The sequence below is a fragment of the Enterococcus sp. AZ167 genome (assembly GCF_051714025.1).
Taxonomy (GTDB): Bacteria; Bacillota; Bacilli; order Lactobacillales; family Enterococcaceae; genus Enterococcus_D; species Enterococcus_D casseliflavus.
Genome location: NZ_JBIORB010000001.1, coordinates 57672 through 114571, shown reverse-complemented (window position 1 = coordinate 114571; position 56900 = coordinate 57672). Strand labels below are relative to the sequence as shown.

Annotated in this window: 60 protein-coding genes and 1 other annotated feature (2 of these 61 cut by a window edge); of the genes, 16 read left to right on the top strand and 44 right to left on the bottom strand. The window is 43.5% G+C overall.

The genetic code is table 11. The annotated features are described in order from the left end of the window. Window positions 1-716, top strand: partial view of a serine hydrolase gene (locus tag IGJ05_RS00615; RefSeq protein WP_010749328.1) — the 3' portion only. 619 nt of this gene lie to the left of the window's left edge; 716 of the gene's 1335 nt are visible here — the last part of the coding sequence; the start codon falls outside the window, past its left edge; the stop codon is at window positions 714-716. A 53-nt stretch (window positions 717-769) separates the two neighbouring features. On the opposite strand, the gene IGJ05_RS00610 is transcribed toward IGJ05_RS00615, so the two are convergent. After that, complete coding sequence (locus tag IGJ05_RS00610) at window positions 770-1282, bottom strand: GyrI-like domain-containing protein (RefSeq protein WP_010749327.1); 513 nt, start codon at window positions 1280-1282, stop codon at window positions 770-772. Between the two features lie 124 nt (window positions 1283-1406). On the opposite strand from IGJ05_RS00610, the gene IGJ05_RS00605 reads away from it, so the two are divergent. After that, on the top strand, window positions 1407-2606 hold the full coding sequence (locus IGJ05_RS00605) for a YdcF family protein (RefSeq protein WP_016610745.1): 1200 nt from the start codon (window positions 1407-1409) through the stop codon (window positions 2604-2606). Between the two features lie 48 nt (window positions 2607-2654). On the opposite strand, the gene IGJ05_RS00600 is transcribed toward IGJ05_RS00605, so the two are convergent. Together IGJ05_RS00600 and IGJ05_RS00595 are read right to left on the bottom strand one after the other, a co-directional pair. Continuing rightward, window positions 2655-3164, bottom strand: coding sequence for an HD domain-containing protein (locus tag IGJ05_RS00600; RefSeq protein WP_005229452.1), 510 nt, complete (start codon window positions 3162-3164; stop codon window positions 2655-2657). Between the two features lie 123 nt (window positions 3165-3287). After that, window positions 3288-4049: a TrmH family RNA methyltransferase gene (locus IGJ05_RS00595; protein ID WP_074933054.1), complete on the bottom strand. Its 762-nt coding sequence runs from the start codon at window positions 4047-4049 to the stop codon at window positions 3288-3290. Between the two features lie 95 nt (window positions 4050-4144). Between IGJ05_RS00595 and IGJ05_RS00590 the strand changes: the two genes are divergently transcribed. From IGJ05_RS00590 to IGJ05_RS00580, 3 genes are all read left to right on the top strand, one after another. Further along, on the top strand, window positions 4145-4423 hold the full coding sequence (locus IGJ05_RS00590; protein ID WP_266167331.1) for an acylphosphatase: 279 nt from the start codon (window positions 4145-4147) through the stop codon (window positions 4421-4423). A 124-nt stretch (window positions 4424-4547) separates the two neighbouring features. Then, window positions 4548-5477 (top strand): membrane protein insertase YidC, encoded by a 930-nt coding sequence (gene yidC / locus IGJ05_RS00585; RefSeq protein WP_010749323.1) that lies wholly within the window; start codon window positions 4548-4550, stop codon window positions 5475-5477. A gap of 106 nt (window positions 5478-5583) precedes the next feature. Further along, on the top strand, window positions 5584-6525 hold the full coding sequence (locus IGJ05_RS00580) for an AEC family transporter (RefSeq protein ID WP_010749322.1): 942 nt from the start codon (window positions 5584-5586) through the stop codon (window positions 6523-6525). Window positions 6526-6836: 311 nt separating this feature from the next. Here IGJ05_RS00580 and IGJ05_RS00575 read toward each other — a convergent pair. From IGJ05_RS00575 to rpsB, 10 genes are all read right to left on the bottom strand, one after another. Beyond that, window positions 6837-8248 (bottom strand): IS3 family transposase gene (locus IGJ05_RS00575; RefSeq protein ID WP_438724977.1). Its coding sequence is split into 2 segments (ribosomal slippage): window positions 6837-7780 and window positions 7780-8248, totalling 1413 coding nucleotides; the frame shifts between segments, so codons are not numbered across the junction. 109 nt (window positions 8249-8357) lie between these two features. After that, on the bottom strand, window positions 8358-12707 hold the full coding sequence (locus tag IGJ05_RS00570) for a PolC-type DNA polymerase III (protein WP_081116268.1): 4350 nt from the start codon (window positions 12705-12707) through the stop codon (window positions 8358-8360). Between the two features lie 118 nt (window positions 12708-12825). Beyond that, window positions 12826-14535: a proline--tRNA ligase gene (locus IGJ05_RS00565; protein WP_005229438.1), complete on the bottom strand. Its 1710-nt coding sequence runs from the start codon at window positions 14533-14535 to the stop codon at window positions 12826-12828. A 69-nt stretch (window positions 14536-14604) separates the two neighbouring features. Then, window positions 14605-15873, bottom strand: a complete 1269-nt coding sequence (gene rseP, locus IGJ05_RS00560) for an RIP metalloprotease RseP (protein ID WP_438724976.1) — start codon at window positions 15871-15873, stop codon at window positions 14605-14607. A gap of 149 nt (window positions 15874-16022) precedes the next feature. Further along, entirely contained in the window at window positions 16023-16829 is an 807-nt protein-coding gene (locus IGJ05_RS00555) for a phosphatidate cytidylyltransferase (protein WP_010749318.1), read from the bottom strand. Further along, window positions 16826-17626, bottom strand: coding sequence for an isoprenyl transferase (locus IGJ05_RS00550; RefSeq protein WP_081116269.1), 801 nt, complete (start codon window positions 17624-17626; stop codon window positions 16826-16828). The genes IGJ05_RS00555 and IGJ05_RS00550 overlap by 4 nt, the downstream gene beginning before the upstream one ends. A gap of 191 nt (window positions 17627-17817) precedes the next feature. Continuing rightward, window positions 17818-18375 (bottom strand): ribosome recycling factor, encoded by a 558-nt coding sequence (frr, locus tag IGJ05_RS00545; protein WP_005229434.1) that lies wholly within the window; start codon window positions 18373-18375, stop codon window positions 17818-17820. 1 nt (window position 18376) lies between these two features. Beyond that, entirely contained in the window at window positions 18377-19099 is a 723-nt protein-coding gene (gene pyrH / locus IGJ05_RS00540) for a UMP kinase (protein ID WP_005229433.1), read from the bottom strand. A 147-nt stretch (window positions 19100-19246) separates the two neighbouring features. Then, window positions 19247-20128 carry a translation elongation factor Ts gene (gene tsf, locus IGJ05_RS00535; protein WP_005229432.1) on the bottom strand — a complete coding sequence of 294 codons (882 nt, stop codon included), beginning with the start codon at window positions 20126-20128 and terminating at the stop codon, window positions 19247-19249. Between the two features lie 108 nt (window positions 20129-20236). Continuing rightward, window positions 20237-21025 carry a 30S ribosomal protein S2 gene (gene rpsB, locus IGJ05_RS00530; protein ID WP_005229426.1) on the bottom strand — a complete coding sequence of 263 codons (789 nt, stop codon included), beginning with the start codon at window positions 21023-21025 and terminating at the stop codon, window positions 20237-20239. Window positions 21026-21327: 302 nt separating this feature from the next. Between rpsB and IGJ05_RS00525 the strand changes: the two genes are divergently transcribed. Then, window positions 21328-21798 carry an arginine repressor gene (locus IGJ05_RS00525; protein ID WP_005229424.1) on the top strand — a complete coding sequence of 157 codons (471 nt, stop codon included), beginning with the start codon at window positions 21328-21330 and terminating at the stop codon, window positions 21796-21798. 82 nt (window positions 21799-21880) lie between these two features. Here IGJ05_RS00525 and argS read toward each other — a convergent pair whose 3' ends face one another. The 10 genes from argS to IGJ05_RS00475 all read right to left on the bottom strand — a co-directional run bounded on the left by argS (window position 21881) and on the right by IGJ05_RS00475 (window position 32815). Then, the gene (argS, locus tag IGJ05_RS00520) at window positions 21881-23572 is read right to left on the bottom strand and encodes an arginine--tRNA ligase (RefSeq protein WP_081116270.1); all 1692 of its coding nucleotides are present in this window, start codon (window positions 23570-23572) and stop codon (window positions 21881-21883) included. Between the two features lie 128 nt (window positions 23573-23700). Next, window positions 23701-23894, bottom strand: a binding site (T-box leader). A gap of 79 nt (window positions 23895-23973) precedes the next feature. After that, the gene (gene argF, locus IGJ05_RS00515) at window positions 23974-24987 is read right to left on the bottom strand and encodes an ornithine carbamoyltransferase (protein WP_016610733.1); all 1014 of its coding nucleotides are present in this window, start codon (window positions 24985-24987) and stop codon (window positions 23974-23976) included. 137 nt (window positions 24988-25124) lie between these two features. Next, complete coding sequence (gene tsaD / locus IGJ05_RS00510; protein WP_015510054.1) at window positions 25125-26144, bottom strand: tRNA (adenosine(37)-N6)-threonylcarbamoyltransferase complex transferase subunit TsaD; 1020 nt, start codon at window positions 26142-26144, stop codon at window positions 25125-25127. After that, window positions 26137-26610: a ribosomal protein S18-alanine N-acetyltransferase gene (gene rimI / locus IGJ05_RS00505; protein ID WP_005229417.1), complete on the bottom strand. Its 474-nt coding sequence runs from the start codon at window positions 26608-26610 to the stop codon at window positions 26137-26139. The genes tsaD and rimI (IGJ05_RS00505) overlap by 8 nt, the downstream gene beginning before the upstream one ends. After that, window positions 26603-27145 carry a ribosomal protein S18-alanine N-acetyltransferase gene (gene rimI, locus IGJ05_RS00500; protein WP_005237007.1) on the bottom strand — a complete coding sequence of 181 codons (543 nt, stop codon included), beginning with the start codon at window positions 27143-27145 and terminating at the stop codon, window positions 26603-26605. The genes rimI (IGJ05_RS00505) and rimI (IGJ05_RS00500) overlap by 8 nt, the downstream gene beginning before the upstream one ends. After that, a complete protein-coding gene (tsaB, locus tag IGJ05_RS00495; RefSeq protein ID WP_081116272.1) occupies window positions 27129-27854 on the bottom strand; it encodes a tRNA (adenosine(37)-N6)-threonylcarbamoyltransferase complex dimerization subunit type 1 TsaB in 726 nt (241 codons plus the stop codon). Before tsaB ends, rimI (IGJ05_RS00500) begins: the two co-directional genes overlap by 17 nt. Window positions 27855-28116: 262 nt before the next feature. Further along, the gene (locus tag IGJ05_RS00490) at window positions 28117-29097 is read right to left on the bottom strand and encodes a LacI family DNA-binding transcriptional regulator (protein ID WP_005229404.1); all 981 of its coding nucleotides are present in this window, start codon (window positions 29095-29097) and stop codon (window positions 28117-28119) included. Between the two features lie 32 nt (window positions 29098-29129). Then, complete coding sequence (gene galT, locus IGJ05_RS00485; RefSeq protein WP_081116273.1) at window positions 29130-30614, bottom strand: UDP-glucose--hexose-1-phosphate uridylyltransferase; 1485 nt, start codon at window positions 30612-30614, stop codon at window positions 29130-29132. 3 nt (window positions 30615-30617) lie between these two features. Further along, window positions 30618-31616 (bottom strand): UDP-glucose 4-epimerase GalE, encoded by a 999-nt coding sequence (gene galE, locus IGJ05_RS00480; RefSeq protein ID WP_438724975.1) that lies wholly within the window; start codon window positions 31614-31616, stop codon window positions 30618-30620. A 41-nt stretch (window positions 31617-31657) separates the two neighbouring features. Next, window positions 31658-32815, bottom strand: coding sequence for a galactokinase (locus tag IGJ05_RS00475; protein WP_010749309.1), 1158 nt, complete (start codon window positions 32813-32815; stop codon window positions 31658-31660). A 150-nt stretch (window positions 32816-32965) separates the two neighbouring features. On the opposite strand from IGJ05_RS00475, the gene IGJ05_RS00470 reads away from it, so the two are divergent. Continuing rightward, a complete protein-coding gene (locus IGJ05_RS00470) occupies window positions 32966-33133 on the top strand; it encodes a DUF3042 family protein (RefSeq protein ID WP_017144401.1) in 168 nt (55 codons plus the stop codon). A 56-nt stretch (window positions 33134-33189) separates the two neighbouring features. Here IGJ05_RS00470 and IGJ05_RS00465 read toward each other — a convergent pair whose 3' ends face one another. The 9 genes from IGJ05_RS00465 to IGJ05_RS00425 all read right to left on the bottom strand — a co-directional run bounded on the left by IGJ05_RS00465 (window position 33190) and on the right by IGJ05_RS00425 (window position 39447). Next, on the bottom strand, window positions 33190-33546 hold the full coding sequence (locus tag IGJ05_RS00465) for a DUF488 domain-containing protein (protein WP_010749308.1): 357 nt from the start codon (window positions 33544-33546) through the stop codon (window positions 33190-33192). Window positions 33547-33694: 148 nt separating this feature from the next. Then, window positions 33695-34096, bottom strand: coding sequence for a rhodanese-like domain-containing protein (locus tag IGJ05_RS00460; protein WP_005229396.1), 402 nt, complete (start codon window positions 34094-34096; stop codon window positions 33695-33697). 83 nt (window positions 34097-34179) lie between these two features. After that, a complete protein-coding gene (locus IGJ05_RS00455) occupies window positions 34180-35151 on the bottom strand; it encodes an ROK family glucokinase (protein WP_005229395.1) in 972 nt (323 codons plus the stop codon). Further along, on the bottom strand, window positions 35151-35360 hold the full coding sequence (locus tag IGJ05_RS00450) for a YqgQ family protein (RefSeq protein WP_005229394.1): 210 nt from the start codon (window positions 35358-35360) through the stop codon (window positions 35151-35153). Before IGJ05_RS00450 ends, IGJ05_RS00455 begins: the two co-directional genes overlap by 1 nt. Before the next feature lie 30 nt (window positions 35361-35390). After that, complete coding sequence (locus tag IGJ05_RS00445; RefSeq protein ID WP_005229393.1) at window positions 35391-36059, bottom strand: rhomboid family intramembrane serine protease; 669 nt, start codon at window positions 36057-36059, stop codon at window positions 35391-35393. A gap of 12 nt (window positions 36060-36071) precedes the next feature. Continuing rightward, entirely contained in the window at window positions 36072-36611 is a 540-nt protein-coding gene (locus IGJ05_RS00440) for a 5-formyltetrahydrofolate cyclo-ligase (protein WP_010749307.1), read from the bottom strand. A gap of 90 nt (window positions 36612-36701) precedes the next feature. After that, the gene (locus IGJ05_RS00435) at window positions 36702-37679 is read right to left on the bottom strand and encodes a FecCD family ABC transporter permease (protein ID WP_081116274.1); all 978 of its coding nucleotides are present in this window, start codon (window positions 37677-37679) and stop codon (window positions 36702-36704) included. Next, window positions 37679-38659, bottom strand: coding sequence for a FecCD family ABC transporter permease (locus IGJ05_RS00430; RefSeq protein WP_081116275.1), 981 nt, complete (start codon window positions 38657-38659; stop codon window positions 37679-37681). The genes IGJ05_RS00435 and IGJ05_RS00430 overlap by 1 nt, the downstream gene beginning before the upstream one ends. Beyond that, complete coding sequence (locus tag IGJ05_RS00425; protein ID WP_015510060.1) at window positions 38656-39447, bottom strand: ABC transporter ATP-binding protein; 792 nt, start codon at window positions 39445-39447, stop codon at window positions 38656-38658. Before IGJ05_RS00425 ends, IGJ05_RS00430 begins: the two co-directional genes overlap by 4 nt. 202 nt (window positions 39448-39649) lie before the next feature. On the opposite strand from IGJ05_RS00425, the gene IGJ05_RS00420 reads away from it, so the two are divergent. The 8 genes from IGJ05_RS00420 (at window position 39650) to IGJ05_RS00385 (ending at window position 44942) form a co-directional block, all read left to right on the top strand. Beyond that, window positions 39650-40609 (top strand): ABC transporter substrate-binding protein, encoded by a 960-nt coding sequence (locus IGJ05_RS00420; RefSeq protein ID WP_081116276.1) that lies wholly within the window; start codon window positions 39650-39652, stop codon window positions 40607-40609. A gap of 137 nt (window positions 40610-40746) precedes the next feature. Beyond that, complete coding sequence (rpmG, locus tag IGJ05_RS00415) at window positions 40747-40896, top strand: 50S ribosomal protein L33 (protein ID WP_005229384.1); 150 nt, start codon at window positions 40747-40749, stop codon at window positions 40894-40896. Between the two features lie 271 nt (window positions 40897-41167). Continuing rightward, window positions 41168-41371, top strand: a complete 204-nt coding sequence (locus tag IGJ05_RS00410) for a hypothetical protein (RefSeq protein ID WP_081116277.1) — start codon at window positions 41168-41170, stop codon at window positions 41369-41371. 319 nt (window positions 41372-41690) lie between these two features. Continuing rightward, entirely contained in the window at window positions 41691-41942 is a 252-nt protein-coding gene (locus IGJ05_RS00405; protein WP_081116278.1) for a hypothetical protein, read from the top strand. A 70-nt stretch (window positions 41943-42012) separates the two neighbouring features. Further along, window positions 42013-42423, top strand: coding sequence for a FosX/FosE/FosI family fosfomycin resistance hydrolase (gene fosX / locus IGJ05_RS00400; RefSeq protein WP_060792282.1), 411 nt, complete (start codon window positions 42013-42015; stop codon window positions 42421-42423). 64 nt (window positions 42424-42487) lie between these two features. After that, window positions 42488-42874 carry a VOC family protein gene (locus IGJ05_RS00395; RefSeq protein WP_081116279.1) on the top strand — a complete coding sequence of 129 codons (387 nt, stop codon included), beginning with the start codon at window positions 42488-42490 and terminating at the stop codon, window positions 42872-42874. Between the two features lie 254 nt (window positions 42875-43128). Next, the gene (locus tag IGJ05_RS00390; RefSeq protein ID WP_225001231.1) at window positions 43129-44523 is read left to right on the top strand and encodes a Y-family DNA polymerase; all 1395 of its coding nucleotides are present in this window, start codon (window positions 43129-43131) and stop codon (window positions 44521-44523) included. Window positions 44524-44666: 143 nt separating this feature from the next. Beyond that, window positions 44667-44942 (top strand): hypothetical protein, encoded by a 276-nt coding sequence (locus IGJ05_RS00385; protein ID WP_005229370.1) that lies wholly within the window; start codon window positions 44667-44669, stop codon window positions 44940-44942. A 34-nt stretch (window positions 44943-44976) separates the two neighbouring features. Here IGJ05_RS00385 and IGJ05_RS00380 read toward each other — a convergent pair whose 3' ends face one another. From IGJ05_RS00380 to IGJ05_RS00365, 4 genes are all read right to left on the bottom strand, one after another. Then, complete coding sequence (locus IGJ05_RS00380; protein WP_005229368.1) at window positions 44977-45435, bottom strand: hypothetical protein; 459 nt, start codon at window positions 45433-45435, stop codon at window positions 44977-44979. Between the two features lie 67 nt (window positions 45436-45502). After that, the gene (locus IGJ05_RS00375; RefSeq protein ID WP_438724974.1) at window positions 45503-45871 is read right to left on the bottom strand and encodes a thioesterase family protein; all 369 of its coding nucleotides are present in this window, start codon (window positions 45869-45871) and stop codon (window positions 45503-45505) included. A 7-nt stretch (window positions 45872-45878) separates the two neighbouring features. Then, window positions 45879-47093, bottom strand: coding sequence for a CCA tRNA nucleotidyltransferase (locus IGJ05_RS00370; RefSeq protein ID WP_156236081.1), 1215 nt, complete (start codon window positions 47091-47093; stop codon window positions 45879-45881). Further along, on the bottom strand, window positions 47080-47430 hold the full coding sequence (locus IGJ05_RS00365; RefSeq protein ID WP_438724973.1) for a nucleotide pyrophosphohydrolase: 351 nt from the start codon (window positions 47428-47430) through the stop codon (window positions 47080-47082). Before IGJ05_RS00365 ends, IGJ05_RS00370 begins: the two co-directional genes overlap by 14 nt. A 137-nt stretch (window positions 47431-47567) precedes the next feature. Here IGJ05_RS00365 and IGJ05_RS00360 point away from each other — a divergent pair, with 137 nt between their 5' ends. Next, window positions 47568-48473: a YitT family protein gene (locus IGJ05_RS00360; protein WP_081116283.1), complete on the top strand. Its 906-nt coding sequence runs from the start codon at window positions 47568-47570 to the stop codon at window positions 48471-48473. A gap of 44 nt (window positions 48474-48517) precedes the next feature. Here the strand turns inward: IGJ05_RS00360 and IGJ05_RS00355 are convergent, their stop codons facing one another. From IGJ05_RS00355 to ilvD, 8 genes are all read right to left on the bottom strand, one after another. Next, complete coding sequence (locus tag IGJ05_RS00355) at window positions 48518-49075, bottom strand: YpiB family protein (RefSeq protein WP_005229358.1); 558 nt, start codon at window positions 49073-49075, stop codon at window positions 48518-48520. Between the two features lie 9 nt (window positions 49076-49084). Beyond that, the gene (locus tag IGJ05_RS00350; protein WP_005229356.1) at window positions 49085-50344 is read right to left on the bottom strand and encodes a tetratricopeptide repeat protein; all 1260 of its coding nucleotides are present in this window, start codon (window positions 50342-50344) and stop codon (window positions 49085-49087) included. Next, window positions 50345-51394, bottom strand: a complete 1050-nt coding sequence (locus IGJ05_RS00345; protein ID WP_081116284.1) for a hypothetical protein — start codon at window positions 51392-51394, stop codon at window positions 50345-50347. It abuts the gene before it with no gap. Between the two features lie 163 nt (window positions 51395-51557). Further along, on the bottom strand, window positions 51558-52811 hold the full coding sequence (gene ilvA / locus IGJ05_RS00340; protein ID WP_081116285.1) for a threonine ammonia-lyase IlvA: 1254 nt from the start codon (window positions 52809-52811) through the stop codon (window positions 51558-51560). Between the two features lie 11 nt (window positions 52812-52822). Then, the gene (gene ilvC / locus IGJ05_RS00335; protein ID WP_438724972.1) at window positions 52823-53812 is read right to left on the bottom strand and encodes a ketol-acid reductoisomerase; all 990 of its coding nucleotides are present in this window, start codon (window positions 53810-53812) and stop codon (window positions 52823-52825) included. Between the two features lie 50 nt (window positions 53813-53862). Next, window positions 53863-54339 carry an acetolactate synthase small subunit gene (gene ilvN / locus IGJ05_RS00330; RefSeq protein WP_005229349.1) on the bottom strand — a complete coding sequence of 159 codons (477 nt, stop codon included), beginning with the start codon at window positions 54337-54339 and terminating at the stop codon, window positions 53863-53865. 4 nt (window positions 54340-54343) lie between these two features. Continuing rightward, the gene (ilvB, locus tag IGJ05_RS00325; protein WP_081116287.1) at window positions 54344-56044 is read right to left on the bottom strand and encodes a biosynthetic-type acetolactate synthase large subunit; all 1701 of its coding nucleotides are present in this window, start codon (window positions 56042-56044) and stop codon (window positions 54344-54346) included. Window positions 56045-56046: 2 nt separating this feature from the next. Beyond that, window positions 56047-56900 carry the 3' portion of a dihydroxy-acid dehydratase gene (gene ilvD / locus IGJ05_RS00320; protein ID WP_438724971.1) on the bottom strand. 835 nt of this gene lie beyond the right edge of the window, so only the last 854 of its 1689 coding nucleotides appear in the window; the start codon falls outside the window, past its right edge; its stop codon occupies window positions 56047-56049.

Here is a 56900-nt window from a genome sequence, read left to right as displayed (position 1 = left end):
TGGCATTGATTGCCCGTCATTTGTTACAAGACTTTCCAGATGTTTTGGAAGTAACCAGTCTTTCAACAAAACAATTTGGTGAAGGTTCCTATTCGCCTGTCGAGATGGTCAATTGGAACTGGATGCTTCCAGGTTTTACGAATACGAAAGATGGTGTCGACGGTCTGAAGACTGGTACGACAGATATGGCAGGCGCCTGCTTTGTCGGAACCGCCGTTAAAGATGGCCAACGAATCATCACCGTGGTGCTAAACGTCAATGGTCATGCAGAAAATCCTAGTGTTCGTTTTATTGAAACAGGCCGTTTGATGGATTACTCGTTTGACGCTTGGGAACAAGTAGAGATTTTACCAGAAAATGCGCAACTAGAAGATACCCAGACGGTTGCAGTCAAAGATGGGAAAGAATTGAGTGTGCCCGTTGCCTTAAATCAAGGTTTGACCTTATGGGTACGTGGAGATATGGATGCCACCGCCTTTGAAACAACCATTGACTTTAATGAGCATTATCGTGATTCTGCCCTGCAAGCGCCATTGACTGAGGGCACAGAAGTCGGTACCGTAAGTGCTTCGATTCCAGCTGATACGCTTGGTTATATTGATGATTCCGATCATGACGAGACTGCAGGATTGATCACAACACAAACGGTGGAAAAAGCCAACATCTTTGTTCGTGCTTGGCGCGGCGTGTCCAACTTTTTCAGTAATCTTTTTTAACCTAAACGAAAAAATCTGTCCGAAGCAAAGACTGCTTCTCGGACAGATTTTTTTTATTCTACTGTTTCCACCGTTGCTGTTGCCAATGGTTCTACAGGGAAAAACAATTCAACTTCCCCCTCCTTAAAATGAGGAAGATACCTTTCTTGGATGGCTGCTGACAACTGGACGTTGTTTTCTGGTAAAACTTCCATCAGCATTTTTTCAGTCATCATCGTTAAGTTTTTTTCATCCGTTTTTACAACGAGATAGGTCATTGCGGGCATTTCCCAACGGACCCAACCGACAGGAGGAAAATTTTCTGTCTGGACTTGAACGCCTGCCAAGTAGCGACCGGTTTCTTGCCAAGGCTCTAACCAATTGGTGCCATCACTCATCAAGCCCCAAAACTCCAGTTCTTCTGCCTTTTGATCACTTACGAGAAATTCGATCTCTTCAAAATCCTTTGTTGCAAGTTCCCAGAGCGCTGGTACCCAAGAAGCACCTTCTTCTGCTAACCCCTTGCCCTCTTTTCCAATCACATAAAAAGCGGGTCGTTCGACGCGAATCACTTCACCTAATTGCATGTTCCTTCCTCCTTCTTTCCTTCATTTTAGCGAATTGCAAGAAATTCAGCAACTTTGACCTTAGCAACAAGCAATTTCTGCCATTTTTCGGTATACTAAGTGTATCGTTAAAGGAGTGAAAAACATGGATTTTACGCAATTGCTGATTTTTGCCATCAGCTATGTGTCGGGCGTGATCGTCGTTCAAAAATGGCGCAAGAAAAAAGATGATCCGGATATTTTCTTTTTTGAATGTTGTTGGACGATTCTAGCCCTGCTAATTTATTTAGCTGTCTCAGAATTACGGACAGGTAGTTTCTTTATTCTGATACCCGTCGCCTTCGCCGGCCTTTTTTTATTTTCTTATCGGCGCAACAAGCACCAACTTGTAAATGGCTTGCTTTTTAATTTGTTCGTGCTGGCTTTTGGCGGCTACTTAGTCATTAATTTATACCGAACCCAAGACATACTCGTAGGTGGTCTACTCGCTGTATTACTGGCAATCTTCGTTGCTGTACTATTATTCGGTTTGGCAACACTCGTGGTCTTTCTTTACTGGAATTCCATTATCGTATTACGAAGAGAATCGCGATCGATCGCCAATTTGTTAACCCTGATCTTAGCGGTGGTTTTGACCGTTTTACTATTTTCAGATACCCTTTTGCACTTTTTCCCAGATTGGATCCGAACCTTATTCGGCATTGTTCCCCTAAGTCTTTTGTATCTGTTTGTAGTCTTTTTGAACTTTTTATCCATTTCAGTCATTTATCAGTTCAACCATCCTCGCTATAATCAGGACTTTATCATCGTCTTAGGTGCAGGCCTTTTGAATGGCACCACGGTCTCCCCTTTATTGGCAAAACGCATCAATACAGCGATCTCGTTCTACGAATCGCAATTTAAAGCGAAAAAAACCGCGCCTCGATTACTGATGTCAGGCGGACAAGGAAGCGATGAGCAGCTGCCGGAAGCTGTTGCTATGAAAGAATATGCGATTGCCCAAGGCGTACCAGAAGGTGAGATTTTAGTGGAAACAAATTCCACGACTACTTATGAAAACATGAAATTTTCGAAAGAAATCATGGATTCGCTTAAGCCAAACGGCTACAAAGCAATCTTTGCCTCAAACAATTACCATATTTTTCGTGCTGGTCTCTATGCAGATCAAGCCCAACTTAAAGCGGATGGTATCGGAGCACCTACTGCCTTTTACTATTTACCGAATGCCTTTTTAAGAGAATTTGTGGCAATCCTTTTTATGCACAAAAGACGACATTTAACGGTATTGATCACCTTACTGATTCTCTATGCAGGTGCAGCGATCCTCCAACTTATTTTTGGCTAAACAAACAAAAAAAGTTCTTTGAACCAGTTGGTTCGAAGAACTTTTTTCTTATTGAATCGTGCGATGTTTCTTCCAGAAGCGTTGTTGCCATTTTTCTTTCATGCTGTCTGTAAGGGGTTCTGATGCTTCTTTGATCGCACAATATTTGTCCACCATCGTGACGATATAGCTTTCTTTATAGCGTGGCGGTGCAATCGTTGCTCCCCACATATGTTTCAAGATGATATCTTTTTCTAGATCACTAAGTTCAGTGATTTTTTCGGCATTTTTTACTGCGATTCGTGGATGCATGTACGCATGGGTACCTTCGTCAAACTTTGTAGTACGCCAATCGTAATAAAATAAATCATGAAGGAGTCCTGCACGAGCTGTTGCACGAGCATCGCCGCCCCATTTCTTGGCTAATTTGTAACTATAATAAGAGACGCTGATCGAATGTTCCAAACGTGTGGAGTTCATATGCTGCACAAAATTGGCTAATTTTTTTACAGCTTCTGTTTCTAACAGGTCAGCCACGTAAGACATATATTCGCTATCTTCTTGCCATTTTTCTGTCATAAATTTTTGTCTGCCACCTTTTTTGATCTGCTTGATTGTTACAAGACAAAGTATAGCACCTATTCCTGCAAGTTTCTAGGTGAGGTGCAATAGATTCAAATAGTTTAACAGTTCCTTAAAAATCTAGCTGACAGCAAAATACATCAAAATACCTGCCGCAATGGCGACGTTCAATGATTCCGCCTGACCATAGATAGGAATATATAGATTTTTATCGGTCAATGCCAACAGTTCCTGATTGACCCCTTGCCCCTCGTTGCCTAAAATGAAGGCAGCCGCTTGTTCTTTAGGAAGCTCGGTATAAGGGACTGCTTCTTTGTTTAACTCGGTACCATAAATCGCCACACCAGCTGCCTGCAGCTGCTTTAAAAATGGTGGGATCGCTCCTTCTACGATCGGCAGATGATAGTTGCTACCTTGCATGCTGCGCAAGACTTTCGTGCTGTAGAGATCGGCTGTTCCTTCGCCGAGAAAAACCCCGCTGAATCCAGCGGCATCCGCTGTTCGAATCATGGTGCCAACGTTTCCAGGATCTTGCACATTATCTAAAATCAGCCAATTGCCCGTCAGTGTCTGTAAGTCTTGTTCTTGTTTTTCCACCACGGCAAAAATCCCTTGTGGTGTTGGCAAATCAGAAAGCATCGCTGCGATCTCCTCTGTGATCAAATAGCTTTCTTCCTGATAATCATCGAGTTGCCCGTTGGCTTCACTTAACCCTCGCGGGGTCACCAACAATGCTTTGATGGGTACTTGTGCATGCAATGCTTCTTGCACCAAATGCCAGCCATCGATCAAATAGGTATTGGTTTGTGTCCGATGTTTTTTTTGTGTTAGTTTTTTGATTTCCTTGATAAAGGTATTTTTTTTCGATTGAATTTCTTTCATCTTGTCACCTCGATTCATTATAGCATGAGTCAATCGATCTAACTTGTTCTTTTACTGAAAAAACGCTATCATATAAAGCAGAGGAGGGATTGTCCATGAAGAAACTACGAATCCATGTGCAAGGACGTGTCCAAGGCGTCGGCTTTCGTTATACCACAAAAATGCTTGCCGATCAGTTGGGCGTCACCGGATCTGTAAAAAACGAAGCGGATGGTTCTGTTTCGATTGAAGCAATTGGCGATGACAAAGCCATCGATGCCTTTGTTGCTGGGGTTAAGGATTCTCCTTCACCCACTGGGAAAGTAAATCAGATCGACATCCAACCAGACGATGCTATCAAAGAGCGTCGGAGTTTTGATGTAGTGTACTATTAACAATTGAATGTTTTCTAAGTCGAAAGATTGATTTTTCAATGAATTTCTCTTTGTACATTGAAATAGTCGGTCTTTTTTAGTATAGTTATTTTTGTCTAAATTTATTGTGAAGAGGAAGAATAGAATGTCTAAAATGAATAAATGGCTGCTTTCATCAGGATTATTTGGCCTGTTATTAGCATTATCAGGCTGTGTCAGTACCAATGCTGATGGTACGCCGAAAGAAACAGGAATGATTTATCGCTTTTTGGTGAAACCATTAGGGGATATGATCACGATGCTCGTAGAAAACTTCAACTGGTCTTACGGCTGGGCGATCATCGCCGTAACGATCGTTGTCCGTGTCATTATCTTACCATTAGGGATCCATCAGTCTCGAAAAACGATGGTTCAAAGTGAAAAAATGCAGTTTCTGAAACCTCAAGTGGATATTGCGCAAGCCAATTTGAAAAAAGCAACCACTCGGGAAGAACAAATGCAAGCGCAAGCGGAGATGCAAAAAATTTACTCTGAAAACAACGTCAGTATGTTTGGCGGTATCGGATGTCTCCCTTTGCTGATTCAGATGCCGATCTTCTCTGCTCTTTATTTCACCGCTCGTTACACACAAGGAATCCAAAACTCTGAATTCTTTGGCGTATCATTAGGCGACCCCAGCATACTCTTTGTGGCGATTGCTGGTCTTTCCTACTTGGCACAAGGATATATCTCAACCATCGGGATTCCTGAGGAACAGAAAAAAACGATGAAAACCATGTTGATCGTTTCTCCATTGATGATCGTTTTCATGTCCATGAGTGCACCAGCTGGTGTGACACTTTACTGGGTAGTTGGTGGGGTCTTCAGTTGTATCCAAACGTTTATCACGAATGTCATCATGAAACCAAAAATTCGTGCCCAAGTCGAAGCGGAAATGAAAGCAAATCCGCCTAAAACGGTAGTTACGCCTCGTAAAGACGTAACGCCTGAAAAAACAGAAGCTGTCAAAAAAGCGTTGAACACGACAAAGCCTAACGGAAAAGGTCGTAACGCTGGCAAGCAGCAACGGAAGTAATTCTTGACCAAATCGCTCATTGGGCGGTTTGGTTTTTTGTTGTTTTCAAATGGGAATCAGTTGCTTCTTCTATTGCCTTTCGCTATAGTAAATGAGAGGTGAGCGCATGTTTCAAGCATATATCAATATTTTTGTCATTTTCAGTCTCATGTTTATCGGTTATTGGTTGTCTTACAAACAATGGTTTTCTAATCGAACCGCCGATACGTTTTCAAAACTGGTGTTAAATGTCTCATTACCCGCCAATATGTTTTTGACGATCATTAAAAACTTTACGAAAGACGAGTTTCTCTCATTAGTTTCCGGGATGATCATCCCTTTGCTTTCCATGATGATCACTTACTTCGCTGGTTATTTATGGCGCCGTTTCGCGCAAGTTGAAACCAAACACCAAGGGGCATTTTCCGCCATGTTTACCTTTTCCAATACGATCTTCATCGGCTTACCGATCAATTTAGCCATTTTTGGTGAAAAAGCCGTTCCCTATGTGTTGTTGTACTACATCGTAAATACGACATTATTTTGGACCATCGGTATTTTTGAGTTAGCAAAAGATAACCCCGATTTCGGCGAAGCCCGCATTTCCTTTCATCCATTGGTCATGCTAAAAAAGATTTTTTCGCCAGCCTTGATTGGTTTCATTATCGGCTTGATCTGGATGCTGTTCACATTACCACTGCCCTCCTTTGTTGATGGACTTGGAAGCTACCTAGCAGATTTAACGACGCCTCTATCAATGTTTATTATCGGGATCATCGTGTACTTTGGCGGGCTCAAGAACTTGCGAATGACCAAAGACATTGCTGGTGTCTTGTTTGGTCGCTTCATTCTTTCACCCCTCGTTGTCTGGCTATTAAGCAGGATCATCCCTGTTCCTGAACTGATGCTTTCTGTGTTTATTATCCAAGCCTCCATGCCCGTCCAAAACTCTGTCCCGATCCTTGTACGAAACTACCAAGGGGATGAAGAATTTGCAACTTCATGTCTAGGCTATTCCGTCTTACTGTACATGGTGTATCTGCCTGTTTTGCTTTTTTTCTTTTTTTAGCTAGTTAACGAACTTTGTCGAAAAATACTCGTTACCAAGGGCATTCGCTTCTTTCGGTAACGAGTATTTTTCTTCTCTTTGTATGGTAAAGGTTCGATTGATTCGCTGTCCAAGCGGCAACTCCCTTATGATTTGTCACTATAGACCACGATTTTTCTGATTTTCGCCAGATTGTGGCTGCTTAGGTTACCTTCATAAACAAGACAAAAAAAGCCCATCATGCAGAAACTAGCTATATGTAGTGACCCCAAAAAGTTAGACTTTTATGGAGTGGAGAAATCCACTCCTTTTTTGTACGATAAAATTAACTGTTAGACAGCTGTTTTTACAGCTTCTCGAAACTGAACCGGACTTCGCCAATTTAATTTCTTTTTGATGCGTTTATGGTTGTAATAATAGATATATTGGTCAATTTTTGTTTTCAATTCATCTAAACTCCGATAGACTTCTCCATGAAAAATCTCTTGCTTTAATAAACCAAAGAAGTTTTCCATAGGTGAGTTATCTAAACAATTCCCTTTACGAGACATACTCTGGAAGATTTTATGCTGCTTCAATTTATTCTTATAAGCATTCATTTGATAGGCCCATCCTTGATCTGAATGGAAGGTTCTACGAAATGGACAATCATTTGTCATCTGGATTGCTTCTTCTAATCCTTCCATTATGGCTAGTGCGTTTGGTTTTTCAGAAATCCGATAAGATAGAATTTCACTATTGTAGAAATCCATGAAAGGATCTAAATACAGCTTTTTCTGACGAACGACACCTGTGGTGTCTACTTCATAATACTTAAACTCTGTGGTATCAGTTGTAATTTTTTGGTGACAGATATTTGTATAAAACCGACGATGAATACGATTTTTGGCGACATTGCCAACCTTCCCACGATAAGAATTGTACCGTCGAGATTTTCGAGTGTAAGAATTTACTTCGATACCTAGTTTTTTTATCAGACGTTGAATCTTCTTTTTATTGACATGAATCCCTTGATTCTCTAATTCTTTTTTTAGTCGCAGACAGCCATAGTCTTTATGCTCCTTGCGAATTTCAATCATTTTTTCTTCAATTTCTTGGTCTGGGTTTGGTCTGTCAAACCGTTTCTGCCAATACATATAGGTTGCTTTAGGAAATTTCAATGTTTCAAGAAGCTCAACTAGTTTGAATGATCCTCGGAGGCTGGCGATGATTCGTGCGATTGATTCTTGCGTCTTTGCTGGGCTTCCTGTTTTCGCAGCTTCCTCAACTCTTTTAAAAAGGCATTCTCAATTTGAAGGGATCGGACTTGCTTTTCTAATGCCTTGATACGATCGCGTTCTTCAGTTGTTGTATTTTCTTTTTTGTTCTCTTTTTTTCTAGCCAAAGTAAGTGGTCGCCCTTTCTCTTTTGAGATCCCCTCAATACCTGCTTCTCTGAAATTACGCATCCAATTGGCAATAAGCGCAGGGTTGTTCATTTCTAAAGTGCTGGCAACTTCTCGATAGGACATCTCACTTGTTTGATATAACTCTATCGCATTTAACTTAAATTGAACAGAATATTTCTGATTTTGATGCTTTCTCAATAGACCTTCCTCTCCGTATTCACGATAGGCATTCACCCAATCACTTACTTGAGACTTGCTTGAAATACCGTATTTATTGGCAAGATGCCGATATCCACCCACACCACTAAGATATTCTTTAACGATTTTTAGTTTTAATTCAAAAGGATATTTTGCCATACAAATAGCGACCCCCAAAAGTTAGATTTTTGGTCTAACTTTTGGGGGTCGCTTCAATACTAGATGCTGCGATGATGGGCTTATTTTTTTTAAGTGAACAGCCGTTGGCTTACAACATATCGAACAACGACAACTGATTTTCATCTGGTAGATCTTTTAGAACACCGTTATCCGTCATGTATTCAATCAATGTCTTAGAAACTTTCCCGCGATTGGCGAGGTCTTCTTTCGATAAGAAGGGACCATCTTTTCGTGCTTCCACGATTTGTTTCGCTACGTTCAGCCCTAAACTCGGTACTGCTCGGAACGGTGCGATCAATTTTTTCCCATCGATCACGAAATTTTCTGCATCGGATTTATACAGATCGATCATCCCGAATTCATAGCCGCGCTCCAGCATTTCATTGGCTAATTCCAGAACCGTCAACAGATTTTTTTCTTTCGTTGACGCATCCATTCCTTTGTCATTGATTTCTTGCATCCGTTCTTTTACGGCATCTTTTCCTTTTGACATGGCAATCAAATCAAAATCATCCGCCCGGACAGAGAAATAAGCACAGTAATAGAGAATTGGGAAGTACACTTTAAAGTAAGCGACTCGCAACGCCATCAAAACATACGCCGCAGCATGGGCTTTCGGGAACATGTACTTGATCTTCGAACAAGAATCGATATACCATTCAGGGACATTGTTCTCCCGCATCGCTTGCAAGTAAGTGTCCCGCAAGTCGTCAGGGATCTTGTTCCATTGTCCTTTACGGACCGTCTCCATGATTTTAAAGGCCATCCCGTCATCTAAGCCAGCATGGATCAAATACACCATGATATCATCCCGACAGCCGATTACTTCCGCTAGGCTGGCATCTCCGCGACGGATCAATTCTTCCGCATTGCCTAACCATACATCGGTACCATGGGAAAGACCAGAGATCTGCAGGAGTTCAGCAAAGGTTGATGGATGGGTTTGATCCAGCATCCCTCGCACAAAGCGGGTACCAAATTCTGGGATGCCTAATGTGCCGGTTTTCGAATAGATCTGCTCTTCGGTCACACCTAACACATCCGTGCCGCCAAAAATACGCATCACTTCTGGATCATCGGTAGGGATCGTTTTAGGATCGATGCCTGATAGATCCTGCAGCATCCGAATGACCGTCGGATCATCGTGTCCGAGGATATCCAGCTTCAAGATATTGTCATGAATCGAATGGAAATCAAAGTGGGTCGTTTTCCACTCCGCATTTTGATCATCCGCTGGGTATTGGATCGGGGTGAAATCATAGACATCCATATAGTCGGGAATAACGATGATCCCCCCCGGATGCTGACCAGTCGTCCGTTTGACGCCTGTGGCACCTTTTGCCAGGCGATCGACTTCGGCTGCTCGATAATGAAGATTATGATCGCGCTCAAAGCCTTTTACGAAACCAAAGGCTGTTTTGTCGGCTACGGTACCGATCGTTCCTGCACGATAGACGTATTCTTCACCGAAGAGTACTTTCGTATAGTTATGGGCTTCTGGCTGATATTCTCCTGAGAAGTTCAAATCGATATCGGGTACTTTATCGCCGTGGAAACCAAGGAACGTTTCAAAGGGAATATCGTGGCCATCTTTGTTCAGACGGGTGCCGCATTTTGGACATTTTTTCTCTGGCATATCATAACCAGAACCATACGAACCGTCTTCGTAAAACTCCGAATACTGGCAATCGGGACAATAATAATGAGGAGCTAATGGATTGACCTCAGTGATCCCCGTCATGGTTGCCACGAAACTAGAACCGACTGATCCCCGTGACCCTACTAGATAGCCGTCTTCATTGCTTTTATGAACGAGTTTTTGTGAGATCAAATAGATCACGGAAAAGCCGTTCCCAATGATCGAATCAAGCTCTTTTTTCAAACGTTTTTCCACGATCTCTGGTAATGGATCGCCGTATAACTCTTTGGCACGGTTGTAACTTAAGTCAGTGATCTCTTGTTCTGATCCGGGAATCTTTGGTGTATACAGATCATCTTTTACCGGAATGACTTTTTCACAAAGATCGGCGATTTTATTCGGGTTCGTCACCACGATTTCTTTCGCCGCTTCCGGACCTAAAAATTGAAAAGCGGTCAGCATCTCATCCGTAGTACGGAAGTGCACGTCTGGTAGGCTATGACGATTCAACGGATTGGCGCCTCCCATGGAATTGATCAAGACCTTGCGATAAATGGCGTCTTCTTCGTTTAGGTAATGGGCATTACCAGTAGCCACAACGATTTTCCCTAACTCTTCCCCCATTTTTACCAGATTCCGAATGATGTCTTCTAGGTCTTTTTCACTTTTCACGAGTTCCGTTTCCAAAAGATGGGCATAAACTGCTTTGGGCATGACTTCGATGTAGTCATAAAACTTGGCAAGTTCTCGTGCTGCATCGACCCCTTTTTGCATCATTGCGACAAAGACTTCTCCTTTATCACAGGCGGTTCCGACTAACAATCCTTCCCGCAATTTCACCAATTCTGAACGTGGGATTCGTGGGACTTTATCATGGAAGTACTTCACATTCGACATCGAGATCAGCTTGAATAAATTCTTCAATCCTGCCTGTGTTCGAGCCAAGATCGTGGCATGGAAAGGTCGAGCTGCTTTGTAGGAGTTCTCGCCCCCCACGTGTCGGTTCAACTCTTCGTGCAGCAGCATCTCATGTTTTTCCATTGCTTCTTTGACAAAAATCCATGCTAAATGACCGGTTGCCTCCGCATCGTAGATCGCTCGGTGATGTTGTTCTAAGCTGACACCGAATTTTTTGGAAAGGACACCTAAACCGAATCGCTTAAACTCTGGATACAAATAACGAGCGAGTTCCAATGTATCAATGACGGGATTTTCCGCTTCTGGAATACCGTATTTTCGATAACTGGTATTTAAGAAGCCCATATCAAATGACGCATTGTGGGCAACTAAAATGGCTCCTTCAGAAAACTCACGGAACAAACGTAAGACTTCTTCTTCTGATTTTGACCCGCGAACCATTTCATCGGTGATTCCCGTCAGTTCTACGGTCGTTCGCGATAAGGGATGACCTGGATCGATAAATTCATCAAAGGATGCCTCCACGTTGCCTTTATGCATCCGCACAGCAGCCAACTCAATGATGGTGTCGTATACTGCAGACAACCCAGTGGTCTCCACGTCAAACACGATATAAGTAGCATCGGTCAGTGGAACAGGCTGAGGATTGTAGGCAACCGCTACGCCGTCATCCACGATATTGGCTTCCACACCGTAAAGAATTTTAACACCAGCCTTTTCTCCTGCATGATGGGCATCAGGGAACCCTTGTGCTCCACCATGATCGGTGATCGCAATCGCCTTATGGCCCCATTTGCCTGCTTGAGCGACAAAATCCGCCACGTTGTTGGTGGCATCCATCGTACTCATATTGGAATGCAGGTGGAGTTCGACCCGTTTTTCGCCTTCAGGTGCATAGTCTTTGCGGGCTTCGTGTTTAACTTCCAGCAAATCTTGCGCATTCATAACAAGATCTCGCATGAAGGTATCTTCTTGGACGCTACCGCGTACTTTGACCCAACTACCTTTGGCGATGGCATCAAAAATTTGTTCATCTTTTTCATTGTTGGAGAATTTTTTCACACTAAACGATGACGTATAGTCGGTGATTTTCAAAATCAAAATCTTCCGTTTTGAACGCAATTCGCGGACTTCTTTATCAAAGACATACCCTTGGATCGTAACTCGGCGTTCTTCCTCGATGATATTGATCATCGGTGTCACAGGTTCATCGGCAGGAATATTACGTCCCAAGGCGATTGGTCCGTCAAATTCGACTGTTTTGACTTCTTTTTTGCGTTGCTCGTGCGCCATTAAGTTCTCAGCAGCTTGTTGTTGGAACGCTGCTGTTTGCTCTTCCTTGCGTGCTTCAAGTTCTTTTAAGGCCGCCTCCGCTTGCTCTTGGTCTAGCTGCGGCAAGATCCGAAATTTTTGAAAGCCGAAGGTACTATAATTTTCCTCAATGATCGGCAAGTACTGCTGCTGCAAAATCGTGATGACCGCATCATTGTTGACTGGCAAAATCACTTTGTTCTCTTGCAGCACAGGCATTTGGTTTTTGATCACTTGATGAACCAGTGGTCGATCACAATTTTGATTGGCTAACGCTAATGGCCAATATTCTTGAATGAATTGCTCATCAAAGGAACCATCTTGAGCTTCAATGATGATACGAACTTCCGCAATCTCTTTAAACGCCAATTCAATATGTTGTTTAAAGGACTGATACACCATCACCGGTAATAAACGTTCAAATTGGAAATAAAACGTCCACGCTTTTGATTGTCGATGCACGGTCACTTGTTTGATTTGGGCAGTCTGCATCAACGGATGCTGCCGAAGATTTGGGGCAGCTGCAATTTGGTCTAATAATATCTCAAAGGTCTCTCTTTCTTTTGACAATTGAAGATCCTCCTTTTCTCAGTACTCACTAGTATACCTCTTTTTGCCCTCATTTTCATTAAAAAATCGAGAAAGGATTTCCTCTCTCGATCTGCTATTCATTCTTGTTCGTTCCTGTTTATTCCTGATTGGCTAACAAAATCGTCAGGGTCGAAGCGACTTCTTCTTTTCTCACTTCAACGGTCGCACCAGTATGCTTGATTTTGATCTCTACGATGCCTTCTACGGCTTTTTTACCGATAGTCAAGCGAATCGGACAGCCAATCAAATCGGCATCTGCAAATTTGACCCCTGCACGTTCATTGCGGTCATCTACCAGCACTTGATAGCCGACTTGGTTCATCATTTCTTCTACTTCTTCACTTAAGGCATTTTGATAGCTATCTTCAATCGACGTTTGAATGATATGCACATCAAATGGGGCAATTTCTTGGGGCCAATCGATCCCAAACTCATTGCCGTATTGTTCGACGATCGTTGAAAGCAGCCGAGAAACCCCCAGCCCATAACAGCCCATGATGATTGGTTGCTCATCGCCGTTTTCATCGACAACCGTCGCTTCTTGCGCCTCACTGTACTTGGTTCCTAACTTGAAGATATGGCCAACTTCGATTCCTCGCGTAAAGGTTAAGGTTCCTTTTCCATCTGGGGAAGGATCACCTTCTTGAACCAAGCGAAAATCGGCAAAGGCTAATGGTTGAAAATCACGCCCCACATTCGCATTGAGATAATAGCTTTGTTTTTCTGCCGCTGGAACGATCAGATTCGCCATATCTTGGACATGCTGATCGGCGTACAACTGGATCGAATCAGCAAGCGCAATGGGACTGCGCAGCTGCGTCTCACTCGTCAGATAAGACTCCGCTTCCTCAACAGTCAGCACCTTCACTTGATCAGCGGCTAAGTAATGCTTGACCTTTGTTTCATTGAGGCTGTGATCGCCTCGTAATAACACCATAATGACTTGCTCGTCAACGAGTAATAAAGATACTTGAACGATTTTTTGCAAGTCTGTTTCGTATGCCTGCGCCAGCTCCTCTAACGTTAAAGGCTCATCCTGAACGACTTTTTGTAATTCTAAATAGGTCTCGTGAGATTTTTTGGCGATGTATTGACTGGTTGCTAATTTCCAATTGGCGACATAATCGCTTTCGGTCGAGTAGCAGATCAGCTCTTCGCCGATCCCCGACAATGCCAAAAATTCTTTCGAATCTCTGCCACCCATCAAGCCATTGTCCCCGACCACTGCCCGATACTCGATCCCACAGCGCTTCAATATTGCATGATAAGCCATTTCGTAACGATTATAGGTTTGATCTAAGCTGGCTTCATCGGCGTGAAAAGAATAGCCATCTTGCATGATAAATTCACGGCTGCGGATCAATCCAAAACGCGGCCGCTGTTCGTCCCGATATTTCGTTTGGATCTGATACAAGCTCAATGGCAGCCGTTTATAAGACGTGATCTCGTTTTTGATCAATGTCGTAAACGGCTCTTCATGAGTAGGTCCTAAAACGATCTCTCGTTCGTTTCGATCTGTTAATCGATACAAGGATTCACCATACAATGAGGCACGTCCTGACTCCTTCCATGGCTCATACGGAAGCAAAGAAGGCATCGCCATCTCTACGGCATCGATTTGTGCCAATTCTTCACGGATGACCCGCTTGATCTTTTCTAACACCCTTTGTGCTAGCGGCAAGTAAACATAAATGCCTGCCGCCACTTGTCGAATATACCCTGCCCTAACTAACAGTTGATGACTTAACGTCTCCGCATCGCTGGGGGTTTCCCGCAATGTCGGAATCAAACATTTTGACTGTTTCATTTTTTTCTCCTTTGCTACAAAAAATCATGTTCACCCGATCAACAATTGATTTGCTTGTGCGTCTTATTTTTAAAAGAAGAAACGTTGGATATCATTCCAGGTAACGAGAACCATCAGCAGCATCAAAAACCCAAACCCAATCAGAGTAATGATGCCTTCTTTTTCTTGGCTGATTGGCTTGCCTCGCAAACCTTCTAAAATATTTAAAACCAGCTTACCGCCATCCAATCCAGGAATCGGTAATAAATTAAAGATCCCCAAGTTGATAGAAATCATCGCCATCATCGCGATCACCGTTGTTACCCCTTGCGATGCAGCTTGAGAAGACAGTTGGAAAATCGCTACCGGTCCACCCAATTTATTGATATCTGGTTGGGCAATCAAGTTGCCGACTGCTCTAAAAATCACCAGTGAATTGTCAATGGTCGTTTGCAAGCCGCCCAGTAAGATATCTCCGATCCCAGTTTTTAAGGAAGCGGTGATCCCTAAGAAACCAATCGTGGTCTCCCCTGATTCTTGACTCGCAGGAGTTGCCGTCAAATCAAGTGTTTCTGATCCTCGTTTGACTGCTAGAGCAATCTGAGTATCTGGGTACTTTTGGATCTCAGTCGTTAATTCTGACCAGTTAGAAACATCGACACCTTCGACAGCTAAGATTTCATCGCCATTTTGCAGCCCTGCTTCAGCTGCCGGTGTTCCTGCTTCGATTCCTGTCACGATGGTTGCATCTTGATTCGCAACACCACCTTGTGCAAACACCAACCCAGTGAATAAGACCGAGGATAAAATAAAGTTGTTCATCGGTCCAGCAAAATTCGTCAGCATTCGCTGCCAAAGCTTTGCGGACTGGAATTGAACGTCTTTAGGTGCGATCCGAACTTCAACGCCATCTTCATGGATGATCGTTGCATCATGATCCACAGCGTACGTAATCGCTTCTTGTTCATTGCCATTGATGAACCCTGTGATCGTCAACTTCTCCTCCAAGTCAAAGTCGGTCACTTCCATAGGGATCGCTTGCGACAATTGGATCTTTTTGCTCGTATTGATTTTGATAACTTTGCCAGTTGCATCTTGAACCAAGGAGACTGGCATACCTGGAGTTAATTCTGTTTCATCTTCACCCCAGCCCGCCATTTGGACATACCCGCCTAATGGCAGCATCCGAATCGTGTAGGTCGTCCCATCTTTCGCTTGATGCGCGAACAATTTAGGCCCCATACCGATGGCAAACTCTCTTACTAAAATACCTGCCCGTTTTGCAAAGAAGTAGTGTCCAAACTCGTGAATCACTACCACTACGGAAAAGATAATGATAAATACAAGTATCGTTTTCATGCTCGTTCCTCTCTTTCACAGCATCCCTCTCATTCAGGGCAGCCTTTCCTTATTTTATCACACCGATTCCCGTTGAGGAACTCACATTCCCGTTGTAACAAGAATTTAAAAAAAGAAGCGCAAGCCAAGCCTGCACTTCTAAATAATTTCTAAAAAACACCGAATAAATACATGATTGGAAACACAAACAGCATGCTATCGAAGCGATCCAAGATCCCGCCATGTCCTGGCAAAAGATTGCCTGAATCCTTCACGCCATAATGACGTTTGATTGCCGATTCCACTAAATCCCCGAATTGACCAGCGATCGAAAAGAGGACCGTCAATAAGATCATGATTGCACTACCATGTCCAAAATAATCTTTCCCTGGAAATGCTAGCAGATACAAACCGGCTACGACCACCGCAGCAGCAATCCCGCCTAGGGCCCCTTCGATCGTTTTATTAGGGGAAATCTCTGGCCATAATTTTCGTTGACCGTAACGCCGTCCCACCATGTAAGCCCCAATATCCGTTGCCCACACGATAAACAGCCCGAAAACTAAAACGACTAAGCCATCTGTTGCTGAACGTGCCGTCAAGAAACGTTCAAACCCGACACCCGTATATAAGCTGACGATCACTGGAAAACCAGCTTCATCGATAGTATACGTATTTTTAGAAATAACCGCGATCCCTAGTAATAAAAGGACGATTACATAATACAAGGCACTTTTATCTGTGCCCTCTGGCAAAAAGAAAAACCAGCGTTCTTGAGGTAAAACTAAAATCACCGCACCGATGATTGAAAGAATTCCTTCAAAACTGAAAACAGCTAGTCCTTTCATCCGAAATAATTCATAAACACCAATCCCTGCCATCGCTGCTGCCAGCAATTCGACGGCAATGCCGCCAACGTAAATAATTGGCAGGAAAAAGGCTAATGCGACGACCGCAGTGATTACACGTTGTCTCACTCTTCTTCCTCCTTCGTTTTCAAACCGCCAAAACGCCGGTTTCGTTGTTGAAAGCTCCCGATCGCATCTTCTAGTAAAGCAGCATCGAAATCAGGCCAGAGCGCTTTCGTAAAGAATAATTCGCTGTAAGCAATCTGCCATAACAAGAAGTTGCTGATACGTTCTTCGCCACTCGTGCGAATCACCAATTCAGGATCACGTAACGCGTTTGGCAAAAAACCAGTCATCAAATGTGTCGCCAGCATGTCTTCCGTGAGCTTGGGCAGGGCTTCCTCCGAAGCTGCAAGCTCTTCATAAAGGGCTTGGACCGCAGTCAAAATTTCTGCGCGGCTGCCGTAATTTAAAGCAAAATTCAAGATCATCCCAGTATTATCTTTGGTTTGGTCAATCGCTCGCTTGACCGCTTCTTGTGTGTGTTCGGGTAAAGATTCCGTGAACCCCATCACTTTGACTTGAACATTTTCTTTGATCAGCTCAGGAACAAACGTGTCGAAAAAGTCGACGGGCAGTTGCATCAAAAAGTCCACTTCTTCATTTGGCCGTTTCCAATTCTCTGTTGAAAACGCATAAAGAGTCAATACTTTCACACCAAGGTATGAAGCATGTTTCGTGATCTTTTTTACCGTCTCCATGCCTTCTTTGTGACCAGCTACTCTTGGCAAGCGCCGGTTTTGCGCCCATCTGCCATTGCCATCCATAATGATCGCGATGTGTTGGGGAATCGGCAGTGATGGATCAAATTCATGTTCAGCCGCTTCTTTGATATATTTGTCTTTTTGTGGAAAAAAACGCAGCATCGTATTCGCTCCTCTTCCAATTCTTGAAATTCATCTTTTACATTATAACAATAATCAGATTTCTTGCCTATGAAAACCAAGAAAAGATTTCCATATTAAGAAAAAACAAAAAAACAGTCGTGATATTCAAGTACATACGCCACTTTCGACCATAAAAAAAGAGCCGCTGAAGCGACTCTTCGTCATTCCTTTTAAACCTCAAGTAGCTCTTGCTCTTTTTCAGCTGCGATCGCATCGATTTCTTTGATGCTGTTATCTGTAGCAGTTTGCACTTCTTTTTCAGATTCACGCAAATCATCTTCTGTAATATCGCCAGCTTTTTCTTGTTTCTTGTAAGCTTCCATCGCATCACGGCGAATGTTACGGACCGCGATTTTCGCATTTTCAGCTTCTTTTTTCACGTCTTTGGCTAATTCTTTACGACGTTCTTCCGTTAATTGAGGAATCACCAAACGAATGACTGTTCCGTCATTGGCAGGCGTGATACCAATATCACTTTGCATGATAGCTTTTTCTACTTCTTGGATCATTGTTTTGTCAAAAGGTGTGATCATCAAAATTCTTGCTTCTGGAATCGTAATTGAAGCCATTTGGTTCAAGGGTGTTGGTACACCATAGTAAGTAACCATTACGCGGTCTAAGATGCTCGCGTTCGCGCGGCCAGCACGGATTTGTCCTAATTCCCGCTGCAAGTTTTCTGCTGCTTTTTTCATTTTGTCTTTTGCTTCTGTTAAAATTTTGTCAGCCATGTTATTTCCCCCTTACTGTCGTTCCAATATGTTCACCTAAAATGGCGCGGCGAATGTTTCCATGCTCATTCAAGTTGAATACGACTAATGGAATATCGTTGTCCATACTTAATGAACTTGCGGTTGAATCCATTACTTGCAATCCTTTAGAAATGACTTCTAAATGGGTCAATTCTTCAAATTTCACAGCACTTTGGTCCGTTTTAGGATCTGCTGAGTAGACGCCATCAACATTGTTTTTCGCCATCAAAATGACATCAGCGTTGATTTCAGCTGCCCGTAAGGCTGCGGTCGTATCAGTTGAGAAATAAGGGTTTCCGGTTCCGCCTGCAAAAATGACGACCCGCCCTTTTTCTAAGTGACGTTCTGCTCTGCGACGAATATAAGGCTCTGCGATTTGACGCATTTCGATCGAAGTTTGGACACGCGTTGGTACACCAGCATTTTCTAGCGTGTCTTGTAATGCTAAAGCATTCATCACAGTCGCTAACATGCCCATGTAATCAGCTTGTGCTCTTTCCATCCCCATTTGCGCGCCGATTTGTCCACGCCAAATGTTTCCGCCGCCGACCACGATCGCCATCTGTACGCCTAATTCGTGGACTTCCTTGATCTCTTTAACGATCTCTTGGATCGTCGGTGGTTTGATCCCAAAGCCTTCGTCACCCGCTAATGCTTCACCACTTAATTTTAATACAACACGTTGATATTTTGGTTTGCCCATCATGATTCCTCCGTACATTCTCCAATACTATTGTAGCATATTGGTGCTCTTTCGTTGAAAATTATCTACACTATTTCTTTAAAAACCGTTTTTGCTTAAAAAAAGGGAGCGCACTTCCATGCGTTCCCATCTGTTCGAGGAACAGAATTATTTTTTCACTTGGCTCATTACTTCTTCAACGAAGTTGTCTTCGCGTTTTTCGATACCTTCGCCGACTTCAAAGCGGACAAAAGATTTCACAGTTGCGCCTTTTGATGCAACATATTTTTCAACCGTCATATCTGGGTCTTTAACGAATGGTTGGTCAACCAAAGCGATTTCTGCTTTAAATTTCTTCAAGCGTCCTTCAACCATTTTTTCAACGATGTTCGCTGGTTTGCCTTCGTTCAATGCTTGTTCTGTCAAGACTTGTTTTTCATGATCCAATTCTTCTTGAGAGATTTGTGCTTCGTTCACGTAGCGAGGGTTGATCGCTGCAACGTGCATTGCAACATCTTTCGCAACTGATTCGTCAGTTGTTCCTTCAAGAACAGTCAATACAGCAATACGTCCGCCCATGTGTAGGTAACCGCCGAAAGCAGCATTGTCATCTTTTTCAACAACTTCAAAACGACGGAAGCTGATTTTTTCTCCGATTACTTGTGTTGCTTCGATCAACGCAGCATCCATTGTGCCTTTAGAAGTTTCTAATTTTAAAGCAGCATCCATATCAGCTGGTTTGTTTGCTGCGATTACTTCAGCGATTTCTTTTACTAAGTCTTGGAACATTTCGTTTTTAGAAACGAAGTCAGTTTCTGAGTTCACTTCAACGATTGCTGCTGTGTTGCCGTTGATCGCTACAGATGCTAAACCTTCAGCAGCAATACGGTCGTTTTTCTTCGCAGCTTTTGCCATACCTTTTTCACGTAATAAGTCTACGGCTTTTTCGATGTCGCCTTCTACTTCAACTAATGCACGTTTTGCGTCCATCATTCCTACACCAGTCATATCGCGTAATTCTTTTACTAATTTAGCTGTTACTTCTGCCATTTTTTTTCCTCCTAAATGTTTTTAAACAAGATTGCTTGTCTTTAAAAAAAGCTGTTTCAAAGGAGAGTGAGGCTTGGCGCCTAGCCTTTGAAACAGCTCCATCATTTATTATTCAGCTGATGCGTTGTCGCCTTCGACAACATCAACGATTTCTTCGATTGAAGTTGCGTTTTCTGTTGATTCAGCAGCAAAATCTTCTTCTGCTACTTGGTCTTCGCCTTGGTTACCTTCGATGAAAGCATCTGCCATTTTCGCAGTGATCAATTTAACGGCACGAATAGCGTCATCATTTGATGGGATAACAACATCGATTTCGTCTGGATCACAGTTTGTATCGACCATAGCTACGATCGGGATATTTAATTTGCGTGCTTCTTGGATCGCGATACGTTCTTTACGTGGGTCAACAACGTACATTACATCTGGAATTCTTGGCATATCAGCGATACCGCCTAAGAATTTTTCAAGACGTTCGCGCTCTTTGTTCAAGCCAACGACTTCTTTTTTAGGAAGAACAGCAAATGTGCCATCTTCTTCCATTTTGTTGATTTGTTTCAAACGAGCAACACGTTTTTGGATTGTTTCCCAGTTTGTCAAAGTTCCACCTAACCAACGATGGTTAACATAGTATTGACCTGAACGGATTGCTTCTTCTTTGATTGCTTCTTGTGCTTGTTTTTTAGTACCTACGAACAATGCAACGCCGCCTTCTTCAGCAACATTTTTCATGTAGTCGTAAGCTGCGTCTACTAATTTCACTGTTTTTTGCAAATCAATGATGTAGATGCCGTTTCTTTCTGTGAAGATATATTTCTTCATTTTTGGGTTCCAGCGACGAGTTTGGTGACCAAAGTGTACGCCGGCTTCTAGTAATTGTTTCATTGAGATTACTGCCATGTTGTGTTTCCTCCAATTTGGTTTTTTTGTTTTCCTCTCTTGCTCTTTTACTCCTTGAAGAACTGAATCGATCAGCACCGCTTCGCAGATGGAACAAGATGTGGGATTGACGTGAAAAACTCACGCCTTAAACAGTATACAGTAGCTAAAAAAGAAATGCAACTGATTCAAATGAAAAACTACGATTCGTGGTCCAGCTTTTTTTTAACGTTCTAATTCTTTTCTTATTATATCTAGGTTTTTTCGGCTTTATCTGCTATGATAAGGCTGACTTAATCAATCATGCTTAAAGGAGTTTACCTATGCGAAAAGCTGATCGCCATTTACTTATTAGACAAATCATTACTGAACATACTGTACGCACGCAAGAAGAATTATTGCAGCAATTGGAAGCCCAAGGCGTCTCCGCCACGCAAGCGACCATCTCTCGCGATATTCGTGATTTGAAAATCGTGAAAGTGCCCGATGAAACAGGTCAGACGAAGTTTGTCATTTTTCAAGGAATGCAATCGTCAGAAGATGAAAAAGAAGAAGAGCAGCGTTTGATACAGATGATCGAAGACGTTGTCACTAAAGTAGATCGTGTGCAATTTATGACGTTGATCCATACCGTTGCGGACAATGCGCCTTTGCTTTCGGCTGCGATCGATGAAGTGACTATGCCAGAAAAAGTTTGCTCGTTGGCGGGCTTTGATACAGTAGCGGTGATTTCCCGCAGCGACGAAGATGCCGAAACTTTTTATCAATTTATCAGAAACCACGCGGTCTTATAAGACACCGAACAAATGTGACCTATCTGTATTTTTACTACAAAAAAGCTGTGTCCTTGTCGAAACAAGGACACAGCTTTTTTTGTTACATTTTGTCGGGTGCATGTAAACCAAGCAACCGTAAATCTTCTTTTAATAAGGTCGTTACTGCATAAACTAGAGCCAGACGTGCGTCTTTTTCCGCATCTTCAGCCAAGATTTTCACATTGGCGTAATACTTATTAAAGGCCTGTGCCAATTTGATGGCATGTTTAGCAATGACGGATGGTTCATATTTTTCTGCTGCTTGCAGCACGGTTTCTGGGTAGCGCTGAATCAATTTGATGACTTCCCAGCTCTCAGTATCTGCCATTGACAAACTGCTGACAACAGCAGGATCAAAGTCGGCTTTTTCAAGAATGCTCATGGCACGGGCATGAGAATATTGCACATAGGGTCCGGTCTCTCCTTCAAAACGGACAACTTCTTCTAGCGTAAAGTCGAAATTATTCAAACGGTCATTTTTCAAGTCGTGGAAAACGACTGCCCCGACACCGACTTGTTTTGCAACTTCTTCTTTGTTTTCAAGCGTTGGGTTCTTTTCAGTGATTTGTTCTTTCGCCGAATCGATCGCTTCATTCAATACTTCTTCTAAAAGAACGATCTTCCCTTTTCTCGTAGATAATTTTTTCCCATCTTTGGTGATCAATCCAAATGGTACGTGGGTCATATCATCTGCCCACTCAAAGCCCATTTCCTTCAAAACAGCTTTTAATTGCTTGAAGTGATAACTTTGCTCATTTCCTACCACGTACAATGATTTGGCAAAATTGTAGGTCCGTTTGCGGTACAGCGCTGCGGCCATGTCCCGTGTGATGTAAAGAGTCGCACCATCGGATTTGCGGATCAAGGCTGGATTTAAGTCATACGCAGCCAAATCAACGATTTCTGCCCCTTGGTCTTCTTTCAGCAAGTGTTTTTCCTCTAATAATTCCACGACTTCTGTCATTTTATCATTATAGAAAGCTTCGCCATTCAATGAATCAAAGGAAACTTCCAACATATCATAGATTTTATTGAATTCTTTTAATGATTCATCACGGAACCATTGCCATAAATCCATTGCTTCTTGGTCACCATCTTCTAGTTTCTTGAACCAAGCTCTCGCATCATCTTCTAATTGTTTATCTGTCTCGGCAGCTTCATGAAAATCAACATACAAACGCAACAGTTCGTTGATTGGTTCCGCTTTGACCGCTTCTTCTGACCCCCATTTTTTATAGGCCACGATCAATTTCCCAAATTGTGTGCCCCAGTCGCCTAAATGGTTGATGCGAATTGGCTGGTAACCGATTTTTTCTAAAATAAAGCCGATTGAGTTACCGATCACAGTGGAACGCAAATGCCCCATTGAGATGGGTTTGGCAATATTGGGTGAAGACATATCGATGGGTACTGCTTGCTGATTGCCGATGGTTTGATCGCCAAAATGATTTTTTTCTTTGAGAACCATCTCTAAGACGTGGGCAGAGATTGCTTTTTTATCCATAAAGAAGTTTAAATATGGACCGACCACTTCAATTTTTTCAAAAGACGCTTGATCAATTTTTTCTGCTAAGTCTGCGGCAATTTGCTGCGGCGCTTTCCGATAGACTTTTGCTAGCGAGAAGGCTGGGAATGCCACATCCCCATGGTCAGCTGACTTTGGATTTTCCAGTAATTGCTGAACTTGTTCGATCGATAGATCTTCTTTTACTACTTGATGGATGGCTTGTGCGACGATTTCTTTGTTATTCATAGTATCCCTCCTATAATGACTGAGCCCATGTTTTGATGAAAAGTTGTTTGAAGCAAGCAAACAGCTGTATGTTTTTCATGCAAGAAATGATTGATAAAAACAAAAAAAGCCTCTAGCGCATAACATGCACTAGAGACGAGATTTCCCGCGGTACCACTCTGATTGTCCTTTTCGGACCTACTTTTTTCTGATAACGGCAGAATTCCGTTTGCTTGGCAAATTCTCACAAGTGCGTTTCACAATCTGATCAATTCGGCTTCCACCACCCCGAACTCGCTAACTGATACTCGAATCGCTACTTCTCTTGTTTCATCAAATCAAGGCTATTTACTTCCCAGAAAGTATAGCAAAGAAATGTTTGTTTGGCTAGCGAGATTTTGGCATTTTCAAAAAAAATTATTTTATACTTTAGGAATAAATAGATCTCCAGCAGTCACTGCCATGATCGCTTTGATTGAGTGCAAACGATTTTCGGCTTGATCAAATTGACGGGCATACTTACTGCGAAAGACCTCATCAGTGACTTCCATCTCAGAAATTCCATACGCCTGCGCTGCTTTTTTGCCATACGTGGTCTGATCATCATGAAATGCTGGCAAACAATGCATAAAAATCACTTGATCGTTTTGTGTTTTTTTCATCAACGATTGGTTGACTTGATACGGCAGCAGCTGTTCAATCCGCTCTTGGAATTTTTCTTCTTCACCCATTGATACCCAAACATCGGTATACACGACATCAGCGCCTAGAACACCTTGATCCACATCATCAGTCACCAAAATCTTTGCGCCCGATTGCTTGGCATAGGCTTGTGCCTGTGCGATGATGGTTGCTTCTGGCTGCAAGACTTTCGGAGTGACGACATGAATATTGACCCCTAAAATCGCACTGGTCACTAATAAAGAATTAGCGACATTGTTGCGCCCATCCCCACAGTATGCGATGGTCAAGCCAGTCAGCTCACCGAAGTTTTCTTGAATGGTTAAAAAGTCAGCGATCATTTGCGTTGGATGCCATTCATCCGTTAAGCCATTCCAAACAGGTACGCCTGAATAGTTGGCCAGATCTTCGACAACCTGCTGACTAAAACCGCGAAACTCGATCCCGTCAAACATGCGGCCGAATACTTTGGCGGTATCTTCAACGGATTCTTTAGACCCCAACTGAATATCATTGGCCCCTAAAAATTCCGGATGTGCCCCCAGATCCACCGCTGCAACCGTAAAGGCTGCTCGCGTCCGTGTCGAATTCTTTTCAAACAAAAGTGCAATGTTTTTGCCATCTAAATAACGATGTGGTTGATTGTTGGCCTTCATCCCTTTCAAGTGCTGGGAAAAATCAATCAAATATTGTAGTTCTTCTTTTGTAAAATCCTTTTCTGCTAAAAAACTGCGTCCTTTAAAAACCGATGTCATTGCATACCCGCCCTTCAATTAACTAATAATTATACATTATGATATCAAATGATGAAATAAAATACAACGGAATCTTCTGTTTGCTCATAAAGAAACCAAAAAAAAACACCTAAGAACGGATCTTAGGTGCAATCATCTTAAGAAATCGTATGGGCAAAGCTGACACTCGGATCAGCATTCAATGAAAGATCTGCTAAGCGTTGCTTTTTCAACGCAACATGGGCATAAGCTCCAATCATGGCCGCATTATCTCCGCAAAGACGCAACGGTGGAATCAACAATTCCACTTCCGGCAATTCCTGCATCGCTTTTTGTAAAGCGTCACGCAAGCCTTGATTCGCCGCGACTCCCCCAGCAACGATCAGCTGGTTTACAGGATAAGCTTGGCACGCCCGCAACGTTTTGTGAACCAATACTTCGACAACGCTGGCTTGGAAACTAGCTGCTAGATTTTCTACTGACAAAGCTTCCTCTCTTTGCTGTGCATTATGCACAAAATTGATAAAGGAACTCTTTAAGCCGCTGAAACTAAAATCAAAATTATCTTCTTGTATCATTGCTCGAGGAAAGTGATACGTATCACTGCCTAGATGCGCAAGGCGATCAATTTCTTTCCCACTAGGATAAGGCAAACCTAGAACACGACCGACTTTGTCATAGGCTTCACCAGCGGCATCATCTCTCGTTTCACCGATGATCTCAAAAGAGCCATCTTCTGCCATATACACCAATTCGGTGTGGCCACCACTGACCAATAACGCCATTAAAGGAAAAACCAATGGCTTCACTAGGCGAGCTGCATAAATATGTCCTGCCATGTGATTGACCGGAATCAGCGGTAAGCTGTGGGCCCACGCAAAGGCTTTTGCTGCAGAAAGCCCAATCAACAGTGCCCCAACCAACCCTGGACCATAGGTAACAGCAACAGCTGACAACTCTTCAGGTTGGGTGTCGGCCTGTGTCAATGCTTCTTCGATACATAAAGTAATCTGTTCGACATGGTGACGACTAGCGACTTCTGGTACGACACCGCCGAAGCGCTGGTGGCTCTTGATCTGCGAAGCAACAATGTTACTTAAAATGGTGTCGCCGTTTTTAATCACTGCCACACTGGTTTCATCACAACTGCTTTCAATGGCTAAAATCAATTCATTCATTTGATTTTTGTCCGCCTACTTTCTTTTCCATAATCAACGCATCCTCTTCTGGATGACTGTAATATTTTTTTCTACGACCGATGACTGTATAGCCCATACGTAAATAAAGAGCTTGTGCTTGCAAATTCGACACACGCACTTCAAGATAGATGCGCCGACCATCGGTTTGTTCCACGAGCGATTCCATTTGCTTCAACAATTCTTTCGCCAAACCGCGACCTTGATACGCTGGTAAAACCGCTACATTAAACAGCTCTGCTTCATCCAGCACTTGCTGAAAACAGAGAAACCCAATCAGCTCTTGATTGGTTTTTCCATAACGGAACAAATAGCGACTGTTGCTGTTTTGCAAATCTTGTTGAAATTGCTGCACATTCCAAGGCGAGCCAAAGGGATAGCTCTGATCTGCCAATGACCAGAGCATTTGCGGTGTCGGGATCGTTTGATCTGCTTGTTCGTTAGTCATTTAAAAATTTCACCATATCCAATGCGTCTTCATTGCCTTCGGTGTAGTACGCCGTTTTGATCGCCTGTGAAACAAACCCGAGGGTCCGATACAAACGTTGCGCATCACGATTGCCCAGACGCACTTCTAATGTCAAACGGTCGCATTTGTTTTTCCTCGCATAACGTTCGATTTCTCCTAGCAAGAAAGAACCGATCCCTTTTCCTTGATAATCAGGAATGATCGCGATATTGGTGATATGGGCATCAGCGCCTAAAATCCGCACCCCGATAAACCCAATCATTCGCTCATTATGCAAGATGCCCAAATAAAGATGTTTGACCCGTGAATAAAGCTCTGACAAAAAGGCGCTTTTGGTCCAAGGCAGTTCCCCCGCATACACGAGACGCTCCACCTGCAGCAGCTCTTTAATGTCATCACCGACTAATTCACGAACAACGTATGTTTCCCCTCGTATCTCTTTTTTACGCTCTGGGTATTGAATCTGACGGAAAAGAGCCAGCTTTCCCGTCATCGTTTTAAATTTTTTCAACATAGGCATCCACTCCCGGTTCATGCGAGGCTAACCATTTTTCTTCGGCTTCAACTAATTTTAAATAGTCTGGTACAAAATCATGGATCGAAGCGACCGGCGCTTCTTCTTTCGCAATAGCAGCTAAAACAACGCCATTCGGGTAATTCCATAACGATACTTGATTGATATGGGCTGTCGGCAGTTCCGCCTCGATCATGTCTTTAAATTTGATGGTATCGGCGCCGACAAATAGCACTTCTTGACCATCGACTGCTTTTAACTGGGTCAATAATTCAGACAGTGAGATATGCTGGTCTTTGATCCTTGTTTCTAAGGTCCCATTATGCCATTGGTAGGCACCTGCGTAGACATTTTGACGGCGAGCGTCAAACAACGGCACGATCACTTGCGATACGCCCACACAATTGGCAGCGACTGCTTTCAAACTAGAAACACCAATCAGCGGGATGTTCAATGTTTGCGCCAGCGTTTTTGCTGTTGTGACGCCGATTCGCAAACCTGTATACGAACCAGGACCTTTCGCAACAACGATTTGCTCCAGCTCTTTAGGTGCCATCCCCACCGCTTGCATCAATCCATCAACGGCAGGCATCAATGCTGTGCTGTGGTTTTTGATCGCCATCGTCTGGCTTTGCCCCAACACTTCTTGACCATCGACCACCGCAACCGCCAGTGTCTGGTTTGAGGTATCAATCGCTAATGTTTTCATCTATCTTCTCCCCATTCAAAAAACTCTCTCATATTCTACCATATTCTAATCAAATGCCCAACCAAGTCTCCAAAAAGATGCCTGCGTTTAGAAAAAAACAATAGGACAACAATACCCGAACCTTTGAAAAAAGCAAGCACGGCTGCAGCTGCAAACCGACGAGGCTGTTTAAAGGTTCGGGTAAGACGATAGTCATTTTTTGTTATTCCATTAAAACTCAGTTGACGTGTGTAACGACATCCTTCGGTGATTCAACTGGTTGCTAGGAGGATTGGCGCGTGATCAGTTCCGTTGCGATCGTAACTTTGCGAGGAACGGGTGCTGCATTCGTAATGATATCCAGCAAGGTCGTCACTGCCAGCTCCCCCAGCCATTCCGTATGAACTTTGATGGTTGACAGCGTCGGAAAGACGTACTTTGCAACACTGACATCGTTGAAGCCGATAATTGCGATCTCCTCAGGAATCTTGATGTTTTTTTCTTGCAAAGCACGCATAGCGCCAATCGCTAAGGCATCACTGGAAGCAAATAAAGCACTTGGCAACTCTTTGTTTTGCTGCAAATACTCTTTCATCGCCTCATAACCGCCCTCTACTGTAAACGGTGCGCTGAGATGATATTGTGGGTGGTGCAGCTTCAACCGACGGAGCCGTTCCTCAAAAATTCGGCGCCGAGGGTCTTCGATTTCTTGGTGATGATCCTTGGTAAACTCAACGCCTGATAACAAGCCGATCCTTTGGTGGCCTTTTGCAATAAAGTCATCGATCACTAAATCCACCGCTTGTTGAAAGTCCACCACCAGGGAATTGACGCCTTGAGCCAATGCGTCAAAATCGACCATCAACAAATTGGCTTGGCTTTTTTTCAATTGTCGAATCTGGTGATCATCGAATTTTCCTAGTGCAATCGTTCCATCGACTGCGGTATCAGTCAATCCTTCGTAGGGTTCTTTCAGCAAACGAATCCCTAATTCTTCGGTTTTGTTTTCAATCCCGATACGGATCGCTAAATAGTAAAGATCCGCTAATTCTTCCTCGGTATCAAACCATTGGATCAAGCGCATACTACTGGTTTCTGGCTGACTCTTTTTTTTATGTTTTGTGTAATTGAGTGCTTCTGCGGCTTTAAAAATTTTCTCTTTGGTTTCAGAACTGACCGATAATTCTGAATCGTAATTCAGCACCCGTGATACAGTGGCTGGCGAGACGCCAGCCTGTTGTGCAATATCTTTGATCGTTGCCATCTTCCAGCCTCCTTTTTTTGCGGGGAACTTTTTTATAAAGTAGCTATAAAGCGAGCAAAGGCCGCTTGCCCTGTCTGGTCTCGCTTGAAGACGCCTGCATGCGTCAATACTTGTGTAAAGACTTCCCCTAATGCATTACGTAAAATCTGCGACACGTTATCGGCATTGCATTCTGGGTGCCGGGCTTTGATCGCATCTGCCCAAGGAATATGGTATGCCGCGATCTGATTGGGCTGATCCAATAGATAAGCAGTCACTTCTTCAAGTTCCGGAGCTAAACGCGGCGGGAGAACTGCCAAGCCCATGACTTCAATCAATCCGATATTTTCTTTTTTGATATGCTGCACTTCTTGATGCGGATGAAAAATGCCGTCAGGATGTTCTTTGGAAACATTATTATCCCGCAAGACTAAGTCCATTTCAAACAGCTCTCCTTGCTTACGTGCGATCGGTGTCACCGTATGATGAGGCGTTCCATCTTCTGAAAAGGCATTGATCGAAACACTTGGATCTGAGTACTGTTGCCATTGGGCTAACACATATTGGCAAGCAGCGGCTAATTTTTGTTTGTTTTTCGCTTGTAGTCGTATCACCGACATTGGCCACTTCACGATCCCCGCAGCGACATCAGGAAAACCAGTTAAAGAAAAGCGTTGCTCGATCGGCGCTTTTGCCATGGCAAACGTGTGCCGTCCTCCTTGATAATGGTCATGAGACAAGATCGAACCTCCAACGATCGGCAGATCGGCATTGGACCCGACAAAATAATGCGGCATCACTTCAATGATCTGCAACAAGCGAGCGAAGGTTTGCAAATTGATTTTCATAGGACGATGGTCTAAAGAGAGAAAAATCGAATGCTCTTTGTAGTAGGCATAGGGCGAATATTGAAAGCCCCATGCTTCATTATCCAAATTCATACGGATGATCCGATGGTTGGTCCGCGCTGGATAATTGACTCGTCCTTGGTAGCCTTCATTTTCCAAACACAACATACATTTCGGATAATCTACAGAAGCAGCAGCTCCTTCTTTCGCTATTTGCTTGGGATCTTTTTCAGGTTTTGATAAATTGATCGTGATCTCGATCTCCCCATATTCGGTATCAACTGGGAACACGATATTCTTTGCGATGGCCCGAGTCTTGATGTAATCATTTTGACGGCACAGCTCAAAGAAATAATCCGTCGCTTCTTTAGGATCATTGGCATAATGCTGCGCAAAAAAAGCATTGACTACTGAAGGCGGTGGCGTCAAAAAGTCCATCAACTGGGCTTCAAAGATTTCTCTTTCTGCGTGAGAATCGCCAATTTGCTGATTGCTTAAAGCGCATGCCACCAGCTCGTCCATCAAATCAATGGAGGACCGATCGACAGAACGAATTTCGCTGGGCTCAAAAACAGCTTCCCCGATCATGGCTAGTACTCGGTTTTGCAAATAAATACGATCCATTTCCATCCAGCCGCCAGCCTTGATTGCTAAAGTGACGAAATCGCTGATTGTTTGGCTGATCGTCATTGGTTATTCCTCCTGCCCTTGATACCCATTTGGATGGCTGACATGCCAATTCCAAGCAGTCTCGATGATTGCTTCGACGTCGGTATAGACTGGTTTCCAGCCTAAAACCTTTCGTGCTTTTTCACTCGATGCCACTAAGGTACTTGGATCACCGGCACGGCGAGGCGCCACTCTGGCTGGGATCTCTTTTTTCGTTACATTGCGAGCAGCTTCCACCATTTCTTTCACAGAGTACCCATGATTGCTGCCTAAATTGAAGACATTGCTCTCATTGCCTTTTTGTAAATATTCTAATGCCAACAGGTGAGCAGCGATCAGATCTTCGACATGGACATAATCGCGAACACAAGTACCATCTGGAGTATCGTAATCCTCCCCAAAAATCGCTACCTCTTTACGTTGTCCTAAAGCAGCTTGCAAGATGATCGGTACTAAGTGTGTTTCTGGATCATGGTCTTCACCAATCGAAGCATCCGACTTCGCGCCAGCCACATTGAAATAACGCAATGCGACATACTTCATTCCATAAGCTTCATCGCACCAACGCATCATTTTTTCCATGATCAACTTGCTTTCGCCATATGGATTTTTAGGATTTGTTGGGGTTTCTTCCGTGATTGGACTATGGTCAGGTTCCCCATAAGTTGCTGCTGTAGAGGAAAAGACGATATGTTTCACTTGATGTTCCTTCATCACTTCTAAGAGGACCTGCATCCCATACACATTATTGTTGAAATACTTCAATGGTTTTTCCACAGATTCTCCCACCAAAGAACTGGCAGCAAAGTGAATCACGCCATCGATCGTTTCTTTTTCAAATACCGATTGTAAAAATGCTTTGTCGCGAATATCTCCTTCATAAAAGGTTGCTGCTGGATGGATCGCTTGGCGATGTCCTGTCAGCAAATTGTCAACGACAACGACTTGTTTTCCTTGTTCGATCAATTGATCGACTGCATGAGAACCGATATAGCCGGCTCCTCCTAATACTAAAATCGTCATATTTTCAGCCTTCTTTCTTCATTCCTTCATCGTTTCTTATTCTACAGTTTTCGTGCACCATCATCAATACTTGCTTGATAAATGTCGGTTGCGTAGCCGATTTCTGCTAAATAGGCTGCTTTGACTGACGCTTCGAAATCAGCCCATTCACTTGCTTTGACCAATGCGATCCCGCACCCGCCAAAGCCCGCACCCGTCATCCGCGCACCTAGAACAGCAGGGTGCGCTTGAGCGGCTGCGACTAGTGTATCTAGTTCATGCCCTGTCACTTCATAATCATCTCGCAATGAAGCATGGGAGGCATTTAATAACTGGCCGAATTCTTCAAGATCACCAGCAGTCAAAGCAGCTTTTGCTTTCAATGTCCGTTGGTTTTCCGTCACCGCATGTTTCGCCCGTTTGATCAAGCGTGGATCATCGATCAATGCTGTATTTGCAAAAAAGGTTGCTTCGTCTAATGCGCCCAATGAATCAATGGCTAATGATTTTTGCAAACGAGCCAATGCTTCTTCACATTCTGCACGTCGTTCATTGTATTTAGAATCAGCCAATTCGCGTCGCTTATTGGTATTCATGATCGCTACGACATAATCGCCAAATGCCGCTGGTACGACTTCATAATTTAACGTGTTCGTATCTAAAAGCAATGCATGGTCTTTTTGACCCATTCCGATCGCAAATTGATCCATGATCCCTGAGTTAACGCCAATAAACTCATTTTCGACTTTCTTGCCGATTTTAACTAAGTCCAAGGTCGTCAGGGTTAAATCAAAGAGATCTTTTAGACAAACCCCCGTCAGCAATTCAATCGATGCCGAAGAAGAAAGACCTGCGCCATTCGGAATGTTGCCATAAAAAGCGATGTCAAAGCCTCGATCGATCACTTGCCCCGCTTCTTTTAGGAAACGAACGACTCCTTTCGGATAGTTTGTCCAATCATCTTCTTTTCGGTAATCCAGCTCATCTAACGAAAAGGAGATCACGCCTTTTTCTGGAAAGTTCTCTGAATAGAGTTGGATCAACTGGTCTTCACGTTTTCGTGCTACTGCATACGTCCCTAATGTGATCGCCGCCGGGAAAACATAACCGCCATTGTAATCCGTGTGTTCACCGATCAAGTTGATTCTCCCTGGTGCAAAATACATGCCTGTGCCTTCTGTTCCAAATTTATCAATAAATATCTGTTGCAATTGCTCCATTTCTCTCACTCCCACTTTCTTTTTAGTAAACTTATTGTAAAATATTTACTAAATTATTTCAAGCGTTTTCAGTCCCAAAAGTGATTTTTTTTGATATTTTTTCCGTTTTCATTCATAATGAACCTATAACTAAAGGCGAGGTGTTTAATGATGAAACGATTTCTTTCAGGATTTTTAGTAGGAACAGTCGCAACGGTTGCTGCAGCTGCAAGTGTTGTTATGACGGTCAAGAAACAAGTGATTGATCCAATTGATGAACAACAAGCGGATCATGATGAAAAACGGAAACGTGCGATGCGTAAAAGCGTTGCCCGTTAATCATTAGCTACAAAAGAGCCGTCAGCCTTCAATAGGCTGGCGGCTCTTTTAGGTAATCATTCTTCCTTCTCCAATAAGTCCTGCAAAATCACGGCTTGATTTTGTTCTTCATTTTTCGCTCCGTATAGTAAGGTCACGGTCTCTTGTTCAGCAACCAACGCGTTTAACTGTGCCAAGGCATCTTTAGCGGGCGCTTTCTCTAATTCTTGTAGATAGCGGTCTTTAAACGCATCAAAACGTTCAGGATCATGCCCAAACCATTTGCGCAATTCAGTACTTGGTGCGACTGCTTTGAGCCATAGATCGATCTGAGCTGTTTCCTTTTTCATCCCTCTAGGCCAGATGCGATCCACCAATACCCGATAGCCATCTGTCGTTTCCGCCGCTTCATAAATTCTTTTTCGCTTGATCAACGCACACTCTCCTTATTAATAGACCTAAGTTCAAATAAAGGCAAAAGCCCACAATGTAAATTGAACAATGACATACTTGAAACACTCCGTTTGGTGTTTCGTCACTCATTCAAATTTGCTTGTGTTCTTTTGCCTTGAGTTCTCTATTTTATAAACTATTTTTCTTTTTCGTCTTGCCGCTCCAGCCTTCATATCCTTCTTTTAGGATATAGACATTGGTAAAGCCTTCTTTACGTAATTTATTCGCTGCGCGAATACTCAACGATTTACGCGTGTCATATAAGTAGATCGGTTGATCTTTACGAAATGCGCTGAAGGAATTCGTCAAAACAGTAAAAGGAATATTACGCGCCCCTAAAATATGTCCACTGTCAAACTCATTTTTTTCCCGAACATCGATCACTTGGGCTTTCTTCATTCCTGCTTTGAATTCATCTTCTGAGATGATCGTTGCTGAACGGCGTCCCATGATTTGAAAATACGCCCAGTTCAAAGCGATTGCTAAGATGATTAATCCCAAAACCAAGTTTAGCCACATAATTGGTGTCATTTCTTCTATTCCTCTCTATTGTAACAATCATTCTTTTTTTGATTTATGCTGCTTGAATGTATCATTGCCTAGCAGCTTGGCATCTAAGCTTTTGCTGCAAATTGCAAAGCTAATGATGCTGCCCCGATCACACCGGCATCATTCCCAAGTTCTGCCAATTTGATTTCGGTACTTTCCGTTACCTGTGGGAAGGTAAACTGAGCAAAGTAGGCAGCAACCCGTTCACGTAAAAATTCACCGGCTGCTGATACGCCTCCACCTAAAACGATACTCGATGGATTTAATGTGTTTCCTAAGTTTCCGCATGCCAACCCAAGGTAGAAGCACACTTTATCAACGACCATCAAGCCAAATGGATCGTTTGCTTGAGCCGCTTCAAAAATATCTTTACTTGAAACATCTTCCCCATTGTCCAGCTGCTGTTTCAATGCCGAATCGCCAGCATATTCTTCTGCCAACTGTCGAGCAACTCGCACAACACCCGTCGCACTAGAAACCGTTTCTAAACAACCACGTTTGCCGCAAGTACATTCAAACCCTTCAGGATCAACAGTGATATGACCGATTTCTCCAGCACAACCAGCAACCCCATGAAGCAATTGCCCTTCCATGATGATACCGCCGCCAACACCTGTACCTAATGTGATAAAGATGACATCAGGATTGTTATCCCCTGCCCCTTTCCAGCGCTCACCTAAAGCTGCTACATTGGCATCGTTATCGATGGCAAAGGGGATTTTTGTGCCTTTTTCAATCAGTTCTTTGACTGGCTGAAGTGTTTTCCAGTTCAGATTGTAGGCACCGATAACGGTTCCTTTGTCACGATCGACACTTCCTGGTGTCCCCATACCAATACCGATAAATGCTTCTGGCTGTAAGCCATATAATTCTAGGCGATGATTGATCGATGCCACGATTTCTGGCACAATATGTGAGCCTTCATCAAGAATATTGGTGTCAATACTCCATTTTTGCTGAATCTCGCCTTCGCTCGTTAAAATAGCGAATTTCACCGTTGTTCCGCCTAAATCAATTCCGATGATTTTTTTGTCCATCACTTGTTTTCCTCCCGGCTTTCTTCAATTCGATGCTCCCGCGTAAGAATTCGCCGGGCAGTCAGATATACATCCCGATCTATCAAGCGACTGTCATAAAAGTTTTTCAGCTCGATTTGCATCAGTTCTATATCGTAGATCCGCTTGCCGACATATACGTAAACACCAAATTGTTTCAGTAATTGTTGTACGTCATATAACGTTTCCATTTAACCACTTCCTGCTTATTATACAAGTAATTAATATTTTTTAAAACCATATATCACAAAAATAGCCAATAAGAAAACAAAGAGTACGCCAGAGAGGATTCTGGTGTGGATCGAATATTTTCCATAGTTCTTTGGCAATGCCAAAAGATTCCCTAACAATAACCCACCGAGGATCCCCCCAATGTGTCCCCACATATCGATCGTTTGATCAAACACCCCAAAAACCAGGTTCAATCCAACGAATAGGGCAAATTGCCGTACCATTGCTTGGATGCGGTAATCATTTCTAAAATGCCAACCTAAAATCAAAAATGCCCCGAAAAGTCCGAATAAAGAAGTACTAGCGCCTGCTGATTGAACCCCTATTTGGTTGAAGGCAAAACTCATGGTATTGCCCATGATGCCGCTTAGCAAATACAAGGCAAAAAAACGGCTATGACCATAGATGGCTTCTACTTGCTGCCCCATATAATACAGAATCACAGAATTGATCGCAAAATGAGCCAAACCGAAATGTAGAAAGATCGGGGTAACGAAACGCCAATATTCATTTAAATAAACGACAAACGGACCAAACATCACCCCGCCTGATTGAATAGAGGGACTAAAATAACCTAAGATAAACACAATTGTTTGGATAGCTAAAAACAGATACGTGAAGACCGGCTGATTCAGCCATCTTTTCATTTGAGAATTCATTGACGTGCTCCTTTACGTGCGAATAAGAGAATCCGTATAGATTTTATCGATTGGGATGTCGAATACATCTGGTGTCCATTGATCGTTGAATTGCTCTCCGAAGACCAAAGAAACGGTCTTGCCATCGAAAGCTGACAAGAAACGATCATAATAGCCACCGCCAAAGCCGATGCGATAGCCGTTTTTAGAAAACGCCAAACCGGGAACAATCAGCAAATCCAAGTGATGGGCTTCTTGCTCACTGATCGGCTCTTCAACTCCAAATGCCGACGCTTCATAACGTGTTGTCGGCTCCACATGATAAAACTGCAATTTTTTCTGTTGTGCTTTCGGCACTGCGATTCGTTTGTTTTGTTCAAATCCTTTAGCAAAAATAGCCGCTGTATCAAATTCAAATGGCAACGAACGGATCACACCTACTGACTCAGCTGTTTGCCAAATCTGAGAAGAAAACAGCAACTGCAAAATCAGCGTTTCTTTCTGCTGCTTTTGTTTGATTGGCATTTGTTTTAATGTTTGGATCATGTGCTCTCTAATGACTGGTTTTTCCATTGGATCACTCCTCTCAGAAATAGTACCAAAAACTGTGTCCAAATAGCAAACTAGAATCGCAGTTTTCTTGACAAGATCATGACTAGTTGCTCATCCTTCTTTACGTCGGATCAGCAAAAAGACAAAGTATGGTGCCCCTACGATAGAAATGATGATACCAGCTGGGATCTCGCCGCTTGTCAATAGCAAACGACCGATCGTATCACTGACTAAGACTAGCAGACTGCCGATCATTCCCGCTAAGAAAAAGGCACTGCGAGATTCTCTGCCGATGAGTCCCTTAGCGATATGAGGCGCCAATAAGCCCACAAAGGCTAAATTACCAGTATAGCCAACCGTACTGGCAGCTAAACCAACCGCGATCACTAAAAACCACGTCCGCAAACGGGTCAAAGAAACCCCTAAGCTAATTGCCTGCTCCTCGCCAAAGCCAAGTAAGTTAAGCCTTGGTACGGTCCAGAAAGCTGCGGCAGACAATACGATGACCCAAGGAAGCAGACTGGTGATTTGCTGCCAAGAAGTTCCCCAAATCGAACCAGAAAGCCACGCTGTTACAAAGCGATAGCGGTCTTTTGATAATTCCACCGTAAAGAGTAAGGTAACCGCCGCCAGCCCTGCATTGACGGCGATTCCCGCCAGCAGTACTCGCTCCATCGATAACAATTGGCGGTGCTTATAGGCAATCAAATAGACCAGTACAGCAGCTAATAAACCACCGATGATCCCAACGACAGGCAAAAGCTGAGATCCTTGGGTATAAAAACCTAAGTAGATCATCACAAAGAGCCCTGCCCCATTGTTGATTCCTACGATACTTGCATCAGCCAACTCATTTCTCGTTACTCCTTGCAAGACAAACCCAGAAAAACCAAAGGCACCACCAGCGATCAGCGATAGACAAGCCCGTGGTAGTCGAAACTCAGTAAACGTCAGTACTTGACTCGAAGATGCCGTTCCTTGAAAGATTGCCCCTAATGCCTGAAAGGATAAAATTGTTTTTCCCACCATGACACTTCCTAGAAAAGCGACCATCAGCAGTAGGAAAAAAACAGAGAGTGTTTTTTTCATCAGCCTTCCCTCCGTATCTTGATCAATAGAAAAGGCACACCAATCAATGCCATCAGTATCCCAAAGGGTGTCTCAAAGGGCGGATTGATCAGGCGGCCAGCCAGATCAGCGGCCATCACCAGTGTTCCCCCTACAAGGATCGTCAAAGGCAAAATCAGTTGATAGTTTTTGCCCACCATTCCCCGCACGACATGAGGAACCATTAAGCCGACAAAACTGACCGGTCCAACAAGCGAAACCGCCATTCCCGCCAAAACTACGACTAACAGTAAGGCAGATGCCCGAATCAGATGCGGGTGCTTGCCTAATGAAATGACGGTGTCATCTCCTAGCGCTAACAGATTCAACGCTTTTCCTAGACGTAGCACAAAAACGATGGCAATCAGATAGATGGGGCCCACAAAACGCAGTTGCTGCCAAGTCACATTTGCGGCACCACCGATAAACCAAAAGGCTAGCTCTTGATTTAAATCAAATTGCAGTGACAGGGTCTGGCTGATGGCTGAGAAAAAAGAACTTAATGCCACACCAGCCAAAATCAAGCCTGTAGGTGACATACCCAATTTGGCATAGCGAGTCAGTAAAAAAAGCAGCGCAGTTGCCGCAAAGGCACCAAAAAAGGAAAATAGCGCCGCTTGACTCGGTTGCACACTAGGAAATAGGATAAATGCGATCGCTAATCCCATCGCAGCCCCACTGTTGACACCTAAAAGACCGCCATCTGCCAGAGCGTTTTTCGTAATTCCCTGCATGATAGCTCCCGTAACAGCAAAACAACTTCCTACTAGAAAAGCAGCCAACACACGGGGCAATCGAATATTGCGCAAGATTTGATGCAGCTGATTCTCATAATCAAAAGCAAAGATAGCATCCCAGATCGTTTCAAAGGAAAGGTCTGTAGCGCCTTGGGTGATCGCCAAAAAGAAACAGATAATAAAGCAGCCGCTAAAAAGCAGCAGCAACCAAGGAAACTTTTTCATGCTTGGGCTCCTAACTCATAGGTCAAGACCAATGGCTTTGTGCTATTAGGAAAGGTACCTAACATGGCATCGATCTCAAACAAACGCTGCAGCCACTCTTTGGTCAGCACTGTTTCTGGTGTACCAGAAACCAACAGTTCTCCACCTTTTAATGCATAAATATAATCAGAAAAACGTGAGGCATGATTCAGGTCATGAATCGACATAATGATCGTTTTTCCGTAGGTTTTATTGATTTGCTGTAATAAGAGCAAAATTTCTAATTGATGCGCTGGATCTAAAAAGGTCGTTGGTTCATCTAAAATCACGATATCCGTATCTTGCGCAAGTGCCATGGCAATCCAAACGCGCTGTTTTTGTCCCCCTGACAGCGTGCTGATCGTTTCATCTGCTAGTGCTGTCAAACCCGTTGCCTGCAAGGACCAGTCGATCGCCGCAAGATCTTGTTCCGATAAACTATTTAGTCCTTTTTGATAGGGAAAACGACCATAAGAAACAATTTCGCGAATCGTCAAGCCAATCGATGAATCGCTAACTTGTGAGAGCAGCGCAATCTTTTTCGCTACTTCTTTAGTTTTGATGTTTTGCAGGTTTTGTGCATCTAAGAGGACCTCACCAGACAATGGCTGTAAAATTCGGGCAAGTGCCTTTAAAAACGTCGATTTCCCACTGCCGTTCGGACCAATCAAGCCGATGATTTTCCCTTCTGGCATCTCAATTGTTAGATTTTGCACAATTTTTTGTTTTTGATAGCCGACACTCAAGTCAACTGTTCGTAATTTCGCCATATTCGTCCCCAAAATAAATGATTGATAATGCTTATCAATTATGAATGTAATCCTACTATTCGTCAATAGTTCTAAAAAAAGGAAATAAAAAAATAAGATTGACAAAGGAGCGTTTCTTCGTGATAATAGCTATCAGCAAATGAGAACTATTCTCAATTAAAATAATAAGTGCTCAACATGTAACAAAGGAGGAAGTGTTTCTATGAAACAATGGTCAAAAAGAAGTACTTGGCTTACCCTGCTAGCTGCCTGCTCCCTTACCCTACTGGGTGCTTGCAGCACGAATAATGACTCAACGGATAGCAGTGGATCAGCCACTACTTCTTCAGAAATAGCAACAACCTTTACCGATGCGATGGGAAATGAAGTCACTGTTCCCGAAAACCCACAACGGGTGATCGGTAGTTATTTGGAAGATTATTTGGTCGCTTTAGGGGTAACACCGGTTGCTCAATGGACCGTCGGTAATGACAGTGATCAAGCATACTTGCAAGACAAACTAGCGGAGGTTCCAAGGATCAACTACGATCTGCCCTTTGAAGATGTCTTGAGCTTTGAGCCAGACCTGCTGCTGATGGATAGCAATTCCATGGTGGAAGGCGACAAATATGATCAGTACAGTAAAATCGCGCCGACCTATGTGGTCACAAATGGCGAAGACGTGACCTGGCGGGAACGTCTGACAGATATCGCAAAGGTGTTACACAAAGAAGAGCAAGCTGCCCAAGTAGAAGCTGATTATGATGAATTAGTCGCTGCTACCAAGGAAACGTATGCTGATCAAATCCAAGGCAAGTCGATCGCTGTATTATGGGTGGTCAATAACTCTGTCTTCATGGTTTCAGAAACAAAATCAAGCGGTCAGCTGCTGTATCACGAACTCGGTTTTGAAGTTCCCTCACTGGTTTCGGAAATCAGTGAAAGTGCCACTGCTGACTGGTCTGCCGTTTCTCTGGAAAAATTAGCAGAATTGGATGCCGATTACTTGATTTTAGTGAATAGTGATAAAGGCGCTGATTTTTTCAGCGAACAAGTCTGGCAAAATCTTGATGCAGTCAAAAACAATCATTTATGGGAATTCGGTCCTGAATCAAGCTGGCTCTACAACGGTCCTATCGCCTATACCAAAATGATCGAAGATATCCAGAGCAAATTGGACTAATGCGTTTCAAGTAATTCGTCAAGTAAAACTACTTAACAAATTTCAGGAAAAAGCTAGCATTCCCGCACAAAACATGCTATTATATTTTAGTCTGAGAGATTTCTTAGAGGATTCTTGTATCGTTAGGGGGGAAAATCATGCGCGTAAACATCACATTAGAGTGCACTTCTTGTAAAGAACGCAACTACTTATCAAACAAAAACAAACGTAACAATCCTGATCGTTTGGAAAAGAAAAAATATTGCCCACGTGAAAGAAAAGTTACTTTACACCGCGAAACAAAATAATACTATTTAAGAAGTTCGCAAACGCTGATAACCAAGGCGTTTGCGAACTTCTTTTTTTGTAAAAACTAGCTTTGAGGTGATAGTTTTGAATGGAACTCCCTTTCTATTAGCCCTTGTTCTTTCAAACTTAGATAGTAATTGCATCGTCTCCTTGATTGCTCTTTGTTTTAGCTACTTCTTGACTTCTCTTCTTTGGACTTTTAGGCCATTTCTTTGTAAAGTCACAAAAATAAATTTTAATGTATAATGTATATAAAAAAGGAGAAACTAAATGTTTATCAAAGAAGAAAAAGAGTTTCGTTGCAACCATTGCAAAAAAGTGATCGACACAGGGGAAGTCGTTTGGACAAAATGGCCGTTTCCGCCGAAAGCTTCTGCTTACCAACTAAAACCCAGAAAAGAATTAGCACTGATAAACGCGCCGATCCTTTGCCTAAATTGCTCAGAAAAGCTTCTCCTGGAACACATCGAATAACTATTCTTTTCATCGTTTTATTGTCTCTCTTTGTCCATCATAAAAAAAGCAGGCAGTAGCCAAATTCACTTAGTGAATGCACTGCTGCTTTTTTGAATAAGCATCAGGAGAACGCATGAGCAGCAACAAAGATTTCAGGGGCGATTAAGCGGCAGCTTTATTTTCCGAAATTTTTTGCAGTATCTCTCCCGCGATTATGCGCGAGATGATTTTGGCAATAACCATAATATGAAGCCGCTCTCTCCCGTTGCCACCTTTTCTGTATACTTTGATCTCCGATCGACCCTTTCATGCTATACTGCCTATAGGAGGTGAACCCATGCTTGGCAATTTTGCGTATCTACCTAGTAACTATCGTCTGTTTTATGGCGCTTTTCTTTTTGCTCTTATTGGAAATATGCTTTTCATTTTCATCAAACACCCTGCTTGGACCTTTAGCCTACCGACGGTGATTGTCCTCTTCTTAATAAATGTCTTCTTTTGGACAAAATACACGAAGAAACTTATTCCTTGCGCAACAGATACACTGTTTTATGTTCTGCTCTTCCTCTTGGTATTTCACAATCACTAACATAATGCTTCTTTTGATACTGATTGTTTCTCTTTCCCCTATTTCGTCATAGCAAAGGAGTGTTGATGCGATGGAGATTTCCCATATCACGTTGATCGTACAGAATTTAGCAAAGACGACAACGATGCTGGAAACATTGTTTGATGCAGAGGAAGTTTATGATAGTCAAGATCAGGCCCATTCTTACTTCCCAGAAAAATTCTTTTTGATCGATGGCTTATGGCTTGCTGTTATGGAGGATGCCTCCCAGAAGCTGCCGAAAACGTATAACCATATTGCCTTTAAAATCGATCAAGCTCAAATCGATTCCTTGATTACGCGCATCCAAGGACTAGGATTGAAGATCGAAAAAGATCGTTCCCGCATCAAAGGCGAAGGTGCTTCTATTTATTTTTATGACGATGACAACCATTTGTTTGAACTACACACTGGTACGTTGGCTGAACGGTTGCACCATTACCGTCTGACAGAAACGAGGTGATCATCATTACTAGCAACTGCATTGACTGTTATGTAAAGAACGCCCACATGAAAGGAAGAAAACAATGAAACTAGATATGGTCGGTATTATCACAAAAAACATGGAACAGGCACTGGCTTTTTATCAAGTACTTGGCTTCACGCCATTAGGTCAGCACTCAGAAGATTATATGGAATTAGCAAACGACGGGGTTCGCATCTCCTTGAATAGCCGCAAGATGGTTGCTGGGATCTACGGACATGCACCAATGACTGTGGGTGATACGATTGAATTAGCCTTTTTATGTGATTCTCCTGAAGAAGTTGATGCCCTTCATGCAAAAGTCGTTGCTGCTGGGTATCAGTCTTTCAAAGAACCTTGGTCTGCCTTTTGGGGACAACGCTATGCCATTGTCAAAGACATAGACGGCAATCTCTTAAGTTTGTTTGCAACTCTACCTGCCGAAAATTGATTTAAGCTACGACAGTCGGTCCAATGGATCGGCTGTTTTTTTATCCGTTTTTCGGGTAAAAAGACAAAACCCCGTATGTATGTCCAATCGAATTCTGATAATCTGAAATGAATGTATTCCTTATAAACCAACGTTTCCCATCATTATAAAACAAAAATAACTTCTCTATAAAAAAACAAATCCCCCTCATCCGCTCCTGTTCGCTTGACAAAAAAGAACAAACGTTCGTATAATTTCGGTAAGGAGTGATAAAAATGGGTGGTTTTAATTATGCGCTCGAGCCAAAACGCGATATCTTATTTATTGATGTCAAAAGTTTTTATGCTTCTGTAGAATGCATCTCTCGTGGATTAGATCCTATCCAAGCGATGCTGGTCGTCATGTCACATTCTGACAATACTGGTAACGGCTTAGTCTTAGCAGCTTCCCCAAAGGCAAAATCGGTATTGGGAATTTCAAATGTGACTCGCAATGACAACCTGCCGACACATCCCGATTTGTACAAAGCATCGCCGCGTATGAGTTTTTATATCAAAGAAAACACCAAAGTCAATAATGTCTTTCGCAAATATGTTGGACAAGACGACTTGCTGCTCTATTCGATCGACGAAACGATGATGGATCTGACCCGTACATTGGATCTTTTCATTCCCGATAAAACGATCTCTCGCGAAGAAAAACGTTGGTTGATTGCCCAGCAAATTCAAAAAGACATTTACGAAACAACGAAATTGTATGTCACCATCGGCATTGGCGACAATCCATTGTTAGCAAAACTAGCTTTAGATAACGAATCCAAACACAATCGTTCCTTGATCGCTGAATGGACCTATGACGATGTACCGACAAAAGTTTGGCAGATCGCCCCTATGACAGAGTTTTGGGGGATCGGTCGGCGCACAGAAAAACGACTTCACTTGATGGGGATTGAAACGATCGAGCAATTGGCTCACGCCAGTCCTGATCTTTTACGCAGTCGCATGGGGATCATTGGCGAGCAGCTCTATCATCACGCCCATGGCATTGATCGCACGATTTTATCTGAACCGACACCACAAGTGATGGAAAAAAGCTACGGCAATAGCCAAGTCCTACATCGCAATTATTATTTACAAGAAGAAATCGAGATCGTCATCAAGGAAATGGCGGAACAAGTTGCCGCTCGGATTCGCCGTCATCATTGTCAGACCGCTTGTATCAATGTTTACATCGGCGTAGCCTTTAGTGAAACTGCCTCTGGTTTTTCCCGACAAATGAAGATCCCGCCAACTGACAATACCCGCAAACTTGTGGCTCATTGCCTGTTTCTCTTTCGAAAATTTTATACGGGGCAAGTCGTTCGCCACATTGGTATTACCTATTCAAAATTGGTTTATACAGAAAATGTCCAGCTGGATCTTTTTGAGCAAGCAGAAGCGCAGTTGCGCCAGCGTAAATTAGATTTGATCATCGATAAGATTCGTGAGAAATATGGCTTCACTTCGATCGTTCATGCCACAAGCCGAATGGAAGGCGCTCGCGCCATTGCTCGCAGCAAATTAGTCGGCGGACATGCCGGTGGTCTAGATGGGATCGCTAATATAGGACCCGTCCATCAGCAAAAGGAAAAAGAACCGTTTGCTGATGGTTCGAAAAATACTGGCACTTGATTCGTTTTTCTTTCCTTTTTGCTGACAAATCTTAAGATAACATTAACAAACGGTCCATTTTTTAAAGATTTATGTAATTTCGATTCGCCCACCTCCCCCTTTGTTCTTTTCTAAGGTACTTTAATAGCAAGGAGTGTGAGCAGATGAAAATTGACAAAATCGAATACAAACGAGTCATCAACGGTGCGGGACACCTTGAGTACGATTTGCTGCAATATTTAGAAAAGAATCGGGCGACTGCTGCACAAAACCTGAAACAGTCTGAGATCGATTACCTTTTAGAAAAAGATATTCAGCATCGTATCATCCAACATGCGCGTAAGAGTTTCTTTGGCGATACGATCGTTTTAAAAGATGAATATGCCGAAGATTATCTTTTATTAAAAAAGTATACGGATATGTTCCAAGAATCATTCTAAAAAAAACGCAGAACCAACTGGTTCTGCGTTTTTCTTATTCTTCGAAATGTTCTTTATAAACATCATCGACTGTCTGGTTCGGGTCGATCACGATATAAAGGCTCTTCGTTTTCTCACTGATTTTTGTTGATTGGTATACGTTATCCAATCCTTCCGTATCTTTGTCCTTATATGGGAAATACACAAGATCCGGTGTACCGTTACGGTAAAGAATTTCCATCCGTTCGATATCTTCATATTTCAACGCACGGGCAAACATCCCTAATTCAAGCCCACCTAAGTTGATGTCATGCGTTGCCACATGATCGCCTTCTTGGAAGATTTCAATTTTGAACCCAGCACATGGATGAATCTCAACAAATTCGCTTCCGTGGATGCGGCCAAAACTGGTCGTGATTTGTTTGATCCACAAGTCACCGATGTAACGGCGCTCAATCGTCCATGTTTCTCCATTACGGAAATAAAATTTTAAAGCTTTCATTTCTCTAGCCATGACAAAACGCTCCTTTTTATTAGTAATACACTTTAATTCTAACACATAGTCGCCATCGGGACACAAATTAACTTTGTTTTTCGTTGACTTTTTTCATGAACCGAGAGATTTCCACTGCTGCTCGTTGATGCGTCCCATTGGCAATGATCTGTTGTTTCGCGTCTATTACCTGATAATGAAATTGGAACCCCTGTTCTTTTTCCCACTGCACAAGAACTGTGATTGTCGCTCCAACTGGTGAAGGCTTCAAATGATTGATCGAAAACTTTGTACCGACGGTAGTAAACCCTTTATCTAAAGTAGGCTCAAGGGCTTCCCAACAGGTGTTTTCCACCATTGCTACCAATCGTGGGGTTGCTAAAACGTCTAATCCCCCAGAACCCAAAACAGCCGCAGTGTCTTGCTGTCCCACGATAAATTCTTTTTTGCTTTCCATTTTTCAGTTATCCCTCCTTTGCTAAATACGCTTGGACAAACGCTAATAGTGCTTCTTTTTCATTAGGGATTTTTCGTGTGATGACTGCAGCTTCGGCAGCGGTCAAGACTTCTTTGAGCCACGGACCAGAAGAACGATCGATCGTTTGTAGTAAATCACGTCCATTGATCGCCAACTCCTTCAGTGAATGGATCGGCAGCTGCTGATAGCGCTGACTGATTTTTGCTGGATCGTTGGGCTGATTGTCATAACGCAATAATCCTTCGGCTAAACAGGTTGCTTCTAGACCGAACTGATACAACACTAGGTCATTCCATTCGCCGTTTCGACGCGCGAGCAGTGCTTGATAAGCCGTGTGTACTTGGCGGATGCAGTCATTAGAACATTTCCAAGCTTTTAAAAAGCTGCGGACTGCCTCTGGCGCTAAACCCATTTGGTCAATGAGCAAAACCCAGGCCGCCGTTTCGTTTTCTAATGGGATCGCTGGCAGGTCTGCCATCCGCAGTAACGCCTCACCGTATCCCCGCAAGCCTGGGCAATAGATATAGCATTCGGTTTCTACTAGCGCCCGTAGTGCTTGGTTCCGATGATTGCCTAACAGCAATTTCACGAATTCAATCATGATCCGTTCAACAGAGATTTTTCCCAACAAGGCATGATTCGCATGGATAGCAGCCAATGTTTCTGTTTCTAAAACAAAGCCCAATTGACTGACAAAACGCAGCCCCCGCATCATTCGTAGGGCGTCCTCATGGAAACGTTCCTGGGGGTGACCCACTGCTCGTAAAATCTGATTATCGATATCTGCCAGACCATCGAAAAGATCAATGATGACACCATCTTCTTGAAGTGCCAACGCATTGATGGTAAAGTCCCGCCGTTTTAGATCTTCTTTCAGGGAACGGACAAAATCCACTTTGTCGGGTCTGCGGTAATCTTGATAGGCTGCTTCCGTTCGAAACGTAGTGATCTCATACTGCGCCTGCTCCCACAAAACCAACACCGTCCCATGCTCGATGCCAATGTCAATGGTTCGAGGAAAAAGCGCCTTGATTTCGGCTGGAAATGCACTGGTAGCAATATCGACATCATGGATCGGCTGGCCTAAGATCGTGTCTCGCACGCTGCCGCCGACAAAGTATGCTTCATAGCCTGCGGCTTCGATTTTTTTTAAAAGCGGTGCAGCTTCTGCAAATTCTTTTGGTAGTTTAGTCAGTTTCATTTACTTTCCCATCTTTTCTTTCAAAACGATACGCATCCCGCTGATTGAATTTTGCCATATTTTCCCCAAACACTTCAGTCAGGTCGATGTCTAGTGAATTGGCCATGATCATCGTCACAAAGAGTACATCACCGAGTTCTTCTGCCACTGTTTTTTCAACTTCATCGCTTTTTTTATTTTTTTCCCCGTAATAGTGATTCACTTCTCGCGCCAATTCGCCGACTTCTTCGGTCAAACGAGCCATTTGGGCGAGGGGGCTGAAATAGCCAGTTTTGAATTGCTGAATATACGCATCGACTTCTTCTTGCATCGATGCCAAAGAACGTTTTTCTGTCATTTTCTCCACCCTTTCTCGTTTATCTTACCAAAAGAATGGCTGCCTGCCTAGATAGAGCCCCCTTCAGGATTTGTTGTGCATTCAATGATTTCGTGCTACATTGATACTTGTGGAAGTTGAATAACGGAGGAAACAGGATGCGGGCATTTTTTTCATGGCGAACGATTCGCGATATTGTTTTGATTATTTTTGGTACAAGTATCTATGGCTTCGGTCTAGTCTATCTAAATATCCCAAATGACTTAGCAGAAGGCGGTGTGACGGGGATCACCTTGATCCTGCGAGCCTTATGGGGAATCAATCCTGCCATCAGTACACTGATCTTAAATATTCCGATCATTTTGATCGGTGGCAAAATTCTTGGTCGACGCTCATTAGTGTATACGATATTAGGAACTTTTGGTTTGTCTTTTTGGTTGGCATTTTGGCAGAGTGTTCCCCTGTTGATCGATCTGCAGCACGATCTGCTGATCGTTGCGCTCTTGGCTGGTTTGATTGCAGGGATCGGTAGTGGGATCGTCTACAAGGTCGGGGGAACGACTGGCGGAGTCGATGTATTGGCACGTATTTTAGAGAAAAACTTTGGGGTGACGATCGGTCGTTCGCTTTTGATCTTTGATGTGTTCGTCCTGTTGCTTTCTTTGACTTATATAGATTTGAACCGCATGATGTATACCTTGATTTTTTCTTATGTCTTCACGCGCGTGATCGATTCGATCCTAGATGGCGGCTATTCAGCCAAAGGGATCTTAGTGATCAGCAATCACAGCGAAGAGATGGCTCCTGTTTTAATGGATGAATTAGAACGAGGCGTCACGTTTTTACAGGGCGAAGGGGCTTACTCAAGAGTGGCGAAACAAATCATTTATATGGTGGTCAGCGGGCGGGAGATTTCTGAAGTCAAGCGCATCGTTCATGACTTTGATCCGCAAGCGTTTGTTTCTGTCATCAATGTCCATGAAGTCGAAGGTGAAGGCTTTACCTACTTAAGACCTAAGTCGCGGTTCTTACAGCGCAAAACCGCTGTTTCTAAAACAAAATAAAGACTGAAAAAAGCAGCCCCGGTTAAAGGGCTGCTTTTTGCTTGTTACCGGCTTTCTTCTTTTTGCTGGAGCAAGTGTCGATTTACTTCATCCGAAAGTTCTAAGAAGGCATCACGATCCCCATTTTCCAAGGCTAGATCGATTTGCCGATACAAGGTATCGATTTTGGTTTTTGTTTCTTCTTTTTCAAGATACTGGGTAACATGTTGGGTCATTTCTTGATCCAAGTGGTCGTTCCAACGTTCATAAGGATTGTCTTCTAAAACTGCTAAATAAAAGGATTGCGACCAAGAATCTGGGAAGAGACATTCAAGATACAAGGGTTGTTTCCAATTCATGCGAATCTCATGAAAAATCTGATCAATGTCATAAAAGGTCTGCCCTTCGATGCTCAAGACAAACGGTTCGCCCCCAATTTCTGTACTGCGGACACTCAAGCCCCGTTTGGCTGCGGCTGCCCCTTCTACAAAATGAACATTGGTCAAGATCGCTTCATGGTTCGCCAGATAGTTTAACACCCAAGAGACTTCTCGGCGGCTGAAGGAAACGGTCGAAACTAACCAATTAAGAAACTTTTTCTTTTCTTGTACATTGATGTTCATTTCTCTCACCTATCTTTCTAATAAGTCCTCCACGATCGACTGTACTTCTAAATCACCTGGCTCATGCGCCAAATAATGTTGCAGCAAATGAAGTGCTTCAGGTAAACGCCCTTCTTCACGTAAGAAAATGCCATATTCTTTCATAAATGCTGGCTCATGGTGCAAATCAGCATTGGCTTCTTCGTAATAGTTTGCTGCTTTGTCAAAATCTTCCAGCGCATTATACGCTTGCGCCAAATTCCAAAGGGCATGCGGCTGCTCATTGTCTTCCATTCGTTCGATGGTCAAGATCGCTTCTTGCCAACGCTCTTCATTCAAGTATAAATTACTTAAGGTCAGTAACGTATCATCTTCTTTGTCACCAGTCTCCAATGCTTTTAGTAAAAATGATTCTGCTGCTTCACTGTCATGAAGTCGGTAAGCATTCTCGGCAGCAAAATGATAGAAATCCACTTGATATGGATCTTCATGAATCCCTTCTTCGATCACACGCTGCGCTTCTTCCAGCTGCTCTTCTTCTTGCAATGCTTCTGCAAGATAAAGATACAAGGCACGGTATTGCGGATTCATGACCCGCAACTGCTGCAAGTAGCGAATCGCTTGTTCATTTTCTTTTAGCTGCAAATAGACTAAAGCTGTTTGAAAAAGACGCTCATCGGTCTGTTCGTCTTCTAGGCTTGCTTCAAAATATTCCAATGCCTCTTCAAACTTGCCCGCCATACTCAATGATGTACCAGTCCGTTCAACGATCGAGATCCCCGAAATATCCGTGATTTCTTCTTCCAGCAAACCTTGATAAAGGTCAACGGCTTCTTGATAGCGATCAGTCGAAAAGGCTAACTCAGCTAAGGCAAACCGTATCAAAGGTTCATCTGGCACAATGCTTTGCGCTTCTTTTAGTTTGGCTTCACTAACTTCAGGGATACCGATCAATTGGTAAAGATCCGCACTCAATAGCAAGGCTTGCAAATACGCTTCACTGGTCGGTGGTATTTGATCAATATAGGCAAAAGCCGTTTCGATCTGGTCTTCTTCCATCGCAATTTCTGCTAAAGGAAGCAGCAAAGCTTCATTATCAGGATGTCGTTGCTGCAAGGTTTCAAATAACGTTTTCGCCTCTTCCAAAAAGCCGATCTGCAATAGTTCATCACCTAAAGCGCCTAATGTCTCATCATCATCTTTTTGCAGAGCTTCGGTAAAATTTAATTGTGCTTCAGCCAGTTCTTCCGCGGCTAATGCTTTTAACATTTTTTCACTATATGTTTCCATTTAAACCCCTCGAATCTCATTGATTAATCGCTGATAAGTCTCCATCGTCTGGACGAGATCTTTTTCCTCGATTTTCGTTCTGCCCCCTATTGTACCAACTTTTGCCAAAAATAACAGTTTTTTTTCTTTTTGCTGCAATTCTAGTACATGACTGAAATATTCGCTTAATGAAAAAGACTCGGGCAATTCGATGGGAAAGCCTAATCGGGCAAGCCATTGGCAGAACACGGGCAGATCGACAGTCAATTGCTGCTGCTGGACGGTCCACATAAAATGAAACAAAAAGCCAAAGAATAATTTCATCGCATCAGACAGCAAGTGCCCATTTTCCGTTCGATAAGCAGCATCAGCAAAGAGTTGGCCAAACTCCTCCAATTCGCTGCCTGATTGCTGGTATAGTTGGATCAACCGATCGGTATACGCAGCCAACGAATGTCTCATCAACGCCTGATGACTGGGATAGGTTCGATAAAGCTCTTTTAAAAACTCACTATCGGCAAGCACGCCACAACGAATCAGTGTCAAAAAATCGACCAATTTCCCATCGATCTGTTTTTCTGCGATCGTCTGATCGTAAATAACAAATTCGGGTGTATTAGGATTTTCCAGCATCGGGATATCTGGCTTTTTCACAACGATCGCTGTTTCTTTCACACTTTTAGCTAAGGCCCGCAAGGAAACGGGAATCAGCCAAAGCTGTGTCGTCAGAACCGACGTCGCGTGGATAAAACTGCTCAATGCCAACACGCCTTCATTGCCAAAACCGACGATCAGCTGCGGCTCCTGTTTTGAAAAGCGGCCGAAGAAATCCATTGCAGCTTTAAATTCACTAAAGTTGTTGCAATACATTTGATTGGTACAAATATACCAATTGACCTCTCGTGGCAAAAACAGGCGGGTCAATTTTTCTGAAAAGCGGTCATAATAGCGCTGATTCGTCAAAATGATCACCTGCTGCGGCTCGATCGACTGTTCTCTCATGACCGATGCTAGTGTTTCACCATAAGAAATTTGGGTTTCTTGTTCATTTCGGAAAAAAACAGCTTCCATCGGCTCACTCCTTTGCTACTACTTCCTATTATAACAAGAAGCCGCTTAAACACCTACTAAATCGCTAATGATTAGGAAGTATTTTCCTGTGATTGGTTCAATGATCCGATAAAAAGCAAAAAACATGATTTCCTCTTCTTCCAAAGGAAAATCATGTTTTTTCTTAAACCAAAAGTGAGTAGAGTGATTGATTTTGCTGAAGGTTGATATAGTTTTGGTCAAACTGTTCAATTCGTGACAGTAATGCGGGGAGATCTTTTTTGTGTTTCAACAAGATTCCCAGCATTACTGGTCCTGTTCCACGATTGATTTTTTTTGTATATTCAAACCTAGTGATATCATCATCGGGACCTAATACATGGCTAACAAATTCCTTCAACGCACCGGGACGTTGTGGGAAATTGACGATAAAATAATGTTTCAATCCTTGATATATCAGTGATTTCTCTTCGATCTCTGCCATACGGGAACTATCATTGTTACCGCCACTCACAATACAGACGACTGTTTTGCCTTTGATTTGCTCTTTGATCAGATCCAAAGCTGCCACACTCAAGGCACCAGCTGGTTCAGCGACGATCGCTTGCTTGCTGTACAATTCCAGAATCGTTTGACAGATTGCGCCTTCTTCCACAGCTACCAATTGATCCACGTAGCGTTTGGCATGGGCATAGGTTTGAGCTCCGACTTGTTTGACCGCTGCACCATCCACAAAGGTTTCAATATGCTCCAGTGCCACTGGTCCTTGATGATCAAAGGCGGCTTGCATCGAGGCTGCCCCTACAGGTTCTGCTCCAACAATTTTTATCTTCGGTTGCTTTTCTTTCAAATAGGCTGCGGTTCCGCTGATCAAGCCGCCCCCGCCAATCGCTGCCACGACCAGATCGATCGTTACTTGTTTTTTTTCAGCATCCGCCAGCATCTCCACAGCAACGGTTCCTTGTCCTGCGATAATATTAGGATCGTCAAAGGGAGCAATGAAAGCCATTTGCTGTTCTTTTGCAAAGTGTTTAGCCGCTTGGGCTGCCGCATCAAACGTATCTCCCACCAATTCGATTTTGACATAATCTCCACCGAAAAAGAGGACTTGCGCGATTTTTTGCTGTGGCGTCGTTGTCGGCATGAAAATAACCGCTCGGATCTGCTGTTCTTGACAGGTATAAGCAACACCTTGCGCATGGTTCCCGGCACTGGCACAGACGACGCCACGACGAGTCAGTTCAGGATCTGCCTGGGTGATCGCATAGTAGGCACCGCGTAATTTGAAGGAGCGGACTTTTTGCAAGTCCTCTCGCTTCAACAAGACCGTCGCTTGATACTTCTCAGATAAAAAGCGATCATACTGCAGCGGCGTATGACTAACTGCTCCCCGCAGTCGCTCGTAGGCTTGTTCGATTGCAGAAACTGTCACCAACAAACGCGTCCCTCCTAATCTTTCGCAACAAACGGCATCATTTTCCGTAACTCGCTGCCGACTTTTTCAATTTGATGATTGCCGTTTTCCTCACGCATTTTATGGAATTCAGGGAAGCCGTTTTGATTGTCTTCAATGAATCCTTTCGCAAATTGGCCGTTTTGGATGTCTGTCAATACGGCTTTCATGTTTTCTTTGGCTTGTGCAGTGATCACCCGAGCACCAGAAACGTAGTCACCATACTCAGCCGTATTCGAGATCGAATGGCGCATTTTTTTGAAGCCTCCTTCATAAATCAAGTCAACGATCAGTTTCAATTCATGACAAACTTCAAAATAAGCCAATTCCGGTTGGTACCCCGCTTCTACCAATGTTTCAAAGCCCGCTTCGATCATACTGGTCAAACCGCCACAAAGTACGGCTTGCTCACCGAAAAGATCGGTTTCGGTCTCTTCTTTAAAGGTCGTTTCCAAAACGCCGACCCGTGTGGCACCAATGCCTTTTGCATAGGATAAAGCCGTTGCTTGTGCGTTGCCAGTCGCATCTTGATAAACTGCAAACAAGGCTGGTACCGCAAACCCTTCGGTAAAGGTTCGACGCACCAAATGACCTGGTCCTTTTGGCGCAACTAGAAAAACATCCACCTCTTTTGGTGGCGCGATCACATCAAAATGAATATTGAAACCATGAGCAAATGCCAATGCATTGCCCGCTGAAAGATTCGGTTCGATCTCATTTTTATACAACGATCCTTGGATCTCATCGGGTGCCAAGATCATGACTACATCCGCTTTTTGAACGGCTTCAGCTACTGGGAAAACATCAAATCTATCGTTTCTTGCGGCTTCCGCTGATTTTCCTTCACGAATGCCGATAAAGACTTCATGACCTGTGTCCCGTAAATTTTGCGCATGAGCGTGCCCTTGAGAGCCGTAACCGACGATTGCAATCTTCTTGTCTCCTAAATTATCTGTAACTTCCTCGTTGTAATATACTTTTACCATACTTGTTTCCTCCGAATTCTTTCTTTATTTTAAGCAATTCAAAATTGCACTTACCCTCTTGTAAAGCCAGTGACACCCGTCCGTGCCAATTGTTTGATGCCGTATGGACGTAAAACCTCGATGCACGCTTCTACCTTTTTCGTATCGCCAGCAACTTGCACAACGATTGTTTTTAGTGCCACATCGACAATGTGTGCTCGAAATGGATCGATCACTGCTTGGATCTCCGAACGGCTTGTGGTTGGCGCATTGACTTTGATCAGCACCAGCTCCCGTTCGATATGAGGAACTTCTGTAATATCAGAAACCTTCAAGACATCGATCTGCTTGTTCAGATGCTTAGTCACTTGTTCTGTTTCTGCCAAATCGTTCACGTTGACAATGATCGTCATACGTGAAAACTCTGGTCGTTCTGTCGTACCGACAGAGATACTCTCGATATTGACTTGACGACGGTTCAAGACACTCGTGATACGGCTCAAAACACCTGCTTCATTATGGACGATTGCTGCTAATACCCGTTTCATCCCCTTAGACCCCCATCATTTCATGATTGGCTTTCCCCGGTGGGATCATCGGCAGCACATGCTCAGATGGCGAGACCATTACTTCGATAAGCTGCGGCCCTGCTTGAGAAAAAGCTGCTGCCAATTGATCAACCAGTTGCTCTGGGGCATCGATCCGACAGCCTTCAATGCCATAAGCCTGTGCCAGTTTGACAAAATCAGGCTGCTGCGCAAAAACGGAGGCAGAGCGCCGCTTGCCATGGAATGTTTCTTGCCATTGGCGAACCATTCCTAAAGAGCAGTTGTTCAATAACACAAATTTGACATTCAAGCCATACTCATTCAAAATCGCAAATTCTTGGTTCGTCATTTGAAATCCACCATCACCAACGAACACCACGACCATTTTTTCTGGATGAGCAAATTGAACGCCGATTCCTGCAGGGATGCCATAGCCCATCGTCCCTAGTCCGCCACTGGTGATCAATTGTTTAGGAAAGCGAAAAGGATAATACTGCGCGACCCACATTTGATGCTGACCAACATCGGTGATGACGTAAGCCTCTCCTTTGGTCAAACGCCCTACTTCTTCGATGACTTTTTGTGGTTTGATCTCTTGTGTCTGAGTGCGATCATAGCGATAAGGTTTTTCCTTTTTCCGTTTTTGGCATAGATCCAACCAAGTCGTCCAGGTTCCTCTTGTTGGTGGGTACCGCAGCATTTGCTGCAAAGCAGCCTTGGCATCGCCGACGATTGGGATCTTTGTTTCTACGATCTTGCCGATCTCCACTGGGTCAATATCGATATGAGCAACGATGGCCTGCTTACCGAACTGACTGCCGGCCGTTGCTAAGCGATCATCGAAGCGAGAGCCGATATTGATAATCAAATCGGCTTCTGATAAAGCCATGTTCGCCGCATAGGTGCCATGCATACCGCCCATGCCTAAGAAAAATTGATGATCACTTGGCAGTAAGCCTAAGCCAAGCAACGTTGTCACTGCCGGCAACTTGTACTTGGCAATAAATGCATTTAGTTCAGCCGCAGCTTCGGCAGCGATCACGCCTGCACCCGCCAATACCACTGGTCGCTGAGCTTTTTCCAAGACTTGCATCAGTTTTTCGATTTGCAGACGGGATGGCTCTGCCGTCGGCTGATAACTTTTCCTTGTGATCGGCAATGAGCAGGTTTCAGCGGTTTCTTGTAAGGTAATATCTTTCGGAAGGTCGATGACAACCGGTCCTTTTCGCCCTGTGGAAGCGATATGAAAGGCTTCAGCGATCACTTTTGGCAGCTCATCGACACAGCGGACTTGGTAGTTGTGCTTCGTGATCGGCAACGTGATACCCAGAATATCCGCCTCTTGGAAGGCATCTTTGCCAATTCCTGGTACCGCCACTTGCCCTGTGATAACTACCAATGGTACGGAATCACTCATAGCATCGGCAATGCCCGTGACGACATTTGTAGCACCTGGTCCGCTAGTCACTAAAACGACCCCAGCATTGCCAGTAGCTTTGGCATAGCCTTCAGCGGCGTGGATCGCGCCTTGCTCGTGACGCGTCAAAATATTCGGAATCGCTGCATCATATAATTGATCATATAACGGCAGGACGGCGCCGCCCGGATAGCCAAAGATCATTTCGACGCCTTGCTCTTGTAAGCTGTCCACTAATACTTGTGCGCCAGTCCTTAGATGCGATGCTTGATACTCGATATTTTCCATTGCTACTCCTCCTCATCAGGTACTCGCATAATCCCGCCCGTATTGGCAGAAGTCACTAAAGCGGTATAACGTGCAAGCCATCCTTTTTTCACTTTTGAACTAAACTTCGGTCGTTCTTGCGCACGCTGGGCAAGCTCTTCATCGGATACTTGCAGATTCAGCGTTCGATTTGGTAAATCGATAATGATTTCATCGCCATCGTTGACAAGGCCTAATGGACCCCCTGCAGCGGCTTCTGGCGAAATATGGCCAACGGCGATTCCTCGGGTCGCTCCTGAAAAGCGACCATCGGTGATCAAGGCGACATCTTTGCCTAACCCACGTCCAACGATGCTTGAGGTAGGCGCCAGCATTTCTGGCATACCTGGTCCTCCTTTTGGTCCCTCATAGCGGATCACTACAACATGTCCTTTTTGTACGGTATGATTGTCGATGGCAGCAACTGCTTCATCATGTGAATCAAAACAGATCGCTTTGCCTTTGAACACTTGGACACTTGGATCGACCCCACCGACCTTGATAACACTGCCTTCTGGGGCGATATTACCGTACAAGATCGATAGACCACCCACAGGACTATACGGGTTTTCTTTGGGATGAATAACTTCTTCGTTGTGGATCTTCGCTTCAGCGACATTTTCTCGTAACGTCTTGCCTGTGACAGTCGGTCGATCAGGATGAATCGCTCCCTCGATATCACAAAGCTCCCTTATGATTGCCGAAACGCCGCCAGCTTCATGAACATCGTGCATCGAATAGGCTGATGATGGCGCGATTTTTGAGAGATAAGGCACTCTTTTAGCGATTTCATTGACCCGTCTTAAGTCATAGTCGATCTCAGCTTCATTGGCGATCG

What these genes read in the sequence shown, in the direction of transcription:
- IGJ05_RS00600 (WP_005229452.1), bottom strand. Translation starts at nt 3,164, where the DNA reads ATGACAGAAAAATGGCAAGAAGATAGCGAATATATGTCTTACGTGGCT.
- tsaD (WP_015510054.1), bottom strand. Translation starts at nt 26,144, where the DNA reads ATGAATGAATTGATTTTAGCCATTGAAAGCAGTTGTGATGAAACCAGT.
- IGJ05_RS00435 (WP_081116274.1), bottom strand. Translation starts at nt 37,679, where the DNA reads ATGAAAAAAACACTCTCTGTTTTTTTCCTACTGCTGATGGTCGCTTTT.
- IGJ05_RS00440 (WP_010749307.1), bottom strand. Translation starts at nt 36,611, where the DNA reads ATGGAAAAACCAGTCATTAGAGAGCACATGATCCAAACATTAAAACAA.
- argF (WP_016610733.1), bottom strand. Translation starts at nt 24,987, where the DNA reads ATGACATCGGTTTTTAAAGGACGCAGTTTTTTAGCAGAAAAGGATTTT.
- rpmG (WP_005229384.1), top strand. Translation starts at nt 40,747, where the DNA reads ATGCGCGTAAACATCACATTAGAGTGCACTTCTTGTAAAGAACGCAAC.
- IGJ05_RS00410 (WP_081116277.1), top strand. Translation starts at nt 41,168, where the DNA reads ATGTTTATCAAAGAAGAAAAAGAGTTTCGTTGCAACCATTGCAAAAAA.
- fosX (WP_060792282.1), top strand. Translation starts at nt 42,013, where the DNA reads ATGGAGATTTCCCATATCACGTTGATCGTACAGAATTTAGCAAAGACG.
- ilvB (WP_081116287.1), bottom strand. Translation starts at nt 56,044, where the DNA reads ATGGAAAATATCGAGTATCAAGCATCGCATCTAAGGACTGGCGCACAA.
- IGJ05_RS00380 (WP_005229368.1), bottom strand. Translation starts at nt 45,435, where the DNA reads ATGGCTAGAGAAATGAAAGCTTTAAAATTTTATTTCCGTAATGGAGAA.
- IGJ05_RS00550 (WP_081116269.1), bottom strand. Translation starts at nt 17,626, where the DNA reads ATGCTGCGTTTTTTTCCACAAAAAGACAAATATATCAAAGAAGCGGCT.
- IGJ05_RS00375 (WP_438724974.1), bottom strand. Translation starts at nt 45,871, where the DNA reads ATGGAAAGCAAAAAAGAATTTATCGTGGGACAGCAAGACACTGCGGCT.
- IGJ05_RS00610 (WP_010749327.1), bottom strand. Translation starts at nt 1,282, where the DNA reads ATGCAATTAGGTGAAGTGATTCGCGTCGAACGACCCGCTTTTTATGTG.
- IGJ05_RS00490 (WP_005229404.1), bottom strand. Translation starts at nt 29,097, where the DNA reads ATGGCAACGATCAAAGATATTGCACAACAGGCTGGCGTCTCGCCAGCC.
- IGJ05_RS00580 (WP_010749322.1), top strand. Translation starts at nt 5,584, where the DNA reads ATGTTTCAAGCATATATCAATATTTTTGTCATTTTCAGTCTCATGTTT.
- IGJ05_RS00565 (WP_005229438.1), bottom strand. Translation starts at nt 14,535, where the DNA reads ATGAAACAGTCAAAATGTTTGATTCCGACATTGCGGGAAACCCCCAGC.
- IGJ05_RS00370 (WP_156236081.1), bottom strand. Translation starts at nt 47,093, where the DNA reads ATGAAACTGACTAAACTACCAAAAGAATTTGCAGAAGCTGCACCGCTT.
- IGJ05_RS00605 (WP_016610745.1), top strand. Translation starts at nt 1,407, where the DNA reads ATGGATTTTACGCAATTGCTGATTTTTGCCATCAGCTATGTGTCGGGC.
- rimI (WP_005237007.1), bottom strand. Translation starts at nt 27,145, where the DNA reads ATGTTGAAAAAATTTAAAACGATGACGGGAAAGCTGGCTCTTTTCCGT.
- IGJ05_RS00430 (WP_081116275.1), bottom strand. Translation starts at nt 38,659, where the DNA reads ATGAAAAAGTTTCCTTGGTTGCTGCTGCTTTTTAGCGGCTGCTTTATT.
- IGJ05_RS00405 (WP_081116278.1), top strand. Translation starts at nt 41,691, where the DNA reads ATGCTTGGCAATTTTGCGTATCTACCTAGTAACTATCGTCTGTTTTAT.
- ilvN (WP_005229349.1), bottom strand. Translation starts at nt 54,339, where the DNA reads ATGAAACGGGTATTAGCAGCAATCGTCCATAATGAAGCAGGTGTTTTG.
- IGJ05_RS00355 (WP_005229358.1), bottom strand. Translation starts at nt 49,075, where the DNA reads ATGAACATCAATGTACAAGAAAAGAAAAAGTTTCTTAATTGGTTAGTT.
- IGJ05_RS00420 (WP_081116276.1), top strand. Translation starts at nt 39,650, where the DNA reads ATGAAACAATGGTCAAAAAGAAGTACTTGGCTTACCCTGCTAGCTGCC.
- rimI (WP_005229417.1), bottom strand. Translation starts at nt 26,610, where the DNA reads ATGACTAACGAACAAGCAGATCAAACGATCCCGACACCGCAAATGCTC.
- IGJ05_RS00390 (WP_225001231.1), top strand. Translation starts at nt 43,129, where the DNA reads ATGGGTGGTTTTAATTATGCGCTCGAGCCAAAACGCGATATCTTATTT.
- IGJ05_RS00525 (WP_005229424.1), top strand. Translation starts at nt 21,328, where the DNA reads ATGCGAAAAGCTGATCGCCATTTACTTATTAGACAAATCATTACTGAA.
- IGJ05_RS00350 (WP_005229356.1), bottom strand. Translation starts at nt 50,344, where the DNA reads ATGGAAACATATAGTGAAAAAATGTTAAAAGCATTAGCCGCGGAAGAA.
- tsaB (WP_081116272.1), bottom strand. Translation starts at nt 27,854, where the DNA reads ATGAAAACATTAGCGATTGATACCTCAAACCAGACACTGGCGGTTGCG.
- rseP (WP_438724976.1), bottom strand. Translation starts at nt 15,873, where the DNA reads ATGAAAACGATACTTGTATTTATCATTATCTTTTCCGTAGTGGTAGTG.
- ilvC (WP_438724972.1), bottom strand. Translation starts at nt 53,812, where the DNA reads ATGGTAAAAGTATATTACAACGAGGAAGTTACAGATAATTTAGGAGAC.
- IGJ05_RS00385 (WP_005229370.1), top strand. Translation starts at nt 44,667, where the DNA reads ATGAAAATTGACAAAATCGAATACAAACGAGTCATCAACGGTGCGGGA.
- IGJ05_RS00395 (WP_081116279.1), top strand. Translation starts at nt 42,488, where the DNA reads ATGAAACTAGATATGGTCGGTATTATCACAAAAAACATGGAACAGGCA.
- tsf (WP_005229432.1), bottom strand. Translation starts at nt 20,128, where the DNA reads ATGGCAGAAGTAACAGCTAAATTAGTAAAAGAATTACGCGATATGACT.
- argS (WP_081116270.1), bottom strand. Translation starts at nt 23,572, where the DNA reads ATGAATAACAAAGAAATCGTCGCACAAGCCATCCATCAAGTAGTAAAA.
- rpsB (WP_005229426.1), bottom strand. Translation starts at nt 21,025, where the DNA reads ATGGCAGTAATCTCAATGAAACAATTACTAGAAGCCGGCGTACACTTT.
- IGJ05_RS00595 (WP_074933054.1), bottom strand. Translation starts at nt 4,049, where the DNA reads ATGAAAGAAATTCAATCGAAAAAAAATACCTTTATCAAGGAAATCAAA.
- IGJ05_RS00475 (WP_010749309.1), bottom strand. Translation starts at nt 32,815, where the DNA reads ATGGAGCAATTGCAACAGATATTTATTGATAAATTTGGAACAGAAGGC.
- IGJ05_RS00590 (WP_266167331.1), top strand. Translation starts at nt 4,145, where the DNA reads ATGAAGAAACTACGAATCCATGTGCAAGGACGTGTCCAAGGCGTCGGC.
- galE (WP_438724975.1), bottom strand. Translation starts at nt 31,616, where the DNA reads ATGACGATTTTAGTATTAGGAGGAGCCGGCTATATCGGTTCTCATGCA.
- galT (WP_081116273.1), bottom strand. Translation starts at nt 30,614, where the DNA reads ATGACGATCAGCCAAACAATCAGCGATTTCGTCACTTTAGCAATCAAG.
- IGJ05_RS00445 (WP_005229393.1), bottom strand. Translation starts at nt 36,059, where the DNA reads ATGAATTCTCAAATGAAAAGATGGCTGAATCAGCCGGTCTTCACGTAT.
- IGJ05_RS00345 (WP_081116284.1), bottom strand. Translation starts at nt 51,394, where the DNA reads ATGGAAGCTGTTTTTTTCCGAAATGAACAAGAAACCCAAATTTCTTAT.
- IGJ05_RS00450 (WP_005229394.1), bottom strand. Translation starts at nt 35,360, where the DNA reads ATGGAAACGTTATATGACGTACAACAATTACTGAAACAATTTGGTGTT.
- IGJ05_RS00365 (WP_438724973.1), bottom strand. Translation starts at nt 47,430, where the DNA reads ATGACAGAAAAACGTTCTTTGGCATCGATGCAAGAAGAAGTCGATGCG.
- IGJ05_RS00360 (WP_081116283.1), top strand. Translation starts at nt 47,568, where the DNA reads ATGCGGGCATTTTTTTCATGGCGAACGATTCGCGATATTGTTTTGATT.
- pyrH (WP_005229433.1), bottom strand. Translation starts at nt 19,099, where the DNA reads ATGGGCAAACCAAAATATCAACGTGTTGTATTAAAATTAAGTGGTGAA.
- frr (WP_005229434.1), bottom strand. Translation starts at nt 18,375, where the DNA reads ATGGCTGACAAAATTTTAACAGAAGCAAAAGACAAAATGAAAAAAGCA.
- IGJ05_RS00460 (WP_005229396.1), bottom strand. Translation starts at nt 34,096, where the DNA reads ATGACACCAATTATGTGGCTAAACTTGGTTTTGGGATTAATCATCTTA.
- IGJ05_RS00425 (WP_015510060.1), bottom strand. Translation starts at nt 39,447, where the DNA reads ATGGCGAAATTACGAACAGTTGACTTGAGTGTCGGCTATCAAAAACAA.
- IGJ05_RS00470 (WP_017144401.1), top strand. Translation starts at nt 32,966, where the DNA reads ATGAAACGATTTCTTTCAGGATTTTTAGTAGGAACAGTCGCAACGGTT.
- yidC (WP_010749323.1), top strand. Translation starts at nt 4,548, where the DNA reads ATGTCTAAAATGAATAAATGGCTGCTTTCATCAGGATTATTTGGCCTG.
- IGJ05_RS00455 (WP_005229395.1), bottom strand. Translation starts at nt 35,151, where the DNA reads ATGGACAAAAAAATCATCGGAATTGATTTAGGCGGAACAACGGTGAAA.